Source organism: Streptomyces flavusporus (assembly GCF_046267975.1).
GTDB classification, from domain to species: Bacteria; Actinomycetota; Actinomycetes; order Streptomycetales; family Streptomycetaceae; genus Streptomyces; species Streptomyces flavusporus.
The window spans coordinates 1,578,132-1,632,608 of sequence record NZ_CP176503.1 but is presented as its reverse complement, the minus strand read 5'-3'; the positions used below and the strand labels follow the sequence as shown (position 1 = coordinate 1,632,608).

Genomic DNA, 54,477 nt, shown 5'->3' with positions numbered 1-54,477 from the left:
CCGGCGTCGCCGAGCACGCGCACGGCTTCCGCGGGCTGCCCGAGGCGCTCTATCTGCGCGACCACGTGACCCGGCAGGTGGAACTGGCGGCTGCCGCCGACGACCCCAAGAGCTGTGCGGCGCGGTGCACCTTCGTCGTGGTCGGCGCCGGTTACACCGGTACCGAGGTCGCCGCGCACGGGCAGATGTTCACCGACGCGCAGGTCCGCAAGCATCCCCTGCGGGAGGGCATGCGGCCACGCTGGATGCTGCTGGACATCGCACCGCGCGTCCTGCCCGAGCTGGACGAACGGCTCTCCCGCACCGCCAACCGCGTGCTGCGGCAGCGGGGTGTCGACGTGCGGATGGGGACCTCCGTGAAAGAGGCCATGCACGGGGGAGTCCTGCTGACCGACGGCGAGTTCGTCGACACCCGCACGCTGGTGTGGTGCGTGGGCGTACGGCCCGATCCGCTCGTCGACTCCCTCGACCTGCCCATGGAGCGCGGGCGGCTGCTCGTCGACCCCAACCTCCAGGTGCCGGGCCGGCCGGAGGTGTTCGCGTGCGGGGACGCGGCCGCCGTGCCCGACCTCGACCGACCGGGGCAGTACACGCCGATGACCGCGCAGCACGCCTGGCGGCACGGCAAGGTCTGCGCGCACAACATCGCCGCGTCCTTCGGGGCGGGGGAGCCGCGGGCCTACCGCCACCGGGACCTGGGGTTCGTCGTGGACCTGGGCGGCGCGCAGGCGGCGGCCAACCCGTTCGGCGTGCCGCTGTCCGGGCCCGTCGCGGGCGCGGTCACCCGCGGCTACCATCTCGCCGCGATGCCCGGCAACCGGGTGCGGGTCGCCGCCGACTGGCTCCTGGACGCGGTACTGCCGCGCCAGGCGGTCCAGTTGGGGCTCGTACGGTCCTGGTCGGTACCGCTGGACACGGCTTCGCCTGAGCTGGCCCGGGTGCCGGGCCGGGGGGAGGCGGACGCGGGGGTTGGCGCGGCCGGCGTGGGGGACGGTGGTGCGGGGGCTGCGGAGAGGCAGCCGGGACCGGAGCCTGCGGAGAGCCGGCCCGGCTCCGAGTCCGCGAAGAGTCAGCCGGGCCCGGAACCGGCGAAGAGTCAGCTGGGCCAGGAACCCGCGAAGAACCAGCCGGGCGGGGAGCCGGCGAAGAACCAGCCGGGCGGGGAGCCGGCGAAGAACCAGCCGGGCGAAGAGCCCGCCAAGAAGCAACCACCCCCCGCCCCCGGCGAGGGACACCCCTCACCCGGTCCCGTCAAGCGCACCGACATCCCCGCCGAAGGAGACCGATGAACACCCCCGAACTCGTCGAGCTGGCGCAGCAGTTGCGTGTGGACAGTGTGCGGTGCTCCGCTGCCGCAGGCTCCGGGCACCCCACCTCCTCGATGTCCGCCGCCGATCTGATGGCCGTGCTCCTGGCCAACCACCTGCGCTACGACTTCGACCGCCCCGACCACCCGGGCAACGACCGTTTCATCCTCTCCAAGGGACACGCCTCGCCCCTGCTGTACTCCGCCTACAAGGCGGCCGGCGTGGTCGACGACGCCGAACTGCTCACCTTCCGCAAGCTGGGCAGCCGCCTCGAAGGGCACCCCACGCCGCAGCGGCTGCCGTGGGTGGAGACGGCCACCGGATCGCTCGGGCAGGGACTGCCGGTCGGTGTCGGCATCGCCCTGGCCGGCAAGCGGCTCGACCGCACCGATTACCGCGTGTGGGTGCTGTGCGGTGACAGCGAGCTCGCCGAGGGCGCCGTGTGGGAGGCCGCCGAGCACGCCTCGTACGAACATCTCGACAACCTCACCGCGATCATCGACGTCAACCGGCTCGGCCAGCGCGGCCCCACCCGGCACGGCCACGACCTCGACGCCTACGCCCGCCGTCTGGAGGCCTTCGGCTGGCACACCGTCGAGGTCGACGGGCACGACGTCGACGCGATCGACCGCGCGTACGGGGAGGCGATCTCGACCAAGGGACAGCCCACCGCCGTCCTCGCCCGTACTCTGAAGGGCAAGGGCGTCGGCGCCGTCCAGGACCGCGAGGGCCTGCACGGCAAGCCGCTGCCCGGCCCCGAGGAGGCCATCGCCGAACTCGGCGGCCCCCGCGACCTGCGCGTCCATGTGCACGAACCGCACAGCGCCCGCCTGCTGCACGCCGTGCGCGACGGGCAGGTCGAGCTGCCCCGCTTCGACAAGGGCGAGGAGGTCGCGACCAGGGACGCCTACGGCAAGGCGCTCGCCGCCCTCGGCACCGGACGCGGCGAGATCGTCGCCCTCGACGGCGAGGTGAGCGACTCCACCCGCGCCGAGTACTTCGCCAAGGAACACCCCGAGCGCTTCTTCGAGTGCTACATCGCCGAGCAGCAGCTGGTCGCCGCCGCGGTGGGCCTGTCGACGCGCGGCTGGGTGCCGTACGCCTCGACGTTCGCCGCGTTCCTGACGCGCGCGTACGATTTCGTGCGCATGGCGTCGATCAGCGGCGCCGGTATCAACCTGGTCGGCTCGCACGCGGGGGTCGCGATCGGGCAGGACGGGCCTTCGCAGATGGGCCTGGAGGACCTGGCGATGTTCCGGGCGGTGCACGGCTCGACCGTTCTGTACCCGTGCGACGCCAACCAGACCGCCCGGCTGGTCGCCGCCATGGCGGACCTCGACGGCATCCGCTATCTGCGCACCTCGCGCGGCAAGAGCGCCGTGCTCTACGGGCCCGACGAGGAGTTCCCGATCGGCGGCAGCAAGGTGCTGCGCTCCTCCGACCGGGACCGGCTGACCCTTGTCGCGGCGGGCGTGACCGTGCCCGAGGCGCTGGCCGCCGCGGACGCCCTCGACCGGGCGGGCATCCAGGTCCGGGTGATCGACCTGTACTCGGTCAAGCCCGTCGACCGGCTCACCCTGCGGCAGGCCGCCGAGGACACCGGCTGTCTGCTGACCGTGGAGGACCACCACGAGGCGGGCGGCCTCGGGGACGCGGCCCTCGACCCCTTCCTCGACGGGCGCCCCATGCCGCGTCTGGTGCGTCTCGCGGTGCGGACCATGCCGGGCTCGGCGGCCCCCGACGAGCAGCTGCATGCGGCGGGCATCGACGCCGAGTCCATCGTCGCCGCCGTCCAACTCCTTGTGGAACAGGCGGTCGTGCGGTGAGCGGCGACGACGTACGGACCGTGCGGGCCGGCCGGCGCACGGTCGAGGTGCACCGGCCGGACAAGGTGCTCTTCCCCGGTGGCGGGGACGCCAAGGAGTACACCAAGAGCGACCTCGTCGACTACTACCGCGCCGTCGCCCCGTTCATGCTGCCGCAGTTGCGCGGCCGGCCGTTGATGCTGGAGCGGCATCCGGACGGCCTGGACGGTCCGCAGTTCATGCAGAAGAACACGCCGGACACCTTCCCGGACTGGATCACCCGCGTCGAGGTGCCCAAGGAGGGCGGCACCGTCTGTCACACCGTCTGCGACGACACCGCCACCCTCGTCCACATCGCCGACCAGGCCTGCATCACCCTGCACCGCTGGCTGTCGCGCACCGGACGCCTGGAGAGCCCGGACCGGATGGTCTTCGACCTCGATCCCTCCGGCGACTCCTTCGCGCCCGTCCGCGAGGCGGCCCGGCTGCTCGGCGAGCTGCTCGACGAACTGAAGCTGCCCTCCGCCCTGATGACGACCGGTTCGCGTGGCCTGCACGTGATCGTGTCGGTCGGCGGGCACCACGGCTTCGACGAGGTACGCGAGTTCGCCCGGGACGTCGCCGACACCCTCGCCACCGCCCACCCCGACCGGCTCACCACCGCCGCCCGCAAGAAGGACCGCGGCGACCGTCTCTACCTCGACGTGCAGCGCAACGCCTACGCGCAGACCGCCGTCGTCCCCTTCACCGTCCGCGCCCGGCCCGGCGCCCCCGTGGCGGTCCCGGTCACCTGGGACCAGCTGGACGAGCCGGACTTCGGCCCACGCCGCTGGACCATCGCCGACGCCGCCGACCAGGCCCGCACCAACCCCTGGGCCGACGTGCCGACCCGCGGACGCGCCCTGGGGCCGGCGCGGCGCCGGCTCGACGCACTGCGTGGCTGACATCCGGAGGTTTGGCCAAGGTCCGTGTGGCCACCCGGAGTTCGAGGTGGCCATGTCGAACGCAAAGAACACGTCGGACGCACAACATCCGCGTCACGACCCCGAACACGCCGAAGATCGCAGGGCGGACGACCGGGCGAGCCCCATGCAGGTGCTGCGTCATGCGCGCACCCAGCTGGCGGAACTCACCGGCATGGCCGCCGAGACCGTGTCGTCCTTCGAACAGACCGAGGACGGCTGGTCGCTGGAGGTCGAGGTCCTCGAACTCGCCCGCGTGCCCGACACGATGAGCCTGATGGCGAGCTACCGGGTCGACCTCGACCCCGACGGACAGCTCACCGGCTACCGGCGCGTTCGCCGCTACGAACGCGGGCGGGCCGACTCACACAGGCCCGGCGGCCGCTGAGCCGCCCACCCGTGATCCCGACGCACACCACATCCGCGCACCAAAGACAAGGAGGACCGGTCGGCATGACCGTTGTCCCGGCACAGCAGACCGGCGGCGGAGGCGGCTCCAGCGGCCTGTACGACGTCCTGGAGCTGGTCCTCGACCGAGGGCTCGTCATCGACGCCTTCGTACGTGTCTCCCTCGTCGGCATCGAGATCCTGAAGATCGACGTCCGGGTCGTCGTCGCCAGCGTCGACACCTATCTGCGCTTCGCCGAGGCGTGCAACCGGCTCGACCTGGAGGCCGGGCCACGCAAGAGCCCCGGCCTGCCCGACGTCGTCGGGCAGATCACCGAGTCCGGCGCGCGCGGCAAGTCCAAGGGCGCACTGTCCGGCGCCGCGCAGACCGTCTCCGACGCCTTCAAGCGGGCACGTGACGAGGTCTCGCAGCCCGAGAGCGAGTCCCGGCCGCGCGCCCGCAAGGCCACCACGGCCCGCCGGAAGGAGGAGCCGGAGTGAGTACCTACGTCTACGGCATCACCGCACGCTCGCACTCCGCGCTCCCCGAGGGCATGGGCGGCGTCGGTGATCCCGCCCGACCTGTGCGCATCCTGACGGAGGGCGACCTGGCGGCGATCGTCAGCGACGCGCCCGACGGCCTGCGCCCCAAGCGCAGGGACCTGATTGCCCATCAGAACGTGCTGGCCGAGGCCGGAGCGGCCGGCTGTGTGCTGCCCATGCGGTTCGGCAGCGTCGCCCCGGACGACGACACGGTCACCGGCGTTCTCGCCGAACGTGCCGCGCACTACCGGGAGCGGCTGCGGGCCCTGGACGGCAAGGCCGAGTACAACGTCAAGGCCTCGCACGTCGAGGAGGCGGTCCTGCACCGCGTGATGGCCGAGAATCCGGGGATCCGGGCCCTGGCGGAGGCCAACCGGCAGTCGGGCGGCGGCCGTTACGAACAGAAGGTGCGGCTCGGCGAAATGGTCGCCGCCGCGGTGCAGAGCCGGGAGGCCGAGGACGCCACCGAGCTGCAGCATGCCCTGGAACCGGTCGCCGAGGCCGTGAGCGTGGGCCCCGACTCCAGCGGCTGGCCGGCCAACGTCTCGTTCCTGGTGGACCGCGACGCCGCCGAGATGTTCCTGGCCGCGGTGGAACAGGCCCGCAAGGACCATCCCCACCTCGATCTGCGGGTCCACGGACCGCTCCCGCCGTACAGCTTCGTCGAGCCGGGCCCCGCCGAGCCGGCGGGCAGCCCGGCCGGCCGCGCGGATACGGCGGGGGAGTAGCCCATGGGTCTGATCGGAGAGGTACTGCTGCTGCCGTTCGCCCCGGTGCGCGGCAGCGCATGGGTGATCGGACAGGTGCTGCGCGAGGCGGAACGGCGGTACTACGACCCGGCCGCGGTACGGGCCGAGCTCGCCGTGCTGGAGCGGCGGCTCGAGGCGGGCGAGATGGACGAGGAGGAGTTCGACCGCCGTGAGGACGACCTCCTCGACCGCCTGGAGACCGGGCTGCGGGGCGGCCCGGGAGCTGTGGCCGTGAGAACGGACGACGGGGAATACGGCGGAGAAGGGGAACCCGAAGAAGAATACGAAGAGGTGGAACGCCGGGAAGAAGGGGAGCCCGAAGCGGAGAAGGAGACCGAGGACGAGTACCGGGACGAGTGCGCCGGGAGCCGTCGATGACCTCGTCCAGCCGACTCCCGGAGCCCTACGGCCACGACGGTGGCGCCAACCTTGCCGACATCCTGGAACGCGTGCTCGACAAGGGCGTCGTCATCGCGGGCGACATCCGGATCAACCTGCTCGACATCGAGCTGCTCACCGTCAAGCTGCGGCTCATCGTCGCCTCCGTCGACAAGGCGAAGGAGATGGGCATCGACTGGTGGGAGGACGACCCGGCGCTGTCGTCCCGGGCCCGCCGCTCCGAACTCGCCCGGGAGAACGCCGAGTTGCGTGATCGGCTGGCGGAGCTGGAGACCGGCCGTGCACAGGAGGAGGCCTCATGACCGGACTGCGGTACGTGTACGCCGTCTGCCGCCCTTTCGGTGCGGCCCTGCAGACCCAGCTGACCGGCGTGGCGGGCGCCCCGCCCAAGCTGCTGCACCATCGCGGTCTGGTCGCCGTGGTCAGTACGGTGCCGGAGGGGGACTTCGCGGAGGAGCCGCTCCGTGCCCATCTGGAGGACCTGGAATGGCTCACGGCCACCGCCCGTGCCCACCACGGCGTGATCGACGCGCTGATGACGGTGACCACGCCCCTGCCGCTCCGGCTGGCCACGGTGTTCCGGGACGACAGCGGCGTACGCATGATGCTGGAGGCCCGCGAGGGCGACTTCCGGCGCACTCTCGACCGACTGGAGGGGCGGGTGGAATGGGGTGTGAAGGTGTACGTCGAATTCGCACCCGGTGAAACTCCCGGGGGAACTGCGGAAAGCGAGCCGGCGGCCGGGAAAGCCGTGTCCGGGCGGGACTATCTGCGGCAGCGCAGTATGCGCGCCCGGGAGCAGGAGGACAGGTGGCGGAAAGCCGAGGAGTTCGCGACCCGGCTGCATGAAACGCTCGCCGCGCATGCCGACGATTCCCGGCTGCACGCGCCCCAGGATCCCGCACTGTCCGGCACCTCCGGTCGCAATGTCCTGAATGCGGCCTATCTGGTGCCGCGCGCCGAATCCGAGGAGTTCGTGGAAATCGTGGACCGGACGAAGGACGAAGCGCCCGGAATGCGGGTGGAACTCACCGGCCCCTGGGCGGCCTATTCCTTCGCGGGGGAGAAGCCGTGACGGTGATCGAACGCCGTGAGGTCGCCCTCGTGGACCTGCTCGACCGGCTGCTGGCGGGCGGGGTCGTGATCACCGGCGACGTCACCCTGCGCATCGCGGACGTCGATCTCGTCCGTATCGACCTCAACGCGCTGATCAGCTCGGTGAACGACCGGGTGCCGGCCCCCTGGGGTGAGGACCTGTGACGGCCCGCCGGGGTCGTCTCGAGCTCGAGCCCGACACCGTCGAGCGCGATCTGGTCAAGCTCGTCCTCACCGTCGTGGAACTGCTCCGCCAGTTGATGGAACGGCAGGCGCTGCGCCGGTTCGACACGGGTGATCTCAGCGAGGAGCAGGAGGAGCGGATCGGGCTCACCCTGATGCTGCTCGACGACCGGATGACCGAGCTGCGCGAGCGCTACGGACTGCGGCCCGAGGACCTGAATCTGGACCTCGGGCCGCTCGGACCGTTGCTGCCCCGGGACTGAGCTCCCGGGTCAGTTCACCACCTGTACCAGCGGCCCCTGCCTCCGGCTGCGGTCGTACCCCGCATCAGGAAGCCCAGCAACCACAGAACAAGGACCGCGATCGCAATCCACCAAAGCACCTCTACCGCGAATCCGGCGCCGAACAGAATCAGCACCAAAAGCAGTACCAGCAGGATGGGAACCATAATGTGAACCTCCTGCTCCCCGAGTTTCCCGAAAAGGAATGTTCAGGCTTCCTTGCGGCACAGAATTTCTCCGTGCAGAACCGCGAACCAGCCGTCGTCCTGTTTCCCCCACTGGCGCCAGGCCTCCGACACGGCCCGCAACTGTTCCGGGCTCGCATGTCCGCCCTCCGTGGCCCGCTGCGCGTAGGCGGACGCGAGGGTGCGGTCCGCCCACAGGCCGCTCCACCACTCCCGCTCGTCCGGCGTCGAGAACGTCCAGGTGCCGGACGTGGCGGTGATGTCGGTGAGCCCGGCTTGCAGCGCCCAGGACTTCAGCCGACGTCCCGCGTCCGGCTCACCGCCGTTGGCGCGGGCCACCCTGCGGTACAGGTCCAGCCAGTCGTCCAGGCCGGGTGAGGCGGGGTACCAGGTCATCGCCGCGTAGTCCGAGTCGCGGGCGGCGATGAACCCGCCCGGTTTCGTCACCCGCCGCATCTCGCGCAGGGCCTGCACGGGATCACCGACGTGCTGGAGCACCTGGTGGGCGTGGACCACGCAGAAGGTGTCGTCCGGGAAGTCCAGGGCGTGCACGTCGGCGACCGCGAAGCCGACGTTGGTCAGGCCGCGTTCGGCCGCCGTGGCCCGTGCCCGGTCCAGGATGTCCGGTGCGAAGTCGACACCGGTGACATGGCCGTCAGGGACCAGCGCGGCCAGGTCTGCGGTGATGGTGCCGGGCCCGCAGCCGACGTCCAGGATCTTCATGTGTGGCTGCAGCGCGCCGAGGAGGTACGCGGCGGAGTTGGCGGCGGTCCGCCAGGTGTGCGAACGCAGCACGGACTCGTGGTGCCCGTGCGTGTAGACGGCGGTCTCCTGTGCTTTCGGCATGGCTGTACCCCTTCGCGTCACCCAGGTTCACGTCCTCCGCCACCGTACGCGCCAGGTCGAATGATGAGACACTTTGTTCTACAATGTGGACTGACGACTGGTCAGCTCTTGGTTACGGGCCGGTAGACGACCAGTGCCTCGGGCAGCTTCTCCAACGTGACCTCGCCCTCCACCTCGGTGACCTCTCCGTCGTAGGCGAGCAGCGTGCCCGGTGCGACGCCGGACAGGCGCAACCGGCCCACCTGGACCGCCGCGTGCGCCGGGGAGCGGGTCAGCGGGCCGGCCAGGGCGGCGGCGAGCAGCCGCAGCGCCGGTCCGCGCCCGCCGTGCACGACCCGTACGTCGAGCTGTCCGTCCGCGAGCTCGAGCCGGCGGGCCGGTGCGAGGCCCATCCGGTGGTAGGTGCCGTTCCCGGCGAACAACAGCCACAACGGCCTTGGCCTGCCACCGAGTTCGACCTCCAGCGGATGCCGGTCCGCGCGCAGGACGCGCAGCGCCGCGAGCACCCCGGCCGGCCAGCTGCCGATCCGGTGCGACCAGCGGTCCCGCTCACGGACCAGCTCCGGATAGACGCCCAGGCTGCACGTGTTGACGAAGACGCCCTGCTTCTCGCCGCAGGTGAACCGGCCCACGTCCACCCGCACGGCGTCGCCCCGCCGGACCGCGCGACTCAGCGTCCGGACGTCCTCCACGCCCAGGTCGCCGGCGAAGTGGTTCAGCGTGCCTCCGGGCAGCACCGCGAGCGGCAGGCCGCGGCGCAGGGCGATCTCCGCGGCCGTGTTCACCGTGCCGTCGCCGCCGCACACCCCGAGCACCCGGGCCCGGGCGGCCGCCTTCTCCAGCTCGTCCCGCATGTCCTCCGGCGCGCACTCGACGACCTCCGCCCGCGGCAGCGCGTCCCGCAGCGTCGGCGCCCGGTCCGTCCGGCCGGCGGCCGTGTTGGCCACGACGACCAGGCCCTCGCCCTCGGGCAGCGACGGCGCCTCGGCGCGCGGCCGGGCCGGCAGCGTGATCTGCGCCCGGGTCGGCACCAGACCGCGTACGGCGAACGCGGCGCCCACGCCGAGCGCCGCACCCGCCAGGACGTCGCTCGGAAAGTGGGCGCCCGTGTAGACGCGGGACATGGCGACCGAGAACGCGACCGGGGCCACGACGGCACCCCAGGCGGAGGACTCCAGCGCCACCCCGGTCGCGAAGGCCGCCGCGGAGGCGGAGTGACCGGACGGGAACGAGGTGGTGATCGGCTGCCGCTTCAGCTGCCGGACCAGCGGGACGGGGTCGAGGACCGGGCGGGGGCGGCGCACACTGCGCTTGCCGAGGGTGTTGATGGTGGCCGAGGCCAGGGCGAGCGAGGCCACGCCCCGCACGGCGGCCCGGCGGCCCCTCGGGGTGCGGCTCGCCGCGATCAGGCCCGCCGTCGCGAACCACAGCACACCGTGGTTCGCGCTCCGGCTCAGCCTCGGCAGGACGGGCTCGGCGGCGGGCCAGTGACGTTCGGCGGCGAACTCGAACAGCCGGCAGTCGAGGGCGAGCAGCCGGTCGCGCAGGATGTGATGGCCGGGTTTCGGCAGGGTGAGGTCGACATCTGGGCTCATACAGGCGCGGGTACCCTGAAGGCGCCGTTCTCTGCCCCGTCGGCGGTGGCCGGCACCCGGAGGAACCCATCGATGCGCCTGCTCCTCGTCCGCCACGGCCAGACCCCCACCAACCTCGCCTACCTGCTGGACACCACCGTCCCGGGGCCGGGCCTGACCGAGCTGGGCGAACGCCAGGCCGCCGCCCTGCCCGCGGCCCTCGCCGACGAGGACATCGAGGCCGTCTACGCCTCCACCCTCGTGCGGACCCAGCTCACCGCCGAGCCGCTCGCGGCGGCCCGCGGGCTCGAGGTGATCGTCCGCGACGGCATCCGGGAGCTCACGGCCGGCGAGCTGGAGATGCTGCCCGGCGACTCCGAGCGCGGCCAGGAGTACATGCGGACGGCGTTCGCCTGGGCCGCCGGTGACACCACGCTGCGGATGCCGGGCGGGGAGAGCGGCGAGGAGGCGCTCGCACGGTACGACGCCGTGGTCGCCGAGGCCGCCGACAGCGGCGCCGGAACCGTCGCCATGGTCAGCCACGGCGCCGCCATCCGGATGTGGACCGCCGCCCGCGCCGCGGGCGTCGACGTGCCCTTCGCCGCTGCCCGCCCGCTGGAGAACACCGGCGTGGTGATCCTCGAGGGCTCGCCCTCCGACGGCTGGAAGGCGCTGTCGTGGGCGGGCGCGACGGTGGTGCCCGCGGGTGAGGGCGGACCCACCGGGCGCCCGCTGGACGCGACCGAATAAGCGTTTGCCGCAGGTCGCGGGCCGCCAGCACAATGCGGCCTCATGGGACATCTGGAAGCCGCACACCTCGAGTACCACCTCCCGGACGGGAGGACCCTGCTCGGCGATGTGTCGTTCCGGGTGGGCGAAGGGGCGGTCGTCGCCCTCGTCGGCCCCAACGGCGCCGGCAAGACCACCCTGCTCCGGCTGATCTCGGGCGAGCTGAAACCCCACGGCGGCACCGTCACCGTCAGCGGCGGGCTCGGTGTGATGCGGCAGTTCGTGGGCTCCGTACGGGACGAGACGACCGTACGCGACCTGCTGGTGTCCGTCGCACCGCCGCGCATCCGCGAGGCCGCCGCGGCCGTCGACGCGGCCGAGCACGCCATCATGACCGTCGACGACGAGGCCGCCCAGCTCCGGTACGCGCAGGCACTGGCCGACTGGGCCGAGGCGCGCGGCTACGAGGCGGAGACGATGTGGGACATGTGCACCACGGCCGCGCTCGGCGTGCCGTACGAGAAGGCGCAGTGGCGGCAGGTACGGACCCTGTCCGGCGGCGAACAGAAGCGGCTGGTCCTGGAGGCGCTGCTGCGCGGCACCGACGAGGTGCTGCTGCTCGACGAGCCCGACAACTACCTCGACGTGCCCGGCAAACGCTGGCTGGAGGAGCGTCTCGCTCAGACCCGCAAGACGGTCCTGTTCGTCTCCCACGACCGGGAACTCCTCGCCCGTGCCGCCGAGCGGATCGTCTCCGTCGAGCCCGGCCCCGCGGGTGCCGACGCCTGGGTGCACGGCGCCGGCTTCGCCACCTACCACGAGGCCCGGCGCGAACGCTTCGCCCGCTTCGAGGAGTTGCGCCGGCGCTGGGACGAGAAGCACGCCCAGCTGAAGAAGCTCGTGCTGAACCTCCGTCAGGCCGCCTCGATCAGCCACGAGCTGGCGTCCCGCTACCAGGCGGCCCAGACCCGGCTGCGCAAGTTCGAGGAGGCGGGCCCGCCGCCGGAGCCGCCGCGCGAGCAGGACATCCGCATGCGGCTCAAGGGCGGCCGTACCGGCGTCCGCGCCGTCACCTGCAAGGGGCTCGAGCTCACCGGGCTGATGAAACCCTTCGACCTGGAGGTCTTCTACGGCGAACGGGTCGCCGTCCTCGGCTCCAACGGCTCCGGCAAGTCGCACTTCCTCAGGCTGCTCGCCGGGGACGACGTGGCGCACACCGGGGAGTGGAAGCTCGGGGCGCGGGTCGTGCCCGGCCACTTCGCGCAGACCCACGCGCACCCGGAGCTGGTCGGCCGGTCACTGCTCGACATCCTGTGGCGCGAACACGCCCAGGACCGGGGCGCCGCCATGTCCCGGCTGCGCCGCTACGAGCTGACCGGCCAGGCCGAGCAGAGCTTCGACCGGCTCTCCGGGGGCCAGCAGGCCCGCTTCCAGATCCTCCTGCTGGAACTCCAGGGCGCCACCGCCCTGCTGCTGGACGAGCCGACCGACAACCTCGACCTGGAGTCCGCCGAAGCCCTGCAGGAAGGCCTGGAGGCGTTCGACGGCACGGTCCTCGCGGTCACCCACGACCGCTGGTTCGCCCGCTCCTTCGACCGCTACCTGGTCTTCGGCAGCGACGGCCGGGTCCGCGAGACCCCGGAACCGGTGTGGGACGAACGCCGCGTGGAGCGGGCCCGATAGCGCGGTTCACGTCCAGCGCAGCAGTGCGCCCAGGCCGCCCGCCGGTACGTCCTGCTCGCGTGCCGCCTCGGCCGGGGTCAGTGAGATCGCCGGTGCGGCCGTCGCCACCGCCGAGCGGATCAGCGCGTCGTCCGCGCGGGCGGACCAGGAATGCTGCTCGCCGAGGATCTTCAGGTCCGTACGGCGCACCGCCAGCTGGTCCGGGTCCTCACCGATCCACACCTCGCGGTGCGTGTCGGGGCCGTCCGGGCGGACGACCAGCTCATCGATCCGGTGCTCCCGGGCCGCCTCGATCACCGCGGGCACGCCCTCCGCCGCCTGCGCGCGGGCCGCCAGGAACCGCTCCAGCTCGGCCTCGGCATGTCGGCGCACATGGGTGGCGCGGGCCTCCTCCACGTCCGCGTCGAGGAGTCGGCTGCCCGTGCCGTGCGGGGCCTGAACCACCCGGTCGTGCAGCCGCTGCGGCAGCCGCTCGTGCACGGCCCGCCGCTCCCGGTCCTCGCCGACCAGGATCAGCAGATCGGCCAGGGTCTCCTCCTGGCACACCGCGAGCGCGTCGGCGATCTCCGCCGCGTTGTGCTCCCAGGCGTTCTCCACCCGCAGCTGGAAGTGCCGCTCCGACCAGTCCACACTGCTCGTACGGTGCACCGGCCACTGGCGTCCGGCGACCGAACCGGCCTTCTCCCGGACCAGCGCGCTGCGCAGCTCGAAGGCGGCGCCCTTGCGGTCGACGTACGCCACGACGGCCACGGCGTCCTCGCCGGTCAGGTCGAGCAGCGGGGTGGCGCGGGGCAGCGGCGCCCACTGCGCCCAGCCGCCCTGCGGGGCACGGGCCAGCGGCGGGTCGAGGACCACCTGACCCGCGCGGGCGAACAGGGCCCGGCCGTGCGGCTCCGGCGAGTGCTTCAGCTCCTCGATCGCGTCGCGCACGGCCATGCAGGTCGCCTCGTCGGCGCCCTGACCCGCGAGTTCCCGGGACATCGCCTCGGCCGTCAGATGCCGCTCGTGAGGCGTGTCCTCCGTGTGCCGGGAGAGGTCGACGTACACGGAGGCCCAGGGCCCCGGATGTTCGTAGAGTGGATGCAGGAACGCGAGATCCATGGCTCCCTCCCGGTTGCCGTTCGGGGGTACTGCTGCTTGCCGGGCGGGTACCCGAACCCCATGAATGAACACGATGAGCGGGGCACCACCATGACCGGAGTCGAACCGGGTCGGCTGGACGACCAGCAGCTCATGAAGGAGCTGGAGACCATCCACCGCACGCGCCACGACACCCTGCTGTACGGCTCGAACGACGCGCTGCGCGCCCACAACGAACGCATGGCCCAGCTGGAGGGCGAGTACCTGCGCCGCAATCCGCGCCGCTTCGTCTCCCCGGGGCGCACCCGGGAGGGCGCCCGGGAGCGGGCCGCGGTGTGTGACGGGGTCCGCGAGCAGCAGACCCCGGTCGGGAAGCGGGGACAGGGCGCCACCGCGACCGACCCCGGCCCCGGCCCATGACACGACACGGCGGGACGGACAGCCCCGTCGGTTACGCCGTCTCCTTCGCGAACACCTCCAGGAACGCCGCGCAGAACGCCTTCAGGTCGTCCGGCTTGCGGCTGGTGACCAGCTTGTTCGGACCGTGGTCGCAGATCTTGACCTGTTCGTCCACCCAGGTGCCGCCCGCGTTGCGGATGTCGGTCCGCACGCTCGGCCACGAGGTCAGCACCCGGCCCTGTACGACGTCCGCCTCGACCAGCGTCCACGGCGCATGGCAGATCGCGGCGACCGGTCGGCCCTGCTCGAAGAAGTCCCGGACGAACGCCACGGCCTTGGGGTTCATCCGCAGGAAGTCGGGGTTGGCCACGCCGCCCGGCAGCACCAGGCCGTCGAAGGAGTCGGCCGACGTCTCGCCCACCATCTCGTCGACGGTGAACGTGTCCGCCTTGTCGAGGTGATGAAAAGCCTGTACCTCGCCCGGCTTCGTCGACACGAGCACGGGATCGTGGCCGGCCTCGACGGCCGCCTGCCAGGGGTCGGTCAGCTCGACCTGTTCGACGCCCTCGGGTGCGGTCAGAAACGCGATGCGCATGACGGTTCACCGTCCTTTCGTCACACCGGTCCCCGGATGTCGGGAGCGGCCGGTTGGACGTCGTGGTCCGGTTCGGCCCGGCTGATGTCGGCGAGCGCGCTGTCCGGGGCCTGCGCGACCGCGAGGTCCCCGAGGCTCACCATTCCCACGGGGAGGCCGTTCTCGACGACCGGCAGCCTGCGTACGGCCTTCTCGCGCATCAGCGCGACCGCCGTCGACACCGGGTCCTGCGGCGACACCATGACCGGGTGCGGTGTGCACACCGACCGTGCGCTCACGGTCAGCGGATCGAGACCCTCGGCCACGGCACGTATCGTGATGTCACGGTCGGTGAGCATGCCGACCACCTGCTGTCCGTCGGCCACCACCACATCGCCGATGTCCTGGGCGCGCATCAGCTGCGCCGCCTCCACCACCGAGGCGTCCGGACGGACGGCGACCACGCCCGGCGTCATCACCTCCCGCACGAAATCGGCCATCATCGCGCCTCCTCCCGTCGCTCACCGCGCGTCAGGGCCTCCGCCAGCTCCTGGACGTTGCCGTAACGCGCCGAACGGGGCAGTCGCCGCAGCGGCTCGATCAGGGCGTCGGGCGTGTTCCGGCGGCGCAGGGCGCTCATCAGCTCGCCCGGTCCCGCGGGAAACGCGCTGCGGCCCAGAATGCGGCCCAGCTCCAGCCGGATCTCCGCAAGGGAGCCCGGCATGGCCGGTCCGCCCGCGATCCGGGGATCGTCCTCGGCCACGGGCTCGGGATCGTTCCACTCCTCCGTGCGGGTGGGGTGGCCCGACCTGAGCAGTCCCTGCAGTTCGTGCTTCATCTCGTCGTCCCGGTGGACGCTCAGCCGGTCACTGCCTCGCTGCATGTCGTGCTCCAGATATTCGGGGGTGCGCACCGCGTACCCGGAGGGCGGGCGGCGACACCGGCACGGCGCCGCACAACCGCCTACTTCTTCTGCCGGCCCGGCAGGAACTCCTGCACCTTCGCCTTGAGGCCCTGCTTGATCATGGAGCCGCGGTCTGCGTCGCCCTTCAGGATCGACGCGGCCGTCGCCTCCATCTGCTCCCATGTCGCGTGCGGCGGGATCGGCGGCACCGCCGGGTCCGTGAGGAACTCGATCACCGCGGGACCGTCGGCCTCCAGACCGGCCCGCCAGCCCGCCTCGACGTCCCCCGGCTTCTCCACGCGCACGCCGGTCAGGCCCAGGGAGCGGGCGAAGGCGGCGTACTGCACGTCCGGGATCTCCTGCGAGGGCAGGAAGGACGGGGCGCCCTCCATGGCCCGCATCTCCCACGTCACCTGGTTCAGGTCGTGGTTGTTCCAGACGCCGACCACCAGCCGCGGATCCTGCCAGCGGCCGAAGTACTTCGCCGCCGTGATCAGCTCGGCGAGCCCGTTCATCTGCATCGCCCCGTCCCCGACCAGCGCGATCGCCGGCCGGTCCGGATGGGCGAACTTCGCGCCGATCGCGTACGGCACGCCGCAGCCCATCGTCGCCAGCGTCCCGGAGAGCGAGGAACGCATGCCGGGCCGCATCGTCAGGTGCCGGGCGTACCAGTTCGCGGCCGACCCCGAGTCGGACGTGATGATCGCGTCGGCAGGCAGCAGCGGGTCCAGGGCGCTGGCCACGTACTCCGGGTTGATCGGATCGGCCGACAGCCCCGCCCGGCGCTCCATCACCTCGCGCCAGCGCGTCACGTTCGCGCACACCGTGTCGAACCACTCGCGCCCGCGCTCGCCGTCCAGCAGCGGGATGAGCCGCTGGAGGGTCTCCCTGGCGTCGCCGACGAGATTCACCTCGTACGGATAACGCATCCCGACCATGTGCGGATCGATGTCGATCTGCACCCCGCGCGCCTTGCCGAACTCCGGCATGAACTGTGTGTACGGGAACGAGGAGCCGATGGTCAGCAGCGTGTCGCAGTCCCGCATCAGCTCGTACGACGGACGGGTGCCCAGCAGACCGATCGAGCCGGTGACGTACGGCAGTTCGTCGCTGAGCACGTCCTTGCCGAGCAGCGCCTTGGCGACGCCCGCACCGAGCAGCTCGGCGATCCGCTCCACCTCCGCCTGCGCGCCCGCGGCGCCTTGGCCGACCAGGATCGCGACCTTGTCACCGGCGTTGAGGACGTCCGCGGCCCGGTGCAGGGACTCCTCGGAGGGAATCGCCGTCCACGCGCTGCGGTCCAGGCTGGAGGGCACCATCTTGAACTCGTGGGTGGGCGGCGAGTAGTCGAGCTCCTGCACGTCGCCGGGGATGATGACCGCGGTGGGGGAGCGGCGGGCGTACGCGGTGCGGATCGCCCGGTCCAGCACGTTCGGCAACTGCTCCGGAACCGTCACCGTCTCCAGGAAGTCGGAGGCGACGTCCTTGAACAGCGCGTGCAGGTCCACCTCCTGCTGATACGAGCCGCCCATCGCGCTGCGGTGCGTCTGGCCGACGATCGCCAGCACCGGAACATGGTCCAGCTTGGCGTCGTACAGACCGTTGAGCAGGTGGATCGCGCCTGGCCCCGAGGTCGCCGCGCACACTCCGAGACGGCCGCCGAACTTGGCGTAGCCGACCGCCTGGAACGCGGACATCTCCTCGTGCCGGGACTGGATGAACCGCGGCCGGTCGTCGGCGCGGCCCCAGGCGGCGAGCAGCCCGTTGATCCCGTCGCCGGGGTAGCCGAAGACGTGCTCCACACCCCACTCGCGCAGCCGCTGCAGGATGTGGTCGGAGACCTTGGTGCTCATGTGAGGCGTCCTTCCGGACGTAGGAAGCGAGTCGCGTAAGGGGGTGTCGGCAGAGTTGTCGGCATCCCTACGAGTCACCCCCCGCCCCTGTGGAAAACCTGCCGGGTGCTTGCCGACCGGGCCGGGGGCGGATCACCCACACGAGCGTTGACGTCCCGCCAATGGGGTCCCGCCGCGCGCGTCCCCTTTGACGGGAGGGCTGTGATGGCTGTGGGGGCGCGGCCCTCGTGCCCCCGTCGCCGTCGGTCCGATCGGTCCAAGGAGTCCGTCCCATGCGCCCAAGCAGCGCCCGTGTCCTGTCCGTCGCCATTCTGGCCGGGGCTGTGCTGGCCAGTGCCGTTCCCGTCGCCTCGGCGGATCCGGCTGCGGAGGTCAGACCCGCCGCCAGCCGACCGGGCGGCAGCGTCACCGTCTCCGTGTCCTGCGATCCCTTCGGAGGGAAGGCGCCCGCCACTGTGGTGGCGAAGTCCAAGGCGTTCCCCGGGGGGACCCTGAAACTGAGCCTGGTGCCCGGCAACGACAACGCACTGTCCGGGCCCGCATACCGGGGCACCGCCCGCATCCCGCCCGCCGCGAGCCTCCCGGCCCTCCCGCCCCCTGCTGGGTCGGCTGCTCCGCCTCCTGGTGGGTCGGCTGCTCCGCCTCCTGGTGGGTCGGCTGCTCCGCCTCCTGGTGGGTCGGCTGCTCCGCCTCCTGGTGGGTCGGCTGCTCCGCCTCCTGGTGGGTCGGCTGCTCCGCCTCCTGGTGGGTCGGCTGCTCCGCCCGCCGCCGATCCGGCTGCTCCGCCCGCCGCCGATCCGGCTGCTCCGCCCGCCGCCGATCCGGCTGCTCCGCCTCCTGGTGGGTCGGCTGCTCCGCCCGCCGCCGATCCGGCTGCCCCTCCTGCCGCCGGATCGGCACCCCCGCCCGCCGCCGCCCCGCCCGCCGCTGGAACGGAATCCGCCTGGACCGTCGAGGGCACCTGTCCGGCGGCGCCCGGTGCGAAGGGCAAACCGTTCAAGGCGACGTTCATCGTGGCCCGTCCGGAGGACGGCGGCATCGGCCCACGCTGCACCGTGCCCCGCGAATCCTGTAAGCCTCCGGTGATCCAGCACGGGGTGAAGGCCGGCGAGGGAGGGGACTTCGGCGTGTCCGTGCCCGCGCTCGTGACCGGCGGTCTGCTGATCGCGGGGGCGCTCGGCGCGGCCGTGTACCGACTGTGGCGCAGGGACTCGTCGGCGGACGCCTGAGACCGGGGCGGGCTGGGTACGCAGAGCGCGAGAGACGACCGGCACGGGAGGTATGCATGCGGCGGACGGACCCGGAAGGCCACGGACCCGTCCGCTACGGGCCGCCCCTCCCCGACGACGGGCTGCCCGTGCTGCCGGAGCTGTCCGCCGTGCTCGCCGCGGCCGCGGGCCGGGCCGGGAGCGAGCCGGTCGGCGGGGGATCCGCTCTTCTGGACGCGGCGTGCGGCTACTGGGAGCGGCGTGGACTGGCCGTCGCCCCCGAGCATGCCGTGGCCGCTCCCGGCGCACCCGCCCTGCTGCTCGCGCTGACCGCCGCGATCGGCGGCGACGTCCTGGTGCCCCGGCCCTGCGCTGCGTGGTGGGCGCCGTACGCACGCCTGCTGGGCAGACCCGCCTTCCACGTGGCGACGCCGGCCGAGTGCGGCGGGGTGCCCGATCCTTACGCGCTGCTGGAGACCGTGCGCCGGGTGCGTACCGAGGGCGGCGATCCGCGGCTGCTCGTGCTGTCCGTCGCCGACGACCCGACGGCGACGGTGGCACCGCCGGAGGTGCTGCACGAGACCCTCGAGGCCGCGGCCGGTGAGGGACTGCACCTGGTCAGCGACGAGACCTGGCGCGACACGCTGCACGCGCGGCACGACACCGTGCTGTTCAGCCCCGCCGAGATGCTGCCCGACCGGGTCACCGTCGTCAGTGACCTGGCCGGTGCGCTGTTGCCGCCGGGCTGGCCTGCCGCCGTCGCCCGCTTCCCCGCGGGCGAGGCCGGGGAGGAGCTGCACGCGCGCGTACTGGATGTGCTGACCGCGCTCGACGCGCGGGTCGCGGGCCCGGTGGCTGCCGCGGCCGGGTACGCCCTGGGCGAACCCGAGCCGGTCAGCGCCCGGGCGGCCGCCGTCGTACGCCTGCACGCGCGCGTGGCGCAGGCCGCGCACCACACCGTCGTCGCGGCGGGCGCCCTCGCCCGGCCGCCGCAGGCGGGCCGTCATCTCTACGTCGATCTGGGCCCGTTGCGGTCCGCGCTCACCCCGCACGGTGTGGGCGACGCGCAGGAACTGGAGGACTTCCTCACCGCCCGGCTCGGCATGCCCGCTCCGGGCGGCCACCGCTTCGGCGACGAGCTCGGCGCGCTGCGCGTCCGGCTGTCCACCGGCCCGCTGTTGGGCGGCACGGACGCAGAGCGCGCGGAATGCCTCGATTCACCCGAGCCGTTGGAACTGCCACACGTGCGACGCGCGTTGATCGGCTTGAGGTCGGTCTTCGACGATCTCCGCGACGACGCTCAGCGACGGGAGCCTCCTCGATGACGCCACAGTCCGAGTCGACCACGAGCACCCAGGAATCCGACGATCCGGCGGCCACGTCACCCTTCGCGCCCCCTGTTCCGCCGCTCGCCGAACCCCGTCCGCTCGCCGAGCGGCGGGTCTGGCCGCGGACCTTCCACGACCGGCTGACTGCCCCGCTGCCCGGCATCAAGGCCCTCGCCCGGTTCGCCCGCGAGGGCGCCGTACGCCCCGGCCGCGAGGGCCTCGCCGACATCCCCCGCCTGCCCTTCGAACCCGCCCCGCTGCCCCGCGTGGACGCCCGCACCGTCGCCGTCACCTGGGCGGGACACGCCAGTTGGGTGCTGCGCATCGGCGGGCTCACCGTGCTGACCGACCCGGTGTGGTCCCGCCGCATCCTCGGCACTCCCGCCCGCATCACACCCGTCGGGGTCGACTGGAACGAGCTGCCGCGCGTCGACGCGGTCGTCATCAGCCACAACCACTACGACCACCTGGACGCCCCCACCCTGCGCCGGCTCCCGCGCGACACCCCCGTGTTCGCACCGGCCGGGCTCGGCCGCTGGTTCCACCGCCGCCGGTTCACCTGTGTCACCGAGCTGGACTGGTGGGAGGCGGCCGAACTCGACGGCGTCCGCTTCGACTTCGTGCCCGCCCACCACTGGTCCAAGCGGACCCTGACGGACGCCTGCCGCACCCTGTGGGGCGGCTGGGTACTGACCGCTCCCGACGGCCGCCGCCTCTACTTCGCCGGTGACACCGGCTACGGCCACTGGTTCACCCGGATCGGCCGACGCTACCCGGGCATCGACCTCGCCCTGATGCCGATCGGCGCGTACAACCCCCGCTGGTGGCTCAGCGACGTCCACTGCGACCCGGAGGAGGCGGTACGGGCGGTACAGGACCTCGGCGCGCAGTGCATGGCTCCCATGCACTGGGCCACGTTCGTGCTGTCGGCGGAGCCGGTCCTGGAACCGCTGACACGCGTGCGTGCGGCGTGGGAGAAGGCGGGCCTGGCACGGGAGGACCTGTGGGACCTGCCGGTTGGTGGGTCACGGGTGCTGGACGGCGCCCAATGAGAGGCGCGAGGACATGCCGGTAAGGGGCGCGGGGCTGAGTCGATATGCGGCTCCGCCGCGTGGGCGCGACCAGCCACGGACAACCCGCAGCCGCGATACGGCATCGCTACCCGAGTTCTCAGGCGCCGGCCTTCCGCAGTCGGCGCCAGCCACTCGGCACCGCACTGATGACCAGCGTCAGCGCCACCGCCGCGACCACACCCTCCCACGGCTCCGGAAACAACGACCCACCGAGAATCCCGATCAGCTGATACGTCACAGCCCAGGCCAGACAGGCCGGCAGATTGCCGCGGGCGAACCGGCGCATCGACCACTTCGCCAGCAGGCAGGCCAGCATCACCGGCAGCCGGCCCGCCGGCACCAGCCGGGACAGCACGAGCACCGCCACCCCGTGTGCGGCGAGCTTCTCCTGGGCCTGGGCCAGCCGTTCCTCCGGCGCCCGCGCCCGGATCGCCTCCAGCCAGCGCGAGCCGTTCCTCGACCCCATGCCGCGCCGCCCCAGCCAGTACAGCGTGGCATCACCGAGGAACGCGGCCAGCGAAGCCGTCACGAACACCAGCGCCAGCGAGAACGGTGCCGTCTGATGGAAAGCGACCACCGCCGCCGAACTCACCAGCGCCCCGGTCGGCACCACCGGCACCAGCGCACCGATCAGCACCAGCAGGAACAGCGTCGGATAGCCGATCGCCTGCTGGGTGGATTCCGGCGGCACCGTGGAGGAGGCCGCGAGCCAGTTCACCGGGCGACCTCCAGGCGCACGCTCTCGCCGTGCCGGAGCGCGTGCACCGCGACCTGCGGAGCACGCTGGGCCGCGAGCCGCACGAAGTCGTCGCCGGGCGCGTGGAACTCATGGGGGCGTACGGCGTCCATGCCGATCGGCCAGTACGTGCCGTAGTGCACCGGCACGGCACTGCGTGGCGCCAGCCGGGCCAGCGCCTCGGCCGCCCGCCCCGCGTCGAGATGTCCGTCCCCCAGGTACGGCCCCCAGCCGCCGACCGGCAGCAGCGCCACGTCGACCGGCCCGACCTCCTTCGCCATCGTGTCGAACAGCCCGGTGTCCCCGGCGAAGTAGGTCCGGGCCTCGCCCTCGATGACGTAGCCGAGGGCGGGGGAGCGGTGCGGGCCCACCGGCAGCCGCCGTCCGTCGTGCTGCGCGGGCACGGCCCGTATGACGAGGCCGCCCACCCGGGTCTCGTCCCCGGGGGCCACCTCGGTCAGCTGCAGATGGGTGAGCCGGCGCAGACCCGGCACGGACCGGGGTGCGCCCCGGGGCACGACCAGGCGCGTGCCCGGCGCGAGCCGCGCCAGCGACGGCACGTGCAGGTGGTCGGCGTGCAGATGCGAGACCAGTGCCACGTCGGTGCGCCAGGCGTCCGCCGGGGGCAGCGCACCGCGGCGGCGGCGCAGATGCGCGAGCCGGCGGGCGAACAGAGGGTCGGTGAGCACACGTACGCCCGAGTCCGCGACCGTGCAGGTGGCGTGACCCCACCACGTGACCTCCACCGGCACCTCTTCGCCTCCTTCGCGCGACTCCCCGAAGCCTACGGGCAGGAGTAGGGTCTGCGGCGAAACCCGGAGGTGAGGGGGACGCCATGGGAGAACTGCGGGTCACGGCCATCGCCAGTCTGACGCCGCTGCAGGAGCTGGACGCGGACCCCTTCCTGGTGGACTCCCGCAGCCAGCACGCCATGTGCGCGCGCTGGGCCGCCGAGCGGGGGTACGTCGTCGCCCGGCAGCTGCTGGTCCGTGGGCTGCGCCCCGACCACTGCGCCCTGTGGGACGGAGTGCGGCCCGGATGCGACCTGTTCGTGGCGCCCAGCCGCCGGGTACTGGAGAGCGCGCTGTCGTCCGTCGACGAGTTCACCGCGGAGTGCGCGCGGCGCGGGGTGCGGGTCGAGACGGTGGGCCGCGCCGAACCGTCGTACGACGCGCAGATGAAGGCCCGCGTCCATCGGCGGCTGTCGATGCCGACGGCCGGGTACGACGGGCGCTGACGGATTGTGCGGCGCTGGGGGACGAACGGGGTCTGCCAGGCGTTGTGACAATCTGGACGCAGGTCCGCTCCGGCGGCGGGCCGGGACGTGAGGTGTGCGGGGCGTGCGTGGAGGGCGTTGGCGGCGGGCCGTCAGCCAGATCGGGCGGAGCGTCGCGGTGTGGGCCGTCAGCACGGTCACGATGCTGGTACTCGCCGGGATCCTGCCCGACTTCCAGCTGCAGAGCGCGGACGGCGACAGCGCCACCACCATCGCCGTGACCGCTGCCTTGGCGGCCGGCGCCTTCGGTCTGCTGTCCGCGGTGGTCTGGCCGCTGCTGGTGCGGCTGCTGCTGCTCGTGCCCGCGCTCGTCCTCGGGCTGCTGGTGTTCTTCCTCAACGGTGCGCTGCTGCTGGTCGCGCTGCGCCTCAATCCCGCCGAGCGCGGCGCCGTCGACCCGGAGACGGCGGTCGTGGTGGCCGCCGCGATGTCCGCCGTCGCCTCCGCCACCGGCGGTGCCCTCGCCGTGCGCGACGACGACGCCTACCGGCGCCGGCTCTACCGCCTTTCCGACCGCCGCCCGCACGCCCTGCCGCCCGGCCCCGTCAGCCCCGGCACCGTTTTCGTGCAGTTCGACGGCGTAGGCCACGACGTGCTGACGAGCGCCGTCGACAAGGGGCTGATGCCGACCGTCGCCCACTGGCTCGGCAACGGCTCGGGCGGCGCCGCCGAGACCGAACCCACCCACCGGCTCACCCTGTGGCGCACCGACTGGTCCAGCCAGACCGGCGCCAGCCAGCTCGGCATCCTGCACGGCAGCAGCTTCGACATCCCCGCGTTCCGCTGGTACGAGAAGGACCGTCAGGAGGTGATGGTCAGCAACCGGCCGGCCAGCGCGGCAGAACTCCAGCGCCGCGCGATCGAGCGCACCGGTGACGGAGGACTGCTCTCCGCCGACGGCGCCAGCCGCGGCAACCTCTTCAGCGGCGGCGCCGATCAGCAGGCCCTCGTGCTGTCCATCGCCGCCCGGCGGCGCAGCCGGGAGAACCGCTCCCGGGCGGGCTACTTCGCCTACTTCTCCGACCCGGCGAACGCCGTCCGCACCGCCCTGTCGTTCATCGCCGAGGTCGGTCGCGAGATCGGCCAGTCCACCCGGGCCCGGCTGTGCAAGGTCCGCCCCCGGGTCGCCCGCGGTGGCCTCTACCCGTTCGTCCGCGCCTTCGCGACCGTCGTCGAACGGGACGTCGTCGTCGCCGCGGTGATGGGTGACATGCTCGCCGGCCGCACCGCCGTCTACGCCGACCTGGTGGCGTACGACGAGGTGGCGCACCACTCCGGGCCGATGAGCCGGGACGCCGAGAAGGTGCTCGCCCGCCTGGACCGGGCGCTCGCGCTGATGGAGAAGGTCGCCGAGCACGCGCCGCGGCCGTACCGGATCGTCGTCCTGTCCGATCACGGCCAGAGCCCCGGCGAGACCTTCCGCTCCCGCTACGGCCTCACCCTCGGCGACCTGGTGCGGGCCGGCTGCGGGCTGCCCGTGCCGCGCAGGGCGGGGCGCACCCGCAGCGGCGCGGAGGCGCGCGCGGCCGTGCGGGCGGCGCTGCACCGGCCCGTGGAGGAGGAGCACGAGCAGCGCCGCCCGGCGCGCGGCTCGGAGCCGATCGTGCTGGCCTCCGGCAACCTCGGCCTGGTCTCCTTCCCGGACGTGCACCACCGGATGACCAAGGAGGAGATCGACGCCCGGCACCCCGCGCTGCTGCCGACCCTCGCCAACCATCCCGGCATCGGCTTCCTGCTCGTACGCAGCGAGGAGCACGGCGGAGTCGTGCTCGGGGCGTACGGCGCGGAGATCCCGGTGGACCAGCTGGACGACGACCACTCCGGGCCGCTCGCCCCCTTCGGACCCGGCGCCGCCGACGCCGTCCGCCGGACGCACTCCTTCCCGCACGCCGCCGACATCATGGTCAACTCCTTTCACGACCCGGCCGACGGCGAGGTCCTCGCCTTCGAGGAGCAGATCGGCTCGCACGGCGGCCTCGGCGGCGCCCAGGCCAAGCCGTTCCTGCTGTCGCCGTACGCCTTCTCCGCGCCGGTCGACGACGGGGAGGAACTCGTCGGCGCCGAGCACGTCCACCGCGTCCTGCGCCGCTGGCTGGGCGAGACGGCCGGCCCGCAGGTACCGATCGAGGCGGAGCCGGAGGAGCGGGCCGCCTGAAAATCGGCTGCGCCTTCGGATGCGTACGCACACACTGGTCGCATTCCGTCCTTTTCAACACCCTCAAGGAGTTGCTGCGTTGCAGGCAGCCGTCACCGTCACTCCCGCCCGTGTACCGGAACTGCTCCTGGGTCTCGCGACCGTGCGGCCGGTCTTCCTCTGGGGCGCCCCCGGTATCGGAAAGTCCTCCCTGGTCAGGGAGTTCGCCGAGTCGCTGGGTCTGGAGTGCGTGAGCCTGCTGGGTACGCAGCTCGCGCCCGAGGACCTGATCGGCGTGCCGCAGATCCGCGACGGGCGCTCGGTGTTCTGCCCGCCGGAGGCGATCGCCCGTGACGAGCCGTACTGCCTGTTCCTGGACGAGCTGAACGCGGCGACCCCGGATGTGCAGAAGGCGTTCTACTCGCTGATCTTGGACCGCCGGATCGGCAGCTACGAACTGCCGAAGGGGTCCATCTTCATCGGCGCCGGAAACCGCGCCACCGACAACGCGCTCGCCCGCCCGATCGCCTCCGCCCTCGTCAACCGCCTCACCCACGTGCACCTGGAGGCCTCGCCGAAGGACTGGCTGACCTGGGCCGCGAACAACGGCATCCACCCCTGGATCCTGGACCACCTCACCGACCGGCCCGACCACCTGTGGTCCAAGCCGCCGAAGACCGAGGAACCGTTCTCCACGCCCCGCTCCTGGCACATGCTCTCCGACGCGCTGCACTCCTTCGGCGCGGGGCTCGACGAGGAGACCCTGAAGGCCATCGCGCGCGGCACGCTGACGCCCGCGCACGCGACCGCCTTCTGCGGCTACGTCAAGATCGTACGCAGCCGGTACGGCATCGAGGTGATCATCAAGGGCGACGCACGCTGGCCGCACCGCCTGGAGGACCGGGACCTGCTGTACTACCTCGCCGAGTCGTTCCGGGGACGTCTCGTCAAGGAACTGCCGGCGAGCAAGGAGCACATGTCGGCGCACGGACGGGAGACCGCCTACCGCGCCAAGTCCCTGCTCGTGCAGCTCGCCGAAATCTCCGTCGAGGTCGCCCAGAGCGTCATCGCCTCCGACGCCGACGGCAACCCCGTCCTGCCCGCCTGGTTCCTCATCGAGGCCGCCCGGGACATGCCGCGGCTGGTGGAGGCGCGACGATGAGCCGTACCCGCGCGAAGGGGCAGAAGAAGCGGGACGTGGCGGGGGAGGCGTTCGCGGAGGGCATGCGGCTGGTCCTCGCCAACCCCGCCCTGAAAGCCGTCGACTTCAACACCTGCCGGCGCGAGGACTGCACACTGGCGCCCAAGGACGGTCTCATCCGCGTCGACTCCGACGGCGTCCTGCACTCCCACCCCGATCGGCTCGCCGACGGCCGCGACTGGGCCTGGGCGCTCGCGCACGCCGTCATCCACCTCGGCTTCGGCCATGTCCCGGCGGCGAAGAGGGTGCGCGAGCAGCCCGACCGCTACGACCTCGCCGCCCGCTGTGCCGTCGTCAACCGCTTCCTCCTCACCTTCCCGGTCGGCCGGACGCCCGAGGAGCTGCCCGCCTCCTACCCCGACGGGGACGAGGAGCAGCTCGCCGCGCGCTGGCGGCGCGACGGCATCCCGGCCGCGTACGAGCGCTGCGGCTCCGCGGGAGGGGAGGCCGACCAGCTGCTCGTCGACTGGGGGACCTGGCTCGGGCCGCCGCCCCCGGACTGGCAGCTCGCGTTCGCGGACGCCCTGACCCGCACCATGTCCGCGGCCCTCGACCTGGCGGGCGGCCGCCGCGACACCATGGACGGCAAGCTCGCCCCGCAGCGCCCCTGGGAGAAGGCGCTGAGCTGGTTCATCTCCTCCTATCCGCTGCTCGGCGGCATCGCCGCCGGCATCCAGCTGGTCGCCGACGCCGAACTCGCCCGCGCCCACGGCATCTCGATCGCCGCCGTGAACGCCGAGGCCGGCGAGATCTACGTCAACCCGCTCAGGCAGTTCGAGGACGAGGAGTGGCGGTTCGTCCTCGCCCACGAGATGCTGCACGCCGCCCTGCGGCACGGCGACCGCTGCGGCACCCGCGACCCGTACCTGTTCAACATCGCCGCCGACTACGTCATCAACGGCTGGTTGTGCGAGATGCAGGTCGGCACCATGCCGGAGGGGCTGCTGCACGACCCGGACCTGAAGGGCCTGTCGGCGGAGGAGGTGTACGACCGGATCGCGGGCGACCTGCGCCGGATGCGCCGGCTGTCGACCCTGCGCGGCAAGGGCGTGGGCGACATCCTCGGCGGACCGCTCGGCAGCCCGCGCGACTACGTCGACCTGGACGAGTTCTACCGCCGCGGCCTCTGCCAGGGCCTCGACCTGCACCAGCAGCAGGAGCGCGGCTTCCTGCCCGGCGGCCTGGTCGAGGAGATCCGCGCGCTCAGCCAGCCGCCGCTGCCCTGGGACGCGCAGCTCGCCCGCTGGTTCGACGAGTTCGTGCCCCGCCCCGAGCCCGTACGGTCGTACGCCCGTCCCTCGCGCCGCCAGGCATCCACCCCCGACATTCCCCGCGCCGGCCGGTACTTCCCGCCCGAGGAGATCGCCCGCTGCACCTTCGGCGTCGTCCTGGACACCTCCGGATCGATGGACCGCACGCTGCTCGGCAAGGCGCTGGGCGCGATCGCCTCGTACGCCGAGGCCCGGGACGTGCCGGCCGCCCGCGTCGTGTTCTGCGACGCGGCCCCGCACGACGCGGGCTACCTTCCGGTCACCGACATCGCGGGGAAGGTACGGGTGCACGGCCGCGGTGGTACGGTCCTGCAGCCCGGGATCGATCTGCTGCACCGCGCGGACGACTTCCCGCCGACCGCGCCGGTCCTGGTGATCACGGACGGCTGGTGCGATGTGCTGCGGGTGCGCCGGGAGCACGCGTACCTCGTTCCCCAGGGCGCCCGCCTGCCCTTCACCCCCCGGGGACCGGTGTTCCGCGTGAGGTGAGTCGGAAATGTGATCAGATGGTGCCTGAGAACCCCGGAGACGGGGTTCGCATCGAGAACATGCGAAAGGAAGAACCGTGGCAACCACGCGCTCCGCACACACCGTCTGGGAAGGCAACCTGCTCGAGGGCAACGGCGTAGTCACCTTCGACTCCTCCGGCATCGGCCAGCAGCCGGTGTCGTGGCCGTCGCGCGCCGAGCAGGCGAACGGCAAGACCAGCCCCGAGGAGCTGATCGCCGCCGCCCACTCCAGCTGCTTCTCCATGGCCCTGTCGTACGGCCTGACCGGCGCAGGGACCCCGCCCACCAAGATCATCACCTCGGCCGACGTGACCTTCCAGCCTGGTGAGGGCATCACCGGTATCCACCTCACCGTCGAGGGCACGGTCCCCGGCCTGGACAACGACGCGTTCGTCGCCGCAGCCGAGGACGCCAAGGCCAACTGCCCGGTCAGCCAGGCCCTGACGGGCACGACCATCACGCTCACCGCGAAGCTCGCCTAGGAACCTAGCCGCGGAACTCCGGCACGGGCCGCCCCCCAGGGGGCGGCCCGCGCCCCGCTCGTCGTCCGGGAGTTGACCCATGACGCCACGCCCCGCCGTCTCGGCCCACCGGGGCGGCTCCGAACAGTTCGGCGCCGCCACCTGGGAGGCGTACGAGGACGCGCTGCGGTCGGGCGCGGAGTACGTCGAGTTCGACATCCGGCGTACCGCCGACGGTGTCTTCGTCGTCCACCATGATTCGCGCGTGCGGCTGGGCGGGCCGCTGCTGTCCCTGATCACCCACGCCGAGCTGACCGAACGCGCCGGCTACCCCGTGCCCGTCGTGGACGACGTCATGGAGCTGATCGCCGGCCGGCTCGTCGGGCACCTGGACCTGAAGGAGACCGGCCATGAGCGCGAGCTGATCGACCGGGCGATCGCCCTGCTCGGCACGGACGGGTTCGTGGCCACCACGCTGGAGGACCGTTCCATCGCCGCGATCAAGCACGCGTTCCCCCGGGTGCGGACGGCCCTGTCGCTGGGGCGCGGCCGCAAGGAGGTGGCCGCGGGGCGGCTGGCGGCGACCCGGGCGAGCGAACTGTTCCCCCTGCGGCGGGTGCGGGCCTGCGGGGCGGACGGGGTCGCCGTGCACCAGCGGCTCGCCCGCGCCAACGTGCTGCGCGAGGCCGCCCGGCACCGTCTGTTCAGCATGGTCTGGACGGTCAACGACGACGCCGGACTGCGGACCTTCCTGACCGATGAGCGGGTGGACGTACTGATCACCGACCGGCCGCGGCGCGCCGTGGCCCTGCGCGACGGGGCGCGCGCCGCGGAGCCGGTTGCACCGGCCGGGAGGCCCCGCGCCGACTGACCGGCCCCTGCCCGGGTATGTGCCTGAATGACCAAGAGGCCCCATTGACAAGAGCCCACTCAAGTTTTGTGCTGGACACCGAGAGGCTCCCTGGCGGAAGGGGACAGCGATGGCACGCGCGGTCGGTATCGATCTCGGAACCACGAACTCGGTGGTGGCCGTCCTGGAGGGCGGCGAACCCACCGTCGTCGCCAATGCGGAAGGGGCCAGGACCACACCGTCGGTCGTGGCCTTCGCCAAGAACGGCGAGGTGCTCGTGGGCGAGGTCGCCAAACGGCAGGCCGTGACGAACGTCGAGCGCACCGCGCGCTCCGTCAAGCGCCACATGGGCGATGCGAACTGGCGGTTCCCGGAACAGGGCTCCGTGGACGGCACCCGCTACCGCGCCCAGGAGCTGTCGGCGCGAGTCCTGCAGAAGCTGAAGCGGGACGCCGAGGCCTATCTCGGCGAGGACGTCACCGACGCGGTGATCACCGTGCCCGCCTACTTCGACGACGCCCAGCGGCAGGCGACCAAGGAGGCCGGGGAGATCGCGGGCCTGAAGGTGCTGCGGATCATCAACGAGCCGACCGCCGCCGCCCTCGCCTACGGCCTCGACCGCGGCGAGGAGCAGACCGTCCTCGTCTTCGACCTCGGCGGCGGCACCTTCGACGTCTCCCTGCTGGAGATCGGCGACGGCGTGATCGAGGTCAAGGCCACCAACGGCGACACCCACCTCGGCGGCGACGACTGGGACCAGCGGATCGTCGAACACCTCGTCAAACGCTTCAAGGGGCAGTACGGCATCGACCTGTCCAACGACAAGATGGCCCTCCAGCGGCTCCGCGAGGGCGCCGAGAAGGCCAAGATCGAACTGTCCAGCTCCTCGGAGACGTCGATCAACCTGCCGTACATCACCGCCTCCGCGGAGGGACCGCTCCACCTGGAGGAGAAGCTCACCCGGGCCCAGTTCCAGGAGCTCACCGCCGACCTCCTCGACCGCTGCAAGACCCCCTTCCACCAGGCGGTCAAGGACGCCGGTATCAAGCTCGCCGCGGTGGACCACGTCATCCTGGTCGGCGGCTCCACCCGCATGCCCGCCGTCACCGACCTGGTCAAGCAGCTCACCGGCAAGGACCCGCACAAGGGCGTCAACCCCGACGAGGTCGTGGCCATCGGTGCCACCCTCCAGGCCGGCGTCATCCGCGGCGACGTCAAGGACGTGCTGCTCCTCGATGTCACCCCGCTGTCCCTGGGCATCGAGACCAAGGGCGGCATCATGACGAAGCTGATCGAGCGCAACACCACGATCCCGACCCGGCGTTCGGAGATCTTCACCACCGCCACCGACAACCAGCCCTCGGTCGGCATCCAGGTCTACCAGGGCGAACGCGAGATCGCCGCGTACAACAAGAAGCTCGGCACCTTCGACCTCACCGGCCTGCCGCCCGCCCCGCGCGGCGTCCCGCAGATCGAGGTCGCCTTCGACATCGACGCCAACGGGATCATGCACGTCTCCGCGAAGGACCTGGCGACCGGCCGCGAGCAGAAGATGACCGTCACCGGCGGCTCGGCGCTGCCCAAGGACGACATCGACCGCATGATGCGGGAGGCCGAGCAGTACGCCGAGGAGGACCGCAAGCGCCGGGAGGCCGCCGAGACCCGCAACCAGGCCGAGCAGCTCGTCTACCAGACCGAGAAGTTCCTCCGCGAGAACGAGGAACGGCTGCCGGCCGACACCAGGTCGGAGGTGGAGCCGGCCGTCACCGAGCTCAAGCAGCTGCTCGAACGCAACGCCGAGACGAACGAGCTGCGCACCGGCGTCGAGAAACTCGCCACCGTGAGCCAGAAGATGGGCCAGGCCATGTACGCGCAGGCCCAGCAGACCCCGACGGAGCCGAGCGAGCCGCGCACCGCACCCCAGGACGAGGAAGGAGTGGTCGACGCGGAGATCGTGGACGACGAGAAGGACTCCAAGGGCCCAGCGGCCTGAGGCCCCTCACCGTCAGGGCTTGCGGGCGACGCCCGCGTACACCGGCACGATGCCCTCGGCCTGGGAGGCCACGTCCTCCGCCTCCGGGCGCCACCCGTGGACGGGGATGACTCCGGGGCCGAGCAGTTCCAGCCCGTCGAAGAAGCGGGCGAACTCCGCGAGCGACCGGGGGAAGAACGGGGTGCCGCTGCGCCGGAAGTGGTCGGCCGCCTTCCCGATGGCCTCCGGGCTGAGGTCCGGGGTGACCTGGGACAGGATCAGGTGGCTGCCGGGGGCGAGGGCGGCGACGTACTTCGCGAGCAGCCCGTACACGTCGTCACCGTCGGGGTCGTCGCTCAGGTAGTGGGTGAGCGCGACCAGCGACAGCGCGACCGGCCGGTCGAAGTCCAGCGTCTCGCCCGCCTTCCGCAGCACGCCGTCCAGGTCGCGGACGTCGGCGTGCACATAGTGCGTGGCGCCCTCGGCGGAGCCGTGCAGCAGCGCCTGAGCGTGCCGCAGCACGATCGGGTCGTTGTCGGCGTACACGACCCGGGACTCCGGCGCGACGCCCTGGGCCACCTGGTGCAGGTTCGGCTCGGTGGGGATGCCGGTGCCGATGTCCAGGAACTGGCGGATCCCGGCCTCGGCGGCGGTGCGCACCGCCCGGTGCATGAAACGCCGGTTGGCGCGCGCCCCGCGCAGCACCGTCTCGTCCGCGGCGAGGATCTTCCGGGCCAGCTCCTCGTCCACCGGGTAGTTGTCCTTGCCGCCCAGCCACCAGTCGTACACCCGGGCCGGATGCGGCCGGCTGGTGTCGATGCGGGTGGGCGCGGCGTCGGATCCGGTCATGCGGTGTGGTCTCCTCGGTCTTCGGCGCGGCAGGAACTACGGCGGGCATTACGGCGGCCAGGGGCCAGGGGCGCTAGAAGTCCCCGCGGCGCTCCTGGAGGATCTTCTTGGTGCGCTGTGCCGACGCGGCGTGCGCCGTCATGTGGTCCAGCACCTCCAGATGCGCGGAGACCTCAGTGCGGGAGTCGAGGTAGAGCGCGCCGGTGAGGTACTCGGTGAACACCATGTCCGGCAGTTCCGGCTCGGTGAAGCGGAACAGCGAGAAGGGCGCGTACGTCCCCGGATGCGGGCCCTTGCCGAACTCCGCGACCTGCAGGGTGACCCGGTCGCTCTCGGTGGCCTCCAGCAGCCGGTCCAGCTGGGCGCGCATGACCCCGGGGCGGGTGCTCACCGGTCGCCGCAGGACCGTTTCGTCCATGATCACCCACAGGTGCGGCGGGTCCGCGCGGCACAGCAGCTCCTGCCGGGCCATCCGCAGCGACACATGCCGTTCGATCGTCTGCGGTCCGCCCGCCTGCCCGATCGTCCCGGCCTCCAGTACGGCACGTGCGTAGTCCTCGGTCTGCAGCAGCCCGGGTACGAAGTGCGGCTCGTAGGAGCGGATCATCCCGGCGGCGCCCTCCAGGCTGACGAACAGGCTGAACCAGTCCGGCAGCACATCGTGGAACCGCTGCCACCAGCCCGGCCGGTTCGCCTCCTCGGCCAGCGCGACGAACGCGGCCACCTCGTCCTCGGGGACACCGTAGGCGGGCAGCAGGATCTGCAGGTACGGGATCCTGAGCGCGACCTCGGCCGTCTCCATGCGCCGTACGGTCGCCGGGGCCACACGCAGCACACGGGCGGCCTCCTCGCGCTTGAGGCCGGCTGCCTCCCGGAGCTCCTGCAGCCGTCTTCCGAGCACCACCTGGCCGACGGTGGGCGCGGCTCGCCGCTCACTCACGCCACGCCTCCCCTACGCGCCGAAAGTCTGCGTGCAGTCTGCCATGTTCCGCTTCCGGTCTCACAGGGCCGGCGGTGAGGCAGGCACCGGCGCCCGTCATTACCTCGGGAGTAATCGACCGGTCCGTCCCCGCGCGCCATCGTGGTCGTACCGGGTTCCGGGCCGGCGCGCTCCGGTCCGGAACCCGGGCCCAGGTGCAACTCGACCTCGACGGAGGGTGATCCGCCATGTCCGCAACCCAGCTCGCCGCTCTCGCCCGCACCACCGAGCCGCAGACCATGCTGCGTCGCTTCCTGGCCCTGGACGCGGTGGTCACCGGGGCGAACGGCGTCGCCTATCTCGTCGCGTCCGGTCCGCTCGGCGACTTCCTCGGCGTCACCTCCGGACTCCTGCTGGTCCTCGGCGTGTTCCTCACGGCGTACGCGGCCGCCGTCGGACTGCTCGCCGCCCGGCAGCGGCCGCCGGCGCTCCCCGTGCGGGCGGTGATCGAGACCAACCTCGCCTGGACGGTGCTGAGTTTCCTCGCCCTGGCCCTCTGGCTCACGCCGAGCACGGCGGGCGCGGTCTGGACGGTGCTCCAGGCGCTCACCGTGGCCGGGTTCGCGGCGCTGCAGCACCTCGCGCTGAGGGGACGTCAGGGGAGCAGTGACTGAAGGTACTTGACCGTCGCCGGGTCGGCCGGGAGCAGCGTCTCGACGGCCAGCTCGGCGACGGTCACGTCCAGGGGCGTGTTGAACGTGGAGATCGACGAGATGAAGGACAGCGTCCGGCCCGCGTGCTCGATCTGCATCGGCAGCGCGAAGTACGGGACCGGCTCGGCCGGTTCGGCGCCCGTCGCCGACTCGGGCACCGGATACGCGGCCACCTCCTCGTACAGCTCCCGCAGCGGCGCGGAGCGCTGCAGGGCGATCTGCCGCTCCATCTGGATGAGCAGATGGCCGCGCCACTCACGGAAGTTGCGGATGCGCGGCGCCAGTCCCTCGGGGTGCAGCGTCAGCCGCATCGCGTTCAGCGGCTGCGTCAGCAGGGCCTCGGGGATGCCGTCCAGCAGCATGGTGATGCCCCGGTTGGCGGCCACCACGTTGTACGTGGCGTCCACCACCAGTGCCGGATACGGCTCGTAGCCCTGGATCAGCCGCTCCATGCCCTCACGCAGGGCGGCGAGCGCCGGGTCGTCCAGGGGCGTGTGCGGGTAGCGCGGGGCGTAACCGGCCGCCAGCAGCAGAGCGTTGCGCTCCCGCACCGGCACGTCCAGGTGCTCGGCCAGCCGCAGCACCATCTCCTCGCTGGGCCGGGAGCGGCCCGTCTCGATGAAGCTGATGTGCCGGGCGGAGGAGCCGGCCTGCAGCGCCAGCTCCAGTTGGCTGACCCGCCGCTGCTCGCGCCAGGCCCGCAGCAGCGGACCGACACCGCCCTGGCCGACGGGGGTGGTGGCGGGCGCGGCGTCGCCGGACGGGACAATCGTCATGTGTACGACCGTAGTAGAGGAGCACGTGGAATGAACGAGCCGTGGGTGTCGTCCCTGGAGGGCGAGGCCGTGTACCGCGCCCGAGTCCGTGGCTGTCTGCTCGGCGGGGCCCTCGGTGACGCCCTCGGCTACCCGATCGAGTTCAGCTCGCTCGACCGGATCCGCGCGGCCCACGGCGAGCGCGGAGTGACAGGGCTCGTCTTCCACGGCGACAGCACGGTGGCCCGCATCAGTGACGACACGCAGATGACCCTCTTCACCACAGAGGCGATCATCCAGGCCCATCAGCGCGAGCGGCTGAAGGGCATCGGCGGCGGGTGGGCCCTCCTGGTGCGCTGGGCCTACGAGCGATGGCTGGAGACCCAGAACAAGCCCGGCCCGGAGCAGGCCGCCCCGCCGCAGAGCGGCGCCCCCGAGGGCGGCCTGATCAGCCAGGCCTGGCTGTACGCCCGCCGTGCCCCCGGCAACGCCTGCCTGTCCGGGGCCGCCCAGATGTACGCCCCCGACCCGTTGCTCGCCCTCGACGGCAAGCCCGGGCAGGTCAACCCCGAATCCAAAGGCTGCGGCGCGGTGATGCGCTCGGCCCCCTTCGGCCTCGCGAACCCCGCCGACGCGGCCTTCGCCATGGCCGCCCGCGCCGCCCAGATCACCCACGGTCACCCCACCGGTTACTACGCGGCGGGCGCGCTGGCCGCGATCGTGGCGTACGTCGTCGCGGGTGACTCTCTGGAAGGCGCGGTACTGCGCACGCTGCGGCTGCTGCAACGCCACCCCGGCCACGAGGAGACCTCGGCCGCGCTCACCGAGGCCGTCGACCTGGCCGAGGAGGGCTCGCCGACCGCGGAGAAGGTCGAGTCCCTGGGCGCCGGCTGGGTCGCCGAGGAGGCTCTCGCCATCGGCGTCTACTGCGCGCTCGTCACGCCCTCCGTGAAGGATGCGCTGCTGCTTTCCGTCAACCACTCCGGCGACAGTGACTCGACCGGCTCCCTCTGCGGCAACATCCTCGGCGCCCGGCACGGCGACGTCGGGCTGCCGCACACATGGGTCGAGCGGGTCGAGGGACGGGACCGGATCGCCGCGCTGGCGGACGACCTGGCGGCCGAATGCGCCCCTTCCGACCCCAGCAAGCCCTTCTGACCAGGGCCGCAGCCGTCCGTCTGTGGCACGCTGAACAGGTACGCGACACCGCACGCGACCCCGAGGAAAGGGAGCGACCTCATGCCCGTCGAACCGCTGTCGCAGCAGGAGATCGAGAACCGCATCGCCGAACTGCCGGGCTGGTCGGCCGACGGTGACCGCCTCACCCGCTCCTACCGGCTCGGCTCGCACTTCGCCGCGACGGCCATGGTCGTGCACATCGCCCAGGTCCAGGAGGAGCTGGACCACCACTCCGACCTCACCCTCGGCTACAACACCGTGTCCGTCTCCGTGAACACGCACAGCGTGGGCGGCAAGGTGACCGAGCTGGACTTCCAGCTCGTCCGGCGCGTGGCGGACCTGGCCCCGGCGCACGGCGCGAGCTGAGTCCACGGTGCTGGACTACAGCGAGGAGGCGGAACGGTACGACGCCTCCCGCGGCGGCGAACCCCGGGCGGCGGCCGCGGCGGAGGGCGTGCTGAGCCTGGTACCGCAGGATGCGCGCAGCCTGCTCGACGTCGCCTGCGGCACCGGCATCGTGACGCGGCGGCTCGCGTCCGGCCGGGACGGGATGCGGGTGACCGGCGTCGACCTCACCTACGCGATGGCCCGGCAGGCCACTGCCCGCCTGCCCGGCGCCGTCGTCCTCGCCGACAGCCGCCGACTGCCCTTCCGGGACGGGGAGTTCGACGCCGTGAGCAGCGTGTGGCTGCTCCACCTGCTGCCGCGTCCGGCGGACGTCGGGGCCGTCGTCGCGGAGTGCGCGCGGGTGCTGCGGCCCGGCGGTGTGTATGTCACGACGGTCGACAAGGCCGCCTCGCACAACGTGGGCAGTGACATCGATGCCGTCCTCGCCTCCCGGCCCCGCCGCCGCGCCGTCGACGAGGCGTCGGCCGTCGAGTCGTACGCCGTCGAACACGGCCTGCATCCCGCCGGGCAGACCCGTTTCCCGGGGCGCGGTCAGGGCCGCAGCCCACGCCGAACCGTCGCGGACCTGCGCCGCGGCTGGTTCGTCACGCTGCCGCCGGGCCACCCGCTCGCCGACGGCTTCGCCGCCCGCCTGGGGGCCCTGCCCGACCAGGACCGGCCCCGCCCCGACCCCTGGTTCACCCTCCGGGCGTTCCGCAAACCGCCGGTCGCGTGCATCACCCGGAAAGCCGGGACGTACGGCAACCCCTCGGCCCCCGGCGGCGACTGAGTGACGGAACCCGTCCGTCCTCCCGGGAGGTTCGTCCCCGTGAAGCACCCGCACAGGCATGCGCACAAGCACCGCAGACGCCGTAGCGCCGTCCTCGCAGCCGCGGCCACCGCGGCCACCCTGGTCGGCGCCGGAGTGATCGTCCTCGACCCGGACTCAGCCGAGGCGGCCACCGCCCGCCAGGTGGAGAAGCTCGACCGGGGTGTGGTCAGCGTCCACACCGGCAGCGGCAACCTGGTCAGCTGGCGCTGGCTCGGCACCGACGCCGACAACGTCTCCTTCAACGTGTACCGGGCCGGTACAAAGGTCAACTCGTCGCCGATCACCGGCTCCACCAGCTTCTTCCACTCCGGCGCCCCGTCCCACGCCGACTACACCGTCCGCGCGGTCGTGAACGGCGTCGAGCAGGGCGACTCCGTCCACGCGATCCAGTTCCGCAGCGGCTACAAGGACGTCTCGCTCTCCCCGCCGGCCGGCGGTACCACCCCCGACGGCGTCGCCTACACCTACGAGGCCAACGACGCCTCCGTCGCCGACCTCGACGGTGACGGCGCCCTCGACTTCGTCCTCAAGTGGCAGCCCACCAACGCCAAGGACAACTCCCAGTCCGGCTACACCGGCAACACCGTCGTCGACGGCATCAAGCTCGACGGCACCCGACTGTGGCGCATCGACCTGGGCCGCAACATCCGCTCGGGCGCGCACTACACGCAGTTCCAGGCGTACGACTACGACGGCGACGGCAAGGCCGAGGTCGCCATGAAGACCTCCGACGGCACGGTCGACGGGACGGGCAAGGTCATCGGCAGTTCGTCGGCCGACCACCGCAACTCCTCCGGCTACGTCCTGTCCGGGCCGGAGTACCTGACCATGTTCAACGGCCAGACCGGCGCGGCGATGCAGTCCGTCGACTACGTCCCGGCCCGCAGCACGGTCTCGTCGTGGGGCGACTCCTACGGCAACCGCGTCGACCGCTTCCTCGCCGGCACGGCCTACCTGGACGGCGCCCGCCCCTCGCTGATCATGGCGCGCGGCTACTACACCCGCACGGTGATCGCCGCCTGGGACTGGCGCAACGGAGCCTTCACGCGCCGCTGGACCTTCGACACCAACGCCTCCACCAACGCGGGCAAGGGCTACGACGGCCAGGGCAACCACAGCCTGTCCGTCGCCGACGTGGACGCCGACGGCAAGGACGAGATCGTCTACGGCGCGATGACCGTGGACGACAACGGCTGGGGCCTGTGGACGACGAAGCTCGGCCACGGCGACGCGGGCCACGTCGGCGACCTCAACCCGGCGCGTTCGGGCCTGGAGTACTTCAAGGTGTCCGAGGACGCCTCCAAGCCCGGCTCCTGGATGGCCGACGCCCGCATCGAGAAGGCTTGCCCACCTTCGGCCAGATCGCCGGACGCTCCAACGCCCCTGACCTTCCTCCTGAACCTGGCACACGGGCCCGGACCGATTCGTAGCCGCCCCGGATGAGACTCAGAGGCGGCTACGTGCACGGGCCGTGGCGAATCAGCAATAGTCGGCGTTCTGCCAACCGGAGGACAGATTGCCGCTGTAGATCCATCCGTACTGGGTCATCACCCACCAGGTGCCGTAGACACTGTTCTGGTACTTGCACCCGGCGAGGATGGAAACCCCGGCGCTAGCCCTGCTGTGGTCGTAGCATTCGGAGCCGGGGCCCGTACGGACTGCGGTGTTGTCCCTGCTGACATACACCGTCGGCCCTCCGTAGATCGGAGGCGACCAGCCGCAGAGTTCCATTATGGCCGGATCCTCGGACTGGACCGGGGTGGCGTGCGCGGTCGCCGCACGGCCGGTCACGCCCCCCTGCGTCGCCGTGGACGCGCCCTGGGCGGCTGCCGGTGCGGCCTGGGCAGGCACAGCGAAGCCCCCCACCAGGAGCGCGGACCCCAGCGTCACGCTGGCGAGAGCACTACGTATGCGCATAGTCCCTCTTCCTCTCAGGTGCGTTGATAGTCATGAGCATGCTGCCCGGCGCGGTGGCGGTCGTTAGCCATCCGTGCATGGTGGTTGACGATCCGTGGCAGAAGGCGGAGTCATTGGCCGGGCTCATCAGAGCTTGCTGACGCTAAGTGGTCGGCTCCGTAAGTCCTTCGGGGGTTGATCAAGCTGCGAGGGTGACCGAGGATTGTTGCTGGTGATCGGCGGTGTGCCGGTCGAGTCTGGCCAGCAGATCGTCCAGGTCGGAGGTGGTGAACTTCCACTGGAACGGCTGTGCTGTGGCGTTGTAGCGGTCTTCGAAGGCTCGGAGCCGGTCCCCGATATGGGTGAGGTCGGTGAAGTCGTTGGGCGAGACGACCTTGCGTTGGACGACGGAGAAGTAGATCTCCACCTGGTTCAACCACGAAGCGTGGACTGGGGTGTGGACCATGACCGCGTTCGGGAATGTGCTGGTCAGCCGGTTGGCGGCCTTCTGCCCGCGGTGGGAGGAGCCGTTGTCCACGATCCAGAACACCCGTTTGGCGCTGGCGTAGGGTTCCTGGCTCATGACCTGGGCGACCAGGTTCATGAACGGGGCGATGCCGGTGCGCGGCTCGGTGCGGCCGAACACCCGGGCGTGGTGGACGTCGTAGGCGGCGAGGTAGGCCAGGGCGCCGCCGCGGCCGTAGGTGTGGTTGACCCGCATCGCCCGGGCCTGTCCGGGGGCGAGCGTGGGGTGGCAGCGACAGCGGGCCTGGATGGAGGTCTTCTCGTCCGCGCTGATGACGTACTCGTCCGCGTCGAGCGGCCGCCCCTGCCAGGTGCGCGCGTACAGGTCCAGCACACGCTCGGCCTTGGCGCGGAAGTCGGGGTCGGTGATGAAGATCCAGGAGCGGTACTGCCAGGGCTTGAGTGCGTCCTGGTCCAGCCAGCGGCGCACGGTGGAGGCCGACACGGCCGGGGTGATGCCCCGCTGTATGGCCTCGCGGGCCAACTCCGGGTACGACCAGCGCGCCAGCGGGGTGCCGGTCTCGGCGGGCAGTTGGCAGGCCAGCGCCTTGACCTGGGCGGCCTGCAGTGCGGTGAACGCGGGCGGTCGACCGGGGCGCGGGCGGTCGGCCAGCCCGGACATGCCCTCTTCGGCGAACCGGCACCGCCAGGTCCGCACGGTGTCCACATGCAGACCCGTCTCGCGGGCGATGCGCGCGTTGGAGCGGCCCCGTGCCGCGTGGAGCACGACGTGCGCCCGCATCCGGCTCTGGTGGGGAGTCTTGTGGCCGTAGGCCATCTTCTTCAGCCGGTGCCTCTGCGAGGCGGTCAGCGATATCGGGCAGGCAGCAGCAACGGGCAAGGCAGGCAGGCCGATCAGCAGAAGTGGATCTTACCGGCTGGAGCCTGCCGCACCACTGACGCGGGCGACCAGGCAGGATGACCCCATGCCCACCGTGCCTCGACCAAGACCTCCCTCACCCAGAAGCTGATCGCGCGAGCCCGTACCGCCTGGCCCAAGCTCGCCGGCCTGGACGTCCGCTACCGCGGCCAGTTCGCCTACGTCGACGGCGAACTCGCCGACGGCGAGTCCATCAAACTCATGCGTCTGCGCTACGGCGGCTCCGCCAGCACCTGGGGCTTCGCCCTCTACCTCGCCAGCACCGACAAGTACGAAGACACCACCCTGCCCACCGGCAGCTTCGCCGGCACCCCCGAAGAAGCCCTGGACTGCGCCTGCGGCCTCTACCTCACCGCCCCCGGCATCTGAGCCCGGATCCATCATCGTTGATCTCGACTACGACGAGCTTGTCACCCGCGATAAGGCCAACCTCGACATCACGTGGCTGCGCGCCGAGTCCCTTGAGGACCTCGACAACCTGCCCGCGCCCGAGGTCATCGCCCGCGAGATCGTCGAGGACCTCACAGCAGCACTCGAGGAGTTCGCCGCCGTCGCGGCGGCCATCGAGAGCGCCGGCACTCAACAAGAGGAGCACACCCGTGACAGACGCGATGTCCTTCCTGCTCGAACGCCTGCATGCGGCCGGCCTGACCGACGTCGTCGCGGCCGAGCCAGCCACTGGAGGCCTCGCCGCGACCGCCGGGCTCGCGCGCCGCGGTGACGGCACGTCGGTGTTCGTCAAGGCGTTCGGCGAGCCGCCGTCGGACGACGCCTTCGCCGCGGAGGCCGAAGGGCTCACCGTGCTGCGCGAGGCGGGCGGCGTCGCCACGCCTGAGATCATCCTCGCGGACCGCGACTTGCTCGTGCTGTCCGTGCTGCAGCCCCGGCCGGGCACCGAGGCCTTCTGGGAGCAGCTCGCGCATGCGCTCGCCCACCTGCACACCACCACGCGGTACCCCCGATTCGGGTGGCACCGGGACAACTGGCTGGGCCGTCGTCGCCAGGTCAACACCTGGGATGACGACGGATTCGAGTTCTTCGCCCAGCACCGTCTGCTGCGCTGGCTCGGCGAGCGTCGCGTCCAGGAGGCGCTCGACGCCACGGACCGGGCGGCGCTGGAGCGGCTGTGCGACCGGCTGCCCGAGCTGCTGCCGGTCAGGCCCGCGTGCCTGACGCATGGCGACCTGTGGGCGCTGAACGTCATGGCGACCCCCGACAGGCGGCCCGCGCTGATCGACCCGGCCGTGTCGTACACGTGGGCCGAGGTCGACCTGGCCCACCTGTGGACGACGGCGCCGCCGCCCGAGGCGCACGTGTTCTTCGAGCTGTACGCCGAGCTGACCGGGCTCGACCGCGACTGGCGCGAACGCATGCCGATTCTCCAGCTACGCCAGCACCTGGCCGTGATCGCCCAGTTCGACCCCGACTGGGGCGCCGCCGATCTCGTGCGCGCCACGCTCGCCCCGTTCCGGCAGCGGCCCTGAGCTCAGCTGAGTAGAAGCCAGACACAACACCGGCTCCGGAGTCAACCCCCGAAGGACTTACGGAGCCGACCACTAAGGTTGTCCGGCAACGGCGAAGACTGTCCCGGACAGCCAGCTTCTTGTCCGGCCTGGTCAGTGCCTTGTCCGGATCTCTGTCCGGGCTCGGTGTCGCGTGGCGGGAACCGGGGTTGTCGGTGGGGTTGCCACGCCCTCTTGTCTCGATCAAGCAGGCCGAACCGGCAGTTCGGAGAAGGCTGGCTCTGCCGCTCCTGCAACACCCTGGAGGGAACGCACCAAGAGCCAGACACGATCTTCTCCCTATATCGGGAGCGCAACCCGGCCGCAATCCTCGGCCTCACCATCCGCTACCTGAACCCTGTCACGGGCGAGTACGCCACACCGCAGCTACCTCGCGAGGTGGACTGGGAAGAGAAGTGGACCGACGCTGCCAGCGAGGACATCGGACTGTGACCATCGCCGTGGAACACTGACCGCGCTCGCCTCAGTCCCGATGAGAGGAATTGGTCGCGATGCCCAACGTTGAGCAGAACAAGCTGACTCCTGACCAGCAGATCCGCGCTGCCGCAGCTACCGCCGCCGCAACCATGTACGGCCACTTCATCGGCGCCACTGCCACGGATGAGGAGGATCTATACCGGCGGGAGCCGATGATGACGGAAGACACTCTCCGCATGGCCCTGCTCTTCGAGCAGTACATCCGCACTGGCACCTTCCCTGGCGACCAACGCGTCTGAGCCCGCCCCGTGCCACACTGCTCTTGGCGCTCGCCGCGCATCCCCCGTCGCGGCGAGCGCTGCTGTGTCAGCTGCTGGTGCGCCTCCAGCAGGCGACCGCGCCGAGTCCGAGGAATGCGCTGATTACAAGGTCGCCGACGACGGTTGCCGTGTCGCCGCCCTTGGTGGCGTTGACCAGGCCGCCGATGGTGAGCGCGGTGAGGAGTAGGGCGGCGAGCAGCCAGACGAGTTTCACGGTCCCCCCAGGGCGTGCGGTGAGGGCGGCACTGTAGCGGCAACGAAGACCGGCTGTGACCTGTTCGGTCAGTGCGTCCAGCTGTCGGGCCCGCCGCCGCGCCACTCGATGCCGTCGGCCCGCACGACGTCCATCTCGTCGAAGCCTTGCAAGCCCGACAGCTGGAACAGGGCGGCGATGTCCTGCACGCTGTACGCCCGCCCGAGGATCTCCCCGTCGACACGGACGCGTCGGCCGCCGTCCTCGTCGGGCGGGTAGATCACGACGCGTACTGTGGCCATGTGTCCAGGGTGTGTGCGCCCCGTGTGCGCTGCACCTTGAGTGGCAGTGGAACGCCCGCCCCTTGCTCCAGAGGCGGGCGCGTTCGCGTTTGTCAGACGGTCGGGCGTTCCTGTTCCTTCTTCTCGACCCAGAGGTCGCGGACGCTGGTGGTGAGGGTGCCCTCTTGCTGTTCGTAGTGGGAGAGGGCGATGCCGAGGCCGAAGAAGGTGGGTGCCCATTCGCCGACGAAGATGCCCCACCGGTCGGCTCGGGCGAGGCCGCCGACGGGTTCGGCTTTGAGGCTGGTGACCCAGGTGGCGACGGCAAGGCCTATGGAGGCTATGCCGGCGGCGTAGGCGTGTTCGCTGCGGATGCCCATGTCGTGCATTCTCTTGATGACCATGCTGTGCTCCGGTGGGGCGGGGGTTGTCTTTGTGGCCCGTGTTCCTCGCTTCGCCGGAACCATTCGCCACGGCTTGGGTCGAAATTGCCCGTTTCGAGCAGCGGAAAGTCGCCTAGTCGAGGATCCCCAGCACGGTGTCGGGCCAGCAGTGGGGGCAGGCGTCGGCGGCCTCTGCCATCCTGGCCGCATGCCCAGCTTCGGATACGACGTGTGCGACGGAGACGGCTGCGGAGAGCGATCGAATGAGTTCCCGTTTCTGCACCTGCCTGGTTGCAAGTACGGCACCGGTGATCCTGTGCGCGACGCAGAGATTCGCGCTGCGGCAGCACGGAAGCGGAAAGAGGAGTTCTATCGCGGCCCCCGATCGTGGTGACCAGCCCCGGCCGCTTCCACCTCACCCTGACCACCGCCGGCCGCCCGGTCGTGCACGGCTGGTGGGGGAGCGAGGCGACCGCCCGCGGGAAGCTCACCGACTGGATCGGCCTCAGCAAGGGACCCGACGCCCGCGTCACCCTCGTCGACGAGGAGACCGGCGACACCCTGGCCAGCTGGCCGGACCCCGTTGTCAGCGGCGCCTCGTAGCATGGTCGGATCCGACAGGCAGCATTACGAGACCAGTCGGGTGTGCAGTTGCTGCCCCTGCCCCGGCGTGATGCACCGGGGCAGGCTGCTGTCAGCCTGCCCCGAGCCGCGCGGCCTTCCGCAGCGCCGCCTCCACCTCGTACCGGGACTGCCCCTGCTCTTTGGCGTGCTCTGTCACGGCGGCTTGGACGTCGCGGGCGAGGTCGCGCCATGCCCGCCAGGCGGTCTCCCAGGTTTCGGTCTGCTGCGTAGTCCACCGGCTGGCGGTGGGTGGCCCGTACTGGGCGCGTAGCTCCTCGACCCGGTTGTGTGCCTGGTCGGCGGCCCGCTGCATCGCTACCAGCTCGTCGAAACTCAGTGCCACGCTGTCGAGCCTATGCCGCGGCCGTCATCCCGGCACGTTCGGCTGCGACGGCTGCCGCCCACTCCGCGACCAGCTGCTCGTACCGGGCGCGTGTCTCCCCGTACAGCCAGCCGCCGCACGCTTCAACGAGCGCGCGGATCTCCTCGTTCACGGCCGCAGCCGAGCGCACACGGCCACACGACGGGGGAGAGGGAGGCATGGATCAAAGCCTAGCCGTGGGCTCGGACAGCGGGCTACGGCTTCGGCGGGTCGTCGACGACGAACGTGCCGATGCCGACCTCGCCCCGCGCGAGACCCTGCTCCTGTAGGTGCTTGTACACCTTCTGCACGGTGGACGAGGCGATCGAGAACTCCGCGGACAGCTCCACCACGGAGGGCAGCTTCGAGCGGGCCGGGTAGGTGCCGTCGACGATCCGGTCGGCGACGATCGCCGCGACCTGCCGCCAGATGGACCGAGTCCGGTCAAGATCAACGCTCACACGGTCGACCGTAGATATCCGCAGTACACCGCGCGACCGCAGTAAAGTGCAGTCTACTGCGGTATACCGTGGAGAAGAGTCCCCGAGGCCGCGGCCCACGCAGCCTCAGGGGCAGCCGACGATCGGAGCGTCGACATGGACGAGGGTAGAGATCCTGGCCCGGATCGCCAGACCGCACCCGCCGAAGGCCCGCCACCCTGCCCCTGCGGCAGTCTCGAGCACGCGGGTATCCGCGTCGGGGAGCGGTTGTCGCCCAGCGGCGGCGCGATAGGCGGGGTCTACGTCTGCCCCGCCGAATCCCCCGCAGGCCTGCGAGGCGTGCTGTGAAACCGCGGCCAGACGACCGCGACGACATCTGCGGGCCCTGCCAGCTGGGGGAGTGCGGGCATTGCGACGGCAACCACGACCTGCGCACGGGGTCCGGGCCGGCCGTGCCGCTCACGCGATGCGCACACCGGTGCCCGCGGCAACCCTCAGGGCAGCCTGACAAACCGTCGGCTGCGGATTCCGTACTCAACCGGTACTAACCGACCGTTCAGTGGGCGTTTAGGTATGGCTTGCGGTGTTGCGTCGTTCTTGCGGCGTGATCTCTTTGGAGTGATTCACGCCCTACGTGCAGTTTCACGGCCTTCCAGGCTCCAGCCTCGGCGCCTATTTACTCCGCATCTCGCACCCAGATTCCGTCTGGTCTATGGACGTCATGGAAACGCCCAGCCGGTCAAGTACCGCTGTCAGCGGTGCTGTTCGTGTAAGAGCCCTTTCGTGAGCCAGCGCAAGCCGTACCCCAGCGACCTGTCCGACGCCCGATGGGCGTTGATCGAACCGACCTTATCCGCCTGGAGGAAAGCCCGACTCGACCGCAGACCCACCGGCCAGCCGGCCCAGGTCGAACTGCGCGATGTCTTCAACGCAATCCTGTACGTCAACCGCACCGGAATCCCCTGGAAATACCTCCCGCACGACTTCCCCAACCACGGCACCGTCTACGCCTACTACGCCGCCTGGCGCGACGAAGGAATCCTCGCCCAGCTCAACTACGACCTCACCGGCCTGGCCCGCGTCAAGGAAGGCCGCAAACCCGAACCCACCGCCTCCGTGATCGACACCCAGAGCGTCAAGACCTCCACCAACGTACCCCTGACCAGCCAGGGAACCGACGCCGCAAAGAAGATCGTCGGTAGGAAGCGGGGCATCATCACCGACACACTCGGCCTACTCCTCGCCGTAACCGTCACCGCCGCAAGCCTGTCGGAAAACGCCGTAGGAATACAACTCCTCGACCAGGCCAAGAAGACCTACCCCACCATCTCAAAGGCGTGGGTCGACACCGGCTTCAAAAACGCCGTCATCGAGCACGGAGCCAACCTCGGAATCGACGTCGAAGTCGTCAAAAGAAACCCCGAAATCCGCGGCTTTCATGTCGTCAAAAGACGCTGGGTCGTGGAGCGGAGTATCGGATGGATCATGATGCACCGCCGCCTCACCCGCGACTACGAGACCCTGCCCGCCAGCTCCGAAGCCATGATCCACATCGCCTCGATCGACAACCTCACCAAGCGCATAACGGACGAGACCACACCAACCTGGCGAGGAACTTACTAGGAAATAAACGGCAATTCGTCTACATCAAACGCCCTCTCAGTGTTGCGCACAGGAAACCCCTGGTCAGAGCCTCAAAGGTGAGCATCCGTCAACCTAATGGAATGTGTGCGAGCTGTGTAGATAAATGCAGGGTAGGCATTCCGTTACTGCGGGTTTCGTGCTCAAATTCCGATCAAGCGGCAGATAGCCATCCGTTCGAGCAGGTCACCCATGGAGGAGGTCGGTCACGTGCGCACCCAGTACCCGTGCGATCCGCGGCAGCGTGGATATGCGGGCATCCGCCTTGCCGGCCTCGATGTCCTGGTAGGTGGAGCGGCCGATGGGGGCTGCGAGGAAGACGCTCTCCTGGGTTCGGTCCTGGCGGAGGCGTTCGACGCGGATGCGGTCGCCGATGGCGCGGCGCTCCTCGAGGAGCCAGTGGTCGTCATCGGGCAGGTGGGGCATCCGACCCACGCTGGCCGGAGCATGATCACAAGTCAGCCCGGAAAACCGGGCTTTCTTTGATCTTGGAGGCCCTGCGACGGATGCTCGGCGCCTCCGCGTAGAGCAGGTGCGAAGCCCCGCAAGGGAGTTGCCACCCCCCGCTGGCAGCCCTGTGGTGATCTGGCACACGCCGCAGGGCTAAAGGTAGTGTGCGGGAATCGAACGTGTGTTCACCCAAAGGGGTGGACTGCCGACGCCCTGCGCATCCCGCTGAACCAAACGGGAACCAGCGTCACGCGCCACCACGGAGCAGGCCGGCCGACCAACAGGAGACAGGTATGGACCGCCAGCAGATCCTCGATCTGTACGAGTGGAGACCAGGGATCTGCTTCCGGCACCCCGCCAAGGGGGAAGTGCCCACCGCCGTCGTCGGCGTCATCCACCCTCGAGCCGACGGCGAGCAGGAAGTCCGTGCTTGCGAGGACTGCGTCATCGGCATGGAGGACATAAGGCGCGAGCAGGCCCGGCGGGCGGGGAGCGAGTACCGGCCCGGGCCTGACGGCGGGGCGCAGCAGTAGGGCATTCGCGCAGTTGGCGGCCATGCTGGAGGGCGGAATCCCGGGGAGAATCTGGGGAGCGGGCGGAGCGGGGGAGCGCTTGGGGAGGCCGAGTTTGGTAAGGCGCGTGAGCTTGCGTGAAGTCTCGGTAAGTAAAAGGAAGCTGGTCAGAGGTATCGCGGGGCTTTTGGCGGGCATCCACGCAGTACCGCGTGGCCCTGGCCTGGCAGAACACCGCCTACAACCAGCCGCCCCACCCGAGCTTCTTCATCGGCAACGGCATGGCGACGGCCCCACGGCCCACGGTCCACACACCGTGAACAAGGGTGGGGGCGTGCCCCGGCCGGCACGCCCCCACCGGTTCAGGCGCCGCCGGAGCCGGACGGGTCGCCGTAGATCACCCCGCGGCCGTTGGTCGCCACGTACACCCGGCCGTACACCCGCGGGTCACCGGTGATCGCCGCACCCGTCCAGCCCCACTGGTGGGCATCGTCGTTGATGCGGGTCCAGGTCGCGCCCCGGTCGGTCGAGCGGAAGATGCCGCGGACCCCGCCGATCTTCGCGCTGGTGTAGAGCGTCTGATACGAGGCACCCGGCGCCGCCTTGCCGAAGCCGATCGTGTCGGCCTGCTCGACGCCGGACAGCTTGGTGAAGGAGGCCCCGCCGTCGGTCGAGTGCCACAGGCCGTACGCGCCGTCCGTCGCACCGCCCGCCAGCCAGATGTCGCCCTTGGCCCCGGGCAGCGCCTTGAAGCGGACACTGTCCCCACTGGGCAGGCCGGTCGCGGCGGACGCGGTGAAGGTCGCACCACCGTCCGTACTGACGTAGAACTTCCCGGACTTGAAGCCGTAGAAGGTCATCGGGTCGACCCGGTCGGACTCGACGATCGCGCCCGCCGGGATGCCGGACGACACGGACCAGGACGAGCCGAAACCGGTCGCGTGGTGCACGCCCGCACCGACAGGGCTCCACACGAACCGGCTGCCGTCGGCCGCCGCCGCGACCGTGCCGCCGCCGCTCACACCCGAAGGGTCGTTCCCCGCGAACCAGTTGGCGCCGTTGTCGGTCGAGAAGGCGATATGCGGCCCGGAGTCGAGGTTGCCGACCCGCACGACCGTGTTCGGGTTGGTCTCGGCGTAGTCCAGGCTGGTCGTGGAGGTGAAGTTCGGCGACGTGTACATCATCGGCGGGACCTTGGTGAGGTCCGTGTGCCGGAAGCCGCCGATGTCACCGAGGGCGCTGAGCAGTGGAGCGCCCGACGGGGGAGAGGCGAGGTCGTTGACGGCCGTCTCCTCCAGTCCCTGCACCATCGGTTCGACGCTGAACGTGCCGCCGCTGTCCCAGTTCGTGAGGTTGTCCGTGCCGTAGACCGTGGCGCCCGTGCCGTACATCATGCGGTCCGAGTCGAACGGGTCGATCTCCAACGCCTCGGTCATCCAGCCGAGTTTCGGGGTCTGCTCGGGCGGTGACGGGTTGGCGCCCCAGGTCAGCCACGGGGAGGACGAGACGTCCATGGTGTAGCGGTTCGAGCGGTTGGGGTACGACGTGTAGTCCCAGGCCTTGGTCCAGGTGCCGCCGCTGTTCGTGGAGCGGAAGATCTGGGTGTCCGGCCACCAGGAGCTGTACGCCGTCGCCATCACCGTCCCCGGGTTCTGCCGGTCGACGGTCAGACCGCTGAAGCCGTAGTAGGTGTCGGCCTCCGCGACCGGGCTGATGTCCGTCCAGGTGCCGCTCGCGGTCGCGTACCGCCACAGCCGGCCCTTGCCGCCGTCGTACGGGCCGCCCTTGTCGCTGTACGCGAGGTACAGGTAGCCGTTCTCGGCGTCGAGGACGCCCTTGTGCGCGAGGTAGCCGGTCGGCTGGCCGGCGAGGCGGGACCAGGTGGCGCCCGCGTCTGTCGAGCGGTACACGGCGTTGTCCTTGTCGGCGACACCGACGTAGATGGTCTGCGTGGCGTTGCCCGACGTGCCGGTGGACTCGTCGAACGTGACCCACGCGATGCCCTGGTTGTCGGACGCGTAGCCGCTCGTGTCGCTGGGGTCCTGCACGTAGTTGCCGGGGTTCGGGAAGGCCGACACCTGCGACCACGTCACGCCCGAGTCCGTCGACCGCCACAGGCCCCTGCCGCTGGGCGCGCCCAGGTACAGCACACTGTTCCTGTTCGGGTCGATCGCGAGCCGCTCGCCCATGCCGCGGCCGGGCATGTTGCCGCCCAGCTTGAACGGCAGGTCGGTCTTCTGCCAGCTGGCACCCCGGTCCGAGGAGCGCATCACCGCCCCGTTCCCCGGGTCCCAGCTGTTGGTGTACGTGCCGACGGCCGCGTACACCCTGTCGGGGTCGACGGAGTCGGAGGCCAGGCTCACCACTCCGGTGTGCCCCCAGTCGTCCCAGCCGACCGAGTCCAGCAGCGGCGTCCAGGTCTGCGTCGACTCCTGCCGGCGGTAGGCACCGCCGATGTCGGTGCGGGCGTAGGCGAGGTCCTTCTCGGTGCGGTTGAAGACAATGCCGGGGACGAAGCCGCCGCCGTCGATGCGGGCGTTCTTCCAGGTGTAGGTGTCGGCGGCGATCGACACCTGCCCGGTGTCCGCCGCGAGTGAGGGCGGGGTGCCCGCGAGCAGGCCGGCGGCGAGCGCGAGCACGGCTGTGAGGATGCGGGTTCTTCGCACGGTGGGGTCCTTTCCGGAGGGGATGAAAGGGCGTGCCGACGGGGCGGCCCCCAGTCAGGGTGGGGACCGCCCGGCCTACGGTGCGTTGTCGCGCCCTCAGGGGCGCGGGGAACTGCGCGACCAGCCACAGACGGCCCGCAGCTTGCGCATTACTCGAGCAACTCCGCGTATGAGCCCAAGGCCAGCGCGATATCCGCCTGAGCCCAGAACCGGTGATACGTGAACGAAGGCGCCGCGCCGCCCGCCAGATAGCTCTCGATCTTCGACCACGCCGGATCGTCCTCGTAGAACGACCGGATCGAGTCGAACGTCGACGACGAGTTGATCGCGTCTCCGTTCGGCATGGTGCCGGTCCAGCCGCTCGGGACGTACACGCTGTCGTCGAACCGGAGGTAATCCGCCCGGGTCTCCGGCACGGCGATGCCCAGCGCGTCCTGGTGGTTGTCCCACATGCCGTCGAGCAGGGCCTTCGCGGTCGCCGCCGCCTCCGTGTCGCCGGAACGGTCGGCGTAGTACGTCAGCGTCTTGGCGTACGCGGCCGCCACGCCCACGTCGTTGGTGTAGTCCGCCACGGTGACATGAAGTCCGTTGTTGGCGCCCGGACTTGACGGGTTCCAGGTGTCGGGCTGGCCCGACCACTGGAGGGTGGACGGGATCTGGTAGGTGCCGTCCGGGTTGACCGTGGTCTCGGACAGTGCCCAGTCGACCCACTTGTCCAGGACCGCCTTGGCGTCCGCGTCACCGCTCTGCTGGTAGTACTCGGCGACCCGCTCCATCGACCACGCCTGGAAGCCGAACCACTGGTTGGACGGCGGGTCGTGGTAGACGGGCTTGTCGTCGTAGTACATGCCGTAGAAGGTCGACTTCCCGGTCGGCGGGGTGGCGTACCGCCCCTGCCAGCTGTTGGTCGCGCCGCCCGCGATGGCGCCCTCCGCGGACTGCAGCCAGCGGTAGAACTCCAGCTGCCGGTCGAGCGACTTCGCCCAGTCCGCCTGCCCGCTCGCCGACTTGGGCTTCAGGTCGGCGTAGGAGCTGAGCGCGTACGCGGCCATCGGGTTCTGGTAGCCGCCGTGCGCATGGCTGGAGCCGATGCGCCAGGCCCAGCCCGCGGAGGTGTCCAGGGCGCCGCCCCAGGCGTAGTACCAGGACAGCAGGTAGTGCGAGGAGTCCTTGCCACTGCCCGCCGGGCAGGCCGAGGCGCCCACGCAGTTGCCGATCTTCTTGAAGTACTTGTCGAACATGGCGTAGCGCAGGTAGTCGCCCATCTTCGCCGCCTTCGCGACGGTCGCGGAGACATCGCCGCCCTTGCCCTGCTCCTCGGCCCACAGGTCCGCCCAGTACGCGGCCTGCACCGCACGCGCGTCGGCGTCCGGGGCATTGGTGAACTTCCACTGCTTGGCATAGGACGCGTCACCGGTGAACAGGTCCAGATAGCCGTTCGTGCCGCCGTACTTGAAGGCGTCGCAGGTCGGCTGCGGGACGGTCTCCCACACCGACTCCTGGGAGCCGCGCTGGAAGGTGTTGATGTACGACGGTCCGGTCGCCGTCGGGCCCGCCTCGCACTTTCCGGGTTCGTTGCCGTAGCCGTACACGTTGTCGACGTCCTGCAGCCAGTGCATGCCGTAGACGTCGTCGGTGCCGTACGCGCTCTTCAGTTCGGCGGCGAGCGGGTCCTGGCCGACCGGGACACTCGGGTCGAGCTGCGCCGGGTACTGCTGCGGGGTGTCGAGTTCGGGCGCGTACGTCGCCGGCTTCGACGCGGTGTAGAAGGAGTTGGTCGGCTGGTCGGCGTGGGTCGGGATCATGTACTTCTCCATCAGATCCCAGGCGCCGTTGAACCGGGTCCAGTCGCCCGTCACCTTGCCGTACATCGCCTGCAGCCACAGCAGGTAGCTGTACGCCTCCGACGTCGTCTCATGGCCGTGGTCCGGCGCCTCGACGATCAGCGTCTCGACCGAGTGGTAGGGGATGCCCTCGGGCGAGAAGTAGCCGTTCGCGGGGTCGGTGATCTTTCCGTAGAGCTCCAGGAAGCGGGCGTCGTACTCCTTGGTCGCGGCGATCTGGGTGACTGTGACCGAGGCCTTGGCGTGCCCGGTCGCCGTCGACTCGAAGGTCGCCGCGCCGGTGCCGGAGGAGTCGGCGGTGACGGTCACCTGCTGTGCCGTGTTCCAGTTCGACGGCGTGAAGGTGAGCGAGGCGCCGCCGGTCACGGACAGGCCCGTGTTGCCGCCGGTGCGGGCGGTCGTCACGGTCACATTGGACGACGGCCGGGTCGACAGCTTCACGTCGTACGTGGCCGACCTGCCCTGCCGGACGGGCAGTTGGGTGGGCGTGGCCACCACGGCCGGTCCCGAGGCGACCGTGATGCCGACCGGTGTGGACGACGCCGATGCGCCCAGGCTGTCGTACGCCTTGGCCACCAGCGAATGACTGCCCACGGTCAACCCAGTGGCCGAGAACGAGTACGGCGCGCTGGTGTCGGTGCCGAGCAGCGTCGTGTCGTCGTGGAACTCGACCTTCGTGATCGTCGCGTCGTCGGCCGCCGCGGCGGTGGCCGCGAGGGGCACCGCATCGCCCTGTGAGTAGACCGCACCCGGCGCCGGGCTGGTCAGCACCGTGATGGGCGGCTGGTGCGCACCCGCACAGGTGGTGCCGTTGACGGCGAACGAGGTGGGCGCCGCGTTGCTGCCGCTGTAGGTGAACTGGGCACCGGTCGACACGGCCGCGCCCGCGGCGATCCGTGCGTTGTACGAGGCGCTCTGCACGGTGACCGTCGAGCCGGACTGAGACCATGTGCCGTTCCAGCCGTTCGTCAGCTTCTGGTTGCCGGCATACGCGTACGTCAGGGTCCAGCCGTCGATGACGTCCGTGCCGCGGTTGATGATGGTCAGGTCCGCGGTGAAGCCGGAGCCCCAGTCATTGGTCCGGTAGTCCGCGCTGCACTGAACCGCCGCCGCGTGCGCGGGAGTCGGGTTCGCCGCCAGCATCGACAAGGGGACTGCGAGGGCCGCCACTACGGCGGTCCATAACCGTCGCGCGGCGGTGCGTCTGTTTCTGGGGGGCATGTGCTGGTTCCTCCTTGCGGCTCGGAGAAGTCAAGGCTCGAACCAGTGGGAGCGCTCCCATAGTGGAGACGAGGGTGAAGGGGGTCAAGGTGCTTGAAGAGTCGAAAAGATTCGATGGATGCGGTTGAGGAAAAGTCAAGCAACTCCCCTGTTCTTTACCGTTACTTGGCGCTACCTTCGCCAACACCAGTGGGAGCGGTTCCATCAGTCGACGCGTCCGTCACGACGCGCCCGAGCTGCAAGGAGTCGCTCATGCGACACCCCCCGCGTTCAGGTCTTTTACTCGCCGGTGCCGCCGCGCTCGCCCTGCTGGGCACCGCGGTCGCACCCGTTGTCACGGCCCAGGGAGCCACGCCCGCCTGCACGGTGGAGTACTCCGTCACCAGTCAGTGGGACACCGGCTTCCAGGGCGCCGTGACCATCACCAACAACACGGCAGCAGTGAGCAGTTGGAGTCTCACCTTCGACTTCGCGGGCGGCCAGAAGGTCAGCCAGGGCTGGAACGCCAAGTGGTCCCAGTCCGGTACGACGGTCACCGCGGCCAACGAGAACTGGAACGGCTCACTGGCCACCGGCGCCAGCGTCAGCGCCGGCTTCCTCGCCTCCTGGTCGGGGGGCAACGCCGCACCGACGTCGTTCAGGCTGAACGGCACGACCTGCAACGTCGACACGGAACCCACCCCGACGCCCACCGACCCGACCGACCCCCCGGACCCCGGTGACGGGCCCCCGGTCCTGAGCGTCTCCGGCAACAAGCTCGTGGACGCCGAGGGCGCCACCCGGCGGTTGCTCGGCGTCAACCGTTCCGGCGGCGAGTTCGCGTGCGTGCAGGGATACGGCATCTGGGACGGCCCGGTCGACGACGCCGCGATCAAGGCCATCGCCGACTGGAACGCCAACACCGTCCGCATCCCGCTCAACGAGGAGTGCTGGCTCGGCACCTCCAACATCGAGCCGGAGTACGCCGGCGCCCACTACATCGACGCCGTCAAGGACCTGGTGACCCGGGTGAAGGCACACGGCATGACGCCGATGCTGGAACTCCACTGGTCCTGGGGCCAGTACACGGGCAACTCGGCCGGCTGCTCCGACATCCACGCCAGCTGCCA

Annotated in this window: 58 protein-coding genes and 4 pseudogenes (2 of these 62 running past the window's edge); 37 read left to right on the top strand and 25 right to left on the bottom strand. The window is 71.1% G+C overall.

Annotation, left to right across the window (positions count from 1 at the left end; genetic code table 11):
* From ACKTSN_RS08020 to ACKTSN_RS07970, 11 genes and pseudogenes are all read left to right on the top strand, one after another.
* Positions 1-1,289, top strand: the 3' portion of a protein-coding gene (locus tag ACKTSN_RS08020; RefSeq protein WP_409468456.1) for an NAD(P)/FAD-dependent oxidoreductase. Its footprint begins 355 nt before the window's first position; the window shows 1,289 of its 1,644 coding nt (coding positions 356-1,644); its start codon lies beyond the left edge, outside the window; its stop codon occupies positions 1,287-1,289.
* Complete coding sequence (locus tag ACKTSN_RS08015; protein WP_409468455.1) at positions 1,286-3,133, top strand: transketolase; 1,848 nt, start codon at positions 1,286-1,288, stop codon at positions 3,131-3,133. Before ACKTSN_RS08020 ends, ACKTSN_RS08015 begins: the two co-directional genes overlap by 4 nt.
* Entirely contained in the window at positions 3,130-4,056 is a 927-nt protein-coding gene (gene ligD, locus ACKTSN_RS08010) for a non-homologous end-joining DNA ligase (protein ID WP_409468454.1), read from the top strand. Before ACKTSN_RS08015 ends, ligD begins: the two co-directional genes overlap by 4 nt.
* Before the next feature lie 52 nt (positions 4,057-4,108).
* Positions 4,109-4,462, top strand: a complete 354-nt coding sequence (locus ACKTSN_RS08005; RefSeq protein ID WP_409468453.1) for a gas vesicle protein — start codon at positions 4,109-4,111, stop codon at positions 4,460-4,462.
* Between the two features lie 65 nt (positions 4,463-4,527).
* On the top strand, positions 4,528-4,962 hold the full coding sequence (locus ACKTSN_RS08000; protein ID WP_409468452.1) for a gas vesicle structural protein GvpA: 435 nt from the start codon (positions 4,528-4,530) through the stop codon (positions 4,960-4,962).
* On the top strand, positions 4,959-5,732 hold the full coding sequence (locus ACKTSN_RS07995; protein ID WP_409468451.1) for a GvpL/GvpF family gas vesicle protein: 774 nt from the start codon (positions 4,959-4,961) through the stop codon (positions 5,730-5,732). The genes ACKTSN_RS08000 and ACKTSN_RS07995 overlap by 4 nt, the downstream gene beginning before the upstream one ends.
* 3 nt (positions 5,733-5,735) lie before the next feature.
* Positions 5,736-5,975, top strand: a pseudogene (locus tag ACKTSN_RS07990) (gas vesicle protein GvpG); the annotation flags it as partial.
* Between the two features lie 152 nt (positions 5,976-6,127).
* Positions 6,128-6,454, top strand: a complete 327-nt coding sequence (locus ACKTSN_RS07985; RefSeq protein WP_409468450.1) for a gas vesicle protein — start codon at positions 6,128-6,130, stop codon at positions 6,452-6,454.
* Positions 6,451-7,227 carry a GvpL/GvpF family gas vesicle protein gene (locus ACKTSN_RS07980; protein ID WP_409468449.1) on the top strand — a complete coding sequence of 259 codons (777 nt, stop codon included), beginning with the start codon at positions 6,451-6,453 and terminating at the stop codon, positions 7,225-7,227. The genes ACKTSN_RS07985 and ACKTSN_RS07980 overlap by 4 nt, the downstream gene beginning before the upstream one ends.
* Positions 7,224-7,412, top strand: coding sequence for a gas vesicle protein (locus tag ACKTSN_RS07975; protein ID WP_129800271.1), 189 nt, complete (start codon positions 7,224-7,226; stop codon positions 7,410-7,412). Before ACKTSN_RS07980 ends, ACKTSN_RS07975 begins: the two co-directional genes overlap by 4 nt.
* The gene (locus ACKTSN_RS07970) at positions 7,409-7,693 is read left to right on the top strand and encodes a gas vesicle protein K (protein WP_129800270.1); all 285 of its coding nucleotides are present in this window, start codon (positions 7,409-7,411) and stop codon (positions 7,691-7,693) included. Before ACKTSN_RS07975 ends, ACKTSN_RS07970 begins: the two co-directional genes overlap by 4 nt.
* A 14-nt stretch (positions 7,694-7,707) precedes the next feature.
* Here the strand turns inward: ACKTSN_RS07970 and ACKTSN_RS07965 are convergent, their stop codons facing one another.
* The 3 genes from ACKTSN_RS07965 to ACKTSN_RS07955 all read right to left on the bottom strand — a co-directional run bounded on the left by ACKTSN_RS07965 (position 7,708) and on the right by ACKTSN_RS07955 (position 10,337).
* Positions 7,708-7,878 carry a hydrophobic protein gene (locus ACKTSN_RS07965; RefSeq protein WP_073495203.1) on the bottom strand — a complete coding sequence of 57 codons (171 nt, stop codon included), beginning with the start codon at positions 7,876-7,878 and terminating at the stop codon, positions 7,708-7,710.
* A gap of 42 nt (positions 7,879-7,920) precedes the next feature.
* A complete protein-coding gene (locus ACKTSN_RS07960; protein ID WP_409468448.1) occupies positions 7,921-8,742 on the bottom strand; it encodes a class I SAM-dependent methyltransferase in 822 nt (273 codons plus the stop codon).
* Positions 8,743-8,843: 101 nt separating this feature from the next.
* Entirely contained in the window at positions 8,844-10,337 is a 1,494-nt protein-coding gene (locus ACKTSN_RS07955) for a bifunctional phosphatase PAP2/diacylglycerol kinase family protein (RefSeq protein WP_409468447.1), read from the bottom strand.
* Between the two features lie 72 nt (positions 10,338-10,409).
* On the opposite strand from ACKTSN_RS07955, the gene ACKTSN_RS07950 reads away from it, so the two are divergent.
* Both ACKTSN_RS07950 and ACKTSN_RS07945 read left to right on the top strand, forming a co-directional pair.
* Entirely contained in the window at positions 10,410-11,066 is a 657-nt protein-coding gene (locus ACKTSN_RS07950; protein ID WP_409468446.1) for a histidine phosphatase family protein, read from the top strand.
* Positions 11,067-11,108: 42 nt separating this feature from the next.
* Positions 11,109-12,728: an ABC-F family ATP-binding cassette domain-containing protein gene (locus ACKTSN_RS07945; protein ID WP_409468445.1), complete on the top strand. Its 1,620-nt coding sequence runs from the start codon at positions 11,109-11,111 to the stop codon at positions 12,726-12,728.
* 6 nt (positions 12,729-12,734) lie between these two features.
* On the opposite strand, the gene ACKTSN_RS07940 is transcribed toward ACKTSN_RS07945, so the two are convergent.
* Entirely contained in the window at positions 12,735-13,829 is a 1,095-nt protein-coding gene (locus ACKTSN_RS07940) for a Vms1/Ankzf1 family peptidyl-tRNA hydrolase (RefSeq protein WP_409468444.1), read from the bottom strand.
* Between the two features lie 60 nt (positions 13,830-13,889).
* Between ACKTSN_RS07940 and ACKTSN_RS07935 the strand changes: the two genes are divergently transcribed.
* On the top strand, positions 13,890-14,228 hold the full coding sequence (locus ACKTSN_RS07935; protein ID WP_409468443.1) for a DUF6158 family protein: 339 nt from the start codon (positions 13,890-13,892) through the stop codon (positions 14,226-14,228).
* Between the two features lie 31 nt (positions 14,229-14,259).
* On the opposite strand, the gene ACKTSN_RS07930 is transcribed toward ACKTSN_RS07935, so the two are convergent.
* The 4 genes from ACKTSN_RS07930 to ACKTSN_RS07915 form a co-directional block, all read right to left on the bottom strand.
* Positions 14,260-14,802 carry a type 1 glutamine amidotransferase domain-containing protein gene (locus tag ACKTSN_RS07930; protein ID WP_409468442.1) on the bottom strand — a complete coding sequence of 181 codons (543 nt, stop codon included), beginning with the start codon at positions 14,800-14,802 and terminating at the stop codon, positions 14,260-14,262.
* A 20-nt stretch (positions 14,803-14,822) separates the two neighbouring features.
* Positions 14,823-15,281 (bottom strand): CBS domain-containing protein, encoded by a 459-nt coding sequence (locus ACKTSN_RS07925; RefSeq protein ID WP_409474770.1) that lies wholly within the window; start codon positions 15,279-15,281, stop codon positions 14,823-14,825.
* Positions 15,281-15,664: a DUF2795 domain-containing protein gene (locus tag ACKTSN_RS07920; RefSeq protein WP_409468441.1), complete on the bottom strand. Its 384-nt coding sequence runs from the start codon at positions 15,662-15,664 to the stop codon at positions 15,281-15,283. Before ACKTSN_RS07920 ends, ACKTSN_RS07925 begins: the two co-directional genes overlap by 1 nt.
* A gap of 80 nt (positions 15,665-15,744) precedes the next feature.
* Positions 15,745-17,538 (bottom strand): thiamine pyrophosphate-requiring protein, encoded by a 1,794-nt coding sequence (locus ACKTSN_RS07915; RefSeq protein ID WP_409468440.1) that lies wholly within the window; start codon positions 17,536-17,538, stop codon positions 15,745-15,747.
* Between the two features lie 272 nt (positions 17,539-17,810).
* Between ACKTSN_RS07915 and ACKTSN_RS07910 the strand changes: the two genes are divergently transcribed.
* The 3 genes from ACKTSN_RS07910 to ACKTSN_RS07900 are packed head-to-tail and all read left to right on the top strand — an operon-like array spanning position 17,811 to position 21,126.
* On the top strand, positions 17,811-18,767 hold the full coding sequence (locus ACKTSN_RS07910) for a hypothetical protein (protein WP_409468439.1): 957 nt from the start codon (positions 17,811-17,813) through the stop codon (positions 18,765-18,767).
* Between the two features lie 56 nt (positions 18,768-18,823).
* On the top strand, positions 18,824-20,071 hold the full coding sequence (locus ACKTSN_RS07905) for an aminotransferase class I/II-fold pyridoxal phosphate-dependent enzyme (RefSeq protein ID WP_409468438.1): 1,248 nt from the start codon (positions 18,824-18,826) through the stop codon (positions 20,069-20,071).
* Positions 20,068-21,126, top strand: a complete 1,059-nt coding sequence (locus ACKTSN_RS07900) for an MBL fold metallo-hydrolase (RefSeq protein ID WP_409468437.1) — start codon at positions 20,068-20,070, stop codon at positions 21,124-21,126. Before ACKTSN_RS07905 ends, ACKTSN_RS07900 begins: the two co-directional genes overlap by 4 nt.
* A 118-nt stretch (positions 21,127-21,244) precedes the next feature.
* Here ACKTSN_RS07900 and ACKTSN_RS07895 read toward each other — a convergent pair whose 3' ends face one another.
* Both ACKTSN_RS07895 and ACKTSN_RS07890 read right to left on the bottom strand, forming a co-directional pair.
* The gene (locus tag ACKTSN_RS07895; protein ID WP_224736914.1) at positions 21,245-21,865 is read right to left on the bottom strand and encodes a DedA family protein; all 621 of its coding nucleotides are present in this window, start codon (positions 21,863-21,865) and stop codon (positions 21,245-21,247) included.
* Positions 21,862-22,635, bottom strand: a complete 774-nt coding sequence (locus tag ACKTSN_RS07890; protein ID WP_409468436.1) for an MBL fold metallo-hydrolase — start codon at positions 22,633-22,635, stop codon at positions 21,862-21,864. Before ACKTSN_RS07890 ends, ACKTSN_RS07895 begins: the two co-directional genes overlap by 4 nt.
* Before the next feature lie 83 nt (positions 22,636-22,718).
* Between ACKTSN_RS07890 and ACKTSN_RS07885 the strand changes: the two genes are divergently transcribed.
* From ACKTSN_RS07885 to dnaK, 7 genes are all read left to right on the top strand, one after another.
* Positions 22,719-23,120, top strand: a complete 402-nt coding sequence (locus tag ACKTSN_RS07885) for a hypothetical protein (RefSeq protein ID WP_224736916.1) — start codon at positions 22,719-22,721, stop codon at positions 23,118-23,120.
* Between the two features lie 94 nt (positions 23,121-23,214).
* Positions 23,215-25,314, top strand: coding sequence for a phage holin family protein (locus ACKTSN_RS07880; RefSeq protein ID WP_409468435.1), 2,100 nt, complete (start codon positions 23,215-23,217; stop codon positions 25,312-25,314).
* A 79-nt stretch (positions 25,315-25,393) separates the two neighbouring features.
* Positions 25,394-26,455: an ATP-binding protein gene (locus ACKTSN_RS07875; protein WP_409468434.1), complete on the top strand. Its 1,062-nt coding sequence runs from the start codon at positions 25,394-25,396 to the stop codon at positions 26,453-26,455.
* A complete protein-coding gene (locus tag ACKTSN_RS07870; RefSeq protein ID WP_409468433.1) occupies positions 26,452-28,254 on the top strand; it encodes a vWA domain-containing protein in 1,803 nt (600 codons plus the stop codon). The genes ACKTSN_RS07875 and ACKTSN_RS07870 overlap by 4 nt, the downstream gene beginning before the upstream one ends.
* 76 nt (positions 28,255-28,330) lie before the next feature.
* Entirely contained in the window at positions 28,331-28,756 is a 426-nt protein-coding gene (locus tag ACKTSN_RS07865) for an OsmC family protein (RefSeq protein WP_409468432.1), read from the top strand.
* Positions 28,757-28,835: 79 nt separating this feature from the next.
* Positions 28,836-29,606, top strand: coding sequence for a glycerophosphodiester phosphodiesterase family protein (locus ACKTSN_RS07860; protein WP_409468431.1), 771 nt, complete (start codon positions 28,836-28,838; stop codon positions 29,604-29,606).
* A gap of 109 nt (positions 29,607-29,715) precedes the next feature.
* On the top strand, positions 29,716-31,578 hold the full coding sequence (gene dnaK, locus ACKTSN_RS07855) for a molecular chaperone DnaK (protein ID WP_409468430.1): 1,863 nt from the start codon (positions 29,716-29,718) through the stop codon (positions 31,576-31,578).
* Between the two features lie 12 nt (positions 31,579-31,590).
* Here dnaK and ACKTSN_RS07850 read toward each other — a convergent pair whose 3' ends face one another.
* Together ACKTSN_RS07850 and ACKTSN_RS07845 are read right to left on the bottom strand one after the other, a co-directional pair.
* Positions 31,591-32,406, bottom strand: a complete 816-nt coding sequence (locus ACKTSN_RS07850) for an SAM-dependent methyltransferase (protein WP_409468429.1) — start codon at positions 32,404-32,406, stop codon at positions 31,591-31,593.
* A 73-nt stretch (positions 32,407-32,479) separates the two neighbouring features.
* Entirely contained in the window at positions 32,480-33,346 is an 867-nt protein-coding gene (locus ACKTSN_RS07845; protein ID WP_409468428.1) for a helix-turn-helix domain-containing protein, read from the bottom strand.
* Positions 33,347-33,573: 227 nt separating this feature from the next.
* Here ACKTSN_RS07845 and ACKTSN_RS07840 point away from each other — a divergent pair, with 227 nt between their 5' ends.
* Positions 33,574-33,999, top strand: a complete 426-nt coding sequence (locus tag ACKTSN_RS07840; protein ID WP_409468427.1) for a hypothetical protein — start codon at positions 33,574-33,576, stop codon at positions 33,997-33,999.
* On the opposite strand, the gene ACKTSN_RS07835 is transcribed toward ACKTSN_RS07840, so the two are convergent.
* Positions 33,981-34,814, bottom strand: coding sequence for a helix-turn-helix domain-containing protein (locus ACKTSN_RS07835; RefSeq protein WP_409468426.1), 834 nt, complete (start codon positions 34,812-34,814; stop codon positions 33,981-33,983). The two genes, ACKTSN_RS07840 and ACKTSN_RS07835, sit on opposite strands and share 19 nt — an antisense overlap.
* Before the next feature lie 30 nt (positions 34,815-34,844).
* On the opposite strand from ACKTSN_RS07835, the gene ACKTSN_RS07830 reads away from it, so the two are divergent.
* The 4 genes and pseudogenes from ACKTSN_RS07830 to ACKTSN_RS07815 all read left to right on the top strand — a co-directional run.
* Entirely contained in the window at positions 34,845-35,951 is a 1,107-nt protein-coding gene (locus ACKTSN_RS07830) for an ADP-ribosylglycohydrolase family protein (RefSeq protein ID WP_409468425.1), read from the top strand.
* Between the two features lie 81 nt (positions 35,952-36,032).
* Complete coding sequence (locus tag ACKTSN_RS07825; RefSeq protein ID WP_409468424.1) at positions 36,033-36,338, top strand: 4a-hydroxytetrahydrobiopterin dehydratase; 306 nt, start codon at positions 36,033-36,035, stop codon at positions 36,336-36,338.
* A gap of 7 nt (positions 36,339-36,345) precedes the next feature.
* Positions 36,346-37,149 carry a class I SAM-dependent methyltransferase gene (locus ACKTSN_RS07820; protein ID WP_409468423.1) on the top strand — a complete coding sequence of 268 codons (804 nt, stop codon included), beginning with the start codon at positions 36,346-36,348 and terminating at the stop codon, positions 37,147-37,149.
* 39 nt (positions 37,150-37,188) lie between these two features.
* Positions 37,189-38,523 (top strand): annotated as a pseudogene (locus ACKTSN_RS07815) (rhamnogalacturonan lyase); the annotation flags it as partial.
* A gap of 147 nt (positions 38,524-38,670) precedes the next feature.
* On the opposite strand, the gene ACKTSN_RS07810 reads toward ACKTSN_RS07815, so the two are convergent.
* Together ACKTSN_RS07810 and ACKTSN_RS07805 are read right to left on the bottom strand one after the other, a co-directional pair.
* Positions 38,671-39,108 (bottom strand): hypothetical protein, encoded by a 438-nt coding sequence (locus ACKTSN_RS07810; protein WP_409468422.1) that lies wholly within the window; start codon positions 39,106-39,108, stop codon positions 38,671-38,673.
* Positions 39,109-39,286: 178 nt separating this feature from the next.
* The gene (locus ACKTSN_RS07805; protein ID WP_409468421.1) at positions 39,287-40,453 is read right to left on the bottom strand and encodes an IS630 family transposase; all 1,167 of its coding nucleotides are present in this window, start codon (positions 40,451-40,453) and stop codon (positions 39,287-39,289) included.
* 240 nt (positions 40,454-40,693) lie between these two features.
* Between ACKTSN_RS07805 and ACKTSN_RS07800 the strand changes: the two genes are divergently transcribed.
* Positions 40,694-40,861, top strand: a complete 168-nt coding sequence (locus tag ACKTSN_RS07800) for a hypothetical protein (RefSeq protein ID WP_409468420.1) — start codon at positions 40,694-40,696, stop codon at positions 40,859-40,861.
* On the opposite strand, the gene ACKTSN_RS07795 is transcribed toward ACKTSN_RS07800, so the two are convergent.
* Complete coding sequence (locus ACKTSN_RS07795) at positions 40,842-41,087, bottom strand: hypothetical protein (protein WP_409468419.1); 246 nt, start codon at positions 41,085-41,087, stop codon at positions 40,842-40,844. The genes ACKTSN_RS07800 and ACKTSN_RS07795 overlap by 20 nt on opposite strands.
* 4 nt (positions 41,088-41,091) lie before the next feature.
* Between ACKTSN_RS07795 and ACKTSN_RS07790 the strand changes: the two genes are divergently transcribed.
* Both ACKTSN_RS07790 and ACKTSN_RS07785 read left to right on the top strand, forming a co-directional pair.
* A complete protein-coding gene (locus tag ACKTSN_RS07790; RefSeq protein ID WP_409468418.1) occupies positions 41,092-41,976 on the top strand; it encodes a fructosamine kinase family protein in 885 nt (294 codons plus the stop codon).
* 530 nt (positions 41,977-42,506) lie between these two features.
* The gene (locus tag ACKTSN_RS07785; RefSeq protein WP_409468417.1) at positions 42,507-42,731 is read left to right on the top strand and encodes a hypothetical protein; all 225 of its coding nucleotides are present in this window, start codon (positions 42,507-42,509) and stop codon (positions 42,729-42,731) included.
* Positions 42,732-42,798: 67 nt separating this feature from the next.
* Here ACKTSN_RS07785 and ACKTSN_RS07780 read toward each other — a convergent pair whose 3' ends face one another.
* The 3 genes from ACKTSN_RS07780 to ACKTSN_RS07770 form a co-directional block, all read right to left on the bottom strand.
* Positions 42,799-42,966 (bottom strand): hypothetical protein, encoded by a 168-nt coding sequence (locus tag ACKTSN_RS07780; protein ID WP_409468416.1) that lies wholly within the window; start codon positions 42,964-42,966, stop codon positions 42,799-42,801.
* Between the two features lie 68 nt (positions 42,967-43,034).
* Entirely contained in the window at positions 43,035-43,247 is a 213-nt protein-coding gene (locus ACKTSN_RS07775) for a hypothetical protein (RefSeq protein ID WP_409468415.1), read from the bottom strand.
* A 92-nt stretch (positions 43,248-43,339) separates the two neighbouring features.
* Positions 43,340-43,630 carry a hypothetical protein gene (locus ACKTSN_RS07770; RefSeq protein ID WP_409468414.1) on the bottom strand — a complete coding sequence of 97 codons (291 nt, stop codon included), beginning with the start codon at positions 43,628-43,630 and terminating at the stop codon, positions 43,340-43,342.
* 366 nt (positions 43,631-43,996) lie between these two features.
* On the opposite strand from ACKTSN_RS07770, the gene ACKTSN_RS07765 reads away from it, so the two are divergent.
* A complete protein-coding gene (locus ACKTSN_RS07765) occupies positions 43,997-44,212 on the top strand; it encodes a hypothetical protein (protein WP_409468413.1) in 216 nt (71 codons plus the stop codon).
* A gap of 91 nt (positions 44,213-44,303) precedes the next feature.
* Here ACKTSN_RS07765 and ACKTSN_RS07760 read toward each other — a convergent pair whose 3' ends face one another.
* From ACKTSN_RS07760 to ACKTSN_RS07750, 3 genes are read right to left on the bottom strand one after another with little or no spacing between them, the layout of a single operon-like run.
* Positions 44,304-44,576, bottom strand: coding sequence for a hypothetical protein (locus ACKTSN_RS07760; RefSeq protein WP_409468412.1), 273 nt, complete (start codon positions 44,574-44,576; stop codon positions 44,304-44,306).
* A gap of 10 nt (positions 44,577-44,586) precedes the next feature.
* Positions 44,587-44,775, bottom strand: a complete 189-nt coding sequence (locus tag ACKTSN_RS07755) for a hypothetical protein (RefSeq protein ID WP_409468411.1) — start codon at positions 44,773-44,775, stop codon at positions 44,587-44,589.
* Positions 44,776-44,809: 34 nt separating this feature from the next.
* Positions 44,810-45,055, bottom strand: a complete 246-nt coding sequence (locus ACKTSN_RS07750; RefSeq protein ID WP_409468410.1) for a GntR family transcriptional regulator — start codon at positions 45,053-45,055, stop codon at positions 44,810-44,812.
* 762 nt (positions 45,056-45,817) lie between these two features.
* Here ACKTSN_RS07750 and ACKTSN_RS07745 point away from each other — a divergent pair.
* Entirely contained in the window at positions 45,818-46,657 is an 840-nt protein-coding gene (locus ACKTSN_RS07745; RefSeq protein ID WP_409467189.1) for an IS5 family transposase, read from the top strand.
* A gap of 204 nt (positions 46,658-46,861) precedes the next feature.
* On the opposite strand, the gene ACKTSN_RS07740 is transcribed toward ACKTSN_RS07745, so the two are convergent.
* Positions 46,862-47,101 carry a helix-turn-helix domain-containing protein gene (locus tag ACKTSN_RS07740; RefSeq protein WP_409468409.1) on the bottom strand — a complete coding sequence of 80 codons (240 nt, stop codon included), beginning with the start codon at positions 47,099-47,101 and terminating at the stop codon, positions 46,862-46,864.
* Between the two features lie 317 nt (positions 47,102-47,418).
* On the opposite strand from ACKTSN_RS07740, the gene ACKTSN_RS07735 reads away from it, so the two are divergent.
* Together ACKTSN_RS07735 and ACKTSN_RS07730 are read left to right on the top strand one after the other, a co-directional pair.
* On the top strand, positions 47,419-47,658 hold the full coding sequence (locus ACKTSN_RS07735) for a hypothetical protein (RefSeq protein ID WP_409468408.1): 240 nt from the start codon (positions 47,419-47,421) through the stop codon (positions 47,656-47,658).
* 179 nt (positions 47,659-47,837) lie between these two features.
* Positions 47,838-47,957 (top strand): annotated as a pseudogene (locus tag ACKTSN_RS07730) (hypothetical protein); the annotation flags it as partial.
* A 48-nt stretch (positions 47,958-48,005) separates the two neighbouring features.
* Here ACKTSN_RS07730 and ACKTSN_RS07725 read toward each other — a convergent pair.
* Positions 48,006-50,303, bottom strand: a pseudogene (locus tag ACKTSN_RS07725) (xyloglucanase); the annotation flags it as partial.
* Between the two features lie 149 nt (positions 50,304-50,452).
* Positions 50,453-53,368 (bottom strand): glycoside hydrolase family 48 protein, encoded by a 2,916-nt coding sequence (locus ACKTSN_RS07720; RefSeq protein ID WP_409468407.1) that lies wholly within the window; start codon positions 53,366-53,368, stop codon positions 50,453-50,455.
* Between the two features lie 252 nt (positions 53,369-53,620).
* On the opposite strand from ACKTSN_RS07720, the gene ACKTSN_RS07715 reads away from it, so the two are divergent.
* Positions 53,621-54,477, top strand: partial view of a cellulase family glycosylhydrolase gene (locus ACKTSN_RS07715; protein WP_409468406.1) — the 5' portion only. 628 nt of this gene lie beyond the right edge of the window; 857 of the gene's 1,485 nt are visible here — the first part of the coding sequence; it begins with the start codon at positions 53,621-53,623; its stop codon lies beyond the right edge, outside the window.

Excerpts from the sequence above, each read along its gene's own strand:
- ACKTSN_RS08000 (WP_409468452.1), top strand. The coding sequence starts at position 4,528 with ATGACCGTTGTCCCGGCACAGCAGACCGGCGGCGGAGGCGGCTCCAGC.
- ACKTSN_RS07980 (WP_409468449.1), top strand. The coding sequence starts at position 6,451 with ATGACCGGACTGCGGTACGTGTACGCCGTCTGCCGCCCTTTCGGTGCG.
- ACKTSN_RS07945 (WP_409468445.1), top strand. The coding sequence starts at position 11,109 with ATGGGACATCTGGAAGCCGCACACCTCGAGTACCACCTCCCGGACGGG.
- ACKTSN_RS07950 (WP_409468446.1), top strand. The coding sequence starts at position 10,410 with ATGCGCCTGCTCCTCGTCCGCCACGGCCAGACCCCCACCAACCTCGCC.
- ACKTSN_RS07900 (WP_409468437.1), top strand. The coding sequence starts at position 20,068 with ATGACGCCACAGTCCGAGTCGACCACGAGCACCCAGGAATCCGACGAT.
- ACKTSN_RS07800 (WP_409468420.1), top strand. The coding sequence starts at position 40,694 with ATGCGTCTGCGCTACGGCGGCTCCGCCAGCACCTGGGGCTTCGCCCTC.
- ACKTSN_RS07825 (WP_409468424.1), top strand. The coding sequence starts at position 36,033 with ATGCCCGTCGAACCGCTGTCGCAGCAGGAGATCGAGAACCGCATCGCC.
- ACKTSN_RS07755 (WP_409468411.1), bottom strand. The coding sequence starts at position 44,775 with ATGCCTCCCTCTCCCCCGTCGTGTGGCCGTGTGCGCTCGGCTGCGGCC.
- ACKTSN_RS07915 (WP_409468440.1), bottom strand. The coding sequence starts at position 17,538 with ATGAGCACCAAGGTCTCCGACCACATCCTGCAGCGGCTGCGCGAGTGG.
- ACKTSN_RS07850 (WP_409468429.1), bottom strand. The coding sequence starts at position 32,406 with ATGACCGGATCCGACGCCGCGCCCACCCGCATCGACACCAGCCGGCCG.
- ACKTSN_RS07935 (WP_409468443.1), top strand. The coding sequence starts at position 13,890 with ATGAATGAACACGATGAGCGGGGCACCACCATGACCGGAGTCGAACCG.
- ACKTSN_RS07925 (WP_409474770.1), bottom strand. The coding sequence starts at position 15,281 with ATGGCCGATTTCGTGCGGGAGGTGATGACGCCGGGCGTGGTCGCCGTC.
- ACKTSN_RS07860 (WP_409468431.1), top strand. The coding sequence starts at position 28,836 with ATGACGCCACGCCCCGCCGTCTCGGCCCACCGGGGCGGCTCCGAACAG.
- ACKTSN_RS07905 (WP_409468438.1), top strand. The coding sequence starts at position 18,824 with ATGCGGCGGACGGACCCGGAAGGCCACGGACCCGTCCGCTACGGGCCG.
- ACKTSN_RS07885 (WP_224736916.1), top strand. The coding sequence starts at position 22,719 with ATGGGAGAACTGCGGGTCACGGCCATCGCCAGTCTGACGCCGCTGCAG.
- dnaK (WP_409468430.1), top strand. The coding sequence starts at position 29,716 with ATGGCACGCGCGGTCGGTATCGATCTCGGAACCACGAACTCGGTGGTG.
- ACKTSN_RS07810 (WP_409468422.1), bottom strand. The coding sequence starts at position 39,108 with ATGCGCATACGTAGTGCTCTCGCCAGCGTGACGCTGGGGTCCGCGCTC.
- ACKTSN_RS07770 (WP_409468414.1), bottom strand. The coding sequence starts at position 43,630 with ATGGTCATCAAGAGAATGCACGACATGGGCATCCGCAGCGAACACGCC.
- ACKTSN_RS07720 (WP_409468407.1), bottom strand. The coding sequence starts at position 53,368 with ATGCCCCCCAGAAACAGACGCACCGCCGCGCGACGGTTATGGACCGCC.
- ACKTSN_RS07940 (WP_409468444.1), bottom strand. The coding sequence starts at position 13,829 with ATGGATCTCGCGTTCCTGCATCCACTCTACGAACATCCGGGGCCCTGG.
- ACKTSN_RS07920 (WP_409468441.1), bottom strand. The coding sequence starts at position 15,664 with ATGCAGCGAGGCAGTGACCGGCTGAGCGTCCACCGGGACGACGAGATG.
- ACKTSN_RS07775 (WP_409468415.1), bottom strand. The coding sequence starts at position 43,247 with ATGGCCACAGTACGCGTCGTGATCTACCCGCCCGACGAGGACGGCGGC.
- ACKTSN_RS07735 (WP_409468408.1), top strand. The coding sequence starts at position 47,419 with ATGGACCGCCAGCAGATCCTCGATCTGTACGAGTGGAGACCAGGGATC.
- ACKTSN_RS07740 (WP_409468409.1), bottom strand. The coding sequence starts at position 47,101 with ATGCCCCACCTGCCCGATGACGACCACTGGCTCCTCGAGGAGCGCCGC.
- ACKTSN_RS07835 (WP_409468426.1), bottom strand. The coding sequence starts at position 34,814 with ATGACGATTGTCCCGTCCGGCGACGCCGCGCCCGCCACCACCCCCGTC.
- ACKTSN_RS07840 (WP_409468427.1), top strand. The coding sequence starts at position 33,574 with ATGTCCGCAACCCAGCTCGCCGCTCTCGCCCGCACCACCGAGCCGCAG.
- ACKTSN_RS08015 (WP_409468455.1), top strand. The coding sequence starts at position 1,286 with ATGAACACCCCCGAACTCGTCGAGCTGGCGCAGCAGTTGCGTGTGGAC.
- ACKTSN_RS07910 (WP_409468439.1), top strand. The coding sequence starts at position 17,811 with ATGCGCCCAAGCAGCGCCCGTGTCCTGTCCGTCGCCATTCTGGCCGGG.
- ACKTSN_RS07965 (WP_073495203.1), bottom strand. The coding sequence starts at position 7,878 with ATGGTTCCCATCCTGCTGGTACTGCTTTTGGTGCTGATTCTGTTCGGC.
- ACKTSN_RS07930 (WP_409468442.1), bottom strand. The coding sequence starts at position 14,802 with ATGCGCATCGCGTTTCTGACCGCACCCGAGGGCGTCGAACAGGTCGAG.
- ACKTSN_RS07960 (WP_409468448.1), bottom strand. The coding sequence starts at position 8,742 with ATGCCGAAAGCACAGGAGACCGCCGTCTACACGCACGGGCACCACGAG.
- ACKTSN_RS07785 (WP_409468417.1), top strand. The coding sequence starts at position 42,507 with ATGCCCAACGTTGAGCAGAACAAGCTGACTCCTGACCAGCAGATCCGC.
- ACKTSN_RS07830 (WP_409468425.1), top strand. The coding sequence starts at position 34,845 with ATGAACGAGCCGTGGGTGTCGTCCCTGGAGGGCGAGGCCGTGTACCGC.
- ACKTSN_RS07870 (WP_409468433.1), top strand. The coding sequence starts at position 26,452 with ATGAGCCGTACCCGCGCGAAGGGGCAGAAGAAGCGGGACGTGGCGGGG.
- ACKTSN_RS07955 (WP_409468447.1), bottom strand. The coding sequence starts at position 10,337 with ATGAGCCCAGATGTCGACCTCACCCTGCCGAAACCCGGCCATCACATC.
- ACKTSN_RS07985 (WP_409468450.1), top strand. The coding sequence starts at position 6,128 with ATGACCTCGTCCAGCCGACTCCCGGAGCCCTACGGCCACGACGGTGGC.
- ACKTSN_RS08005 (WP_409468453.1), top strand. The coding sequence starts at position 4,109 with ATGTCGAACGCAAAGAACACGTCGGACGCACAACATCCGCGTCACGAC.